The organism is Acidovorax sp. 22279 (assembly GCF_052045435.1).
Lineage (GTDB): Bacteria > Pseudomonadota > Gammaproteobacteria > Burkholderiales > Burkholderiaceae_C > Acidovorax > Acidovorax delafieldii.
This window is the reverse complement of record NZ_JBQEOV010000017.1, coordinates 1-57087: the sequence shown is the minus strand read 5'-3', so window position 1 is coordinate 57087 and position 57087 is coordinate 1. Positions and strand designations below refer to the sequence as shown.

Sequence of the window (57087 nt, the reverse complement as noted above, 5' to 3'; positions counted from 1 at the left end):
CGGTGGACATCCGCTCCGACGAAATGGCCCCGCTGCTGGCCACCGAAAAGCAGGTGTTGGCCGCCGTGGACAGCGCCGTGACCGAAGAGAACGCACGCTGGGGCGTAAACACCCTGAGCGCGTCGACCAAGCTCATCGGCGACCGGCCCGGTGGCCGCACCGCCGCCGACGCGTTGATCGTGGAGGCCGCCGTGCGCGCCAACACCGCCTTTGGCCGCAAGACGGTGCTGGCCGGTGCCAGCACCGATGCCAACGTGCCCATGGCGCTGGGCATCCCCGCCATCGTGATCGGGGGCGGCGGCAAGACGGGCGGGTTCCACGCGCTGTCCGAATGGATCGACCTGACGGATGCCTGGAAGGGCGCCCAGACCTCGCTGGTCACGGTGCTGGGGCTGGTGGGGGTACAAGGTGTGAGTGCGCCGCTGCTCGACAAGCGCCCACCCCGCACCAGGTAATCGCACGACTCGGGGACGTTGTCCCCTGCGACGCACACCAGCGTGAACGCCGAGCCGGCGGTGGATGGCGTGTTGCAGCGCGCACCGTCGGTCAAGGTTCGCGGCACCACAATTCACGATTGTTGACATGAAAAGGACGCCAAGGTGCGTACCATGGGTGTCTTCGTCCGGGGCGACGCACTGCCGCCCCTTGTCCCCCTGCAGGAGAACACCATGGGTTTGCTCGATTCCGTTCTGGGTGCCGTCATCAACAACGCGTCGCAAGGCGGCAGTGGCGCCGCTGCGGCGGGTGGGGCCGGTGGTGGCCTGGGAGGGCTGATCAGCCTGGCCGCACAAAACCCGCAGCTGGTGCAGGCCGTGATGTCCCTGATCAGCAACGATGGCCCGGTGGGCGGCCTGCCGGGGCTGATAGCCAAGTTTCAGCAGGCTGGGCTGGGCAATGTGATGGCGTCCTGGCTGAGCACGGGGCCGAACCACGCAATATCGGGCGAGCAGCTGTCCCAGGTGCTGGGCAGTGGCCCGCTGGCGCAGATTGCGTCGCAACTGGGCGTAGGCCCCAGCGCTGCGGCGGGGCAGCTGGCGCAGGTGTTGCCGGGCCTGGTAGACCACCTGAGCCCCCAGGGCCAGGCGCCCCATGGCGGTTTTGGCAATGCCAACGATCTGCTGGGGATGCTCGGCGGCCTACTTCAAAAATAATAGCAACCGGGTCATATTGCACTAGCGCAACCAGCCGTTTTCTCTGAAATCAGGCCACCCGGCGCCTGCCTACGGCCTTGCAGGCACCGCGCAGCGCCTCACCAGCCATTGCCGCAGCAGGTCGAACACCGGCGCGGCCAGTTCCGGGCTTTCGTTGAACAGCTCGTGGAACAAGGGCTCAAAGCAGTGGGAATGCACCACAGCCTTGGGTGCAGCGGCCGCAAAGGCGCGGCTGCCCGCAGGGTTGACCAGCTTGTCGCTGCCCGCCCACATCAGCAGCGTGGGCACGCTCCAGTGCGCAGCGCGGGCCACGGTGGCGGGGCCACCCTCGGCAATGAAGCGGGCCAGGCGGGCGCTGATGCGGTCGTGGCACAGCGGATCGGCCAGGTAGGCCGCCACCACGGCGCTGTCATGCGAAAGGTACTGCGCGTCCAGCCCATTGCCCACGCGCAGGTTGGGCGCGATGCGCGGCAGCGTGGCCAGCAGCAGTTTTTGCACGGCGCCCAGGCCGGCATCGAGTGCGGGGGAGGACAGCACCAGTGCATCCACCGGCCGCAGGTGCAGGGACACAAACCGCGAGGCCACCAAGCCGCCCATGCTGTGGCCCAGTAGCACCAGGGGCTGGCCCGCAGGCATGCGGGCGCGGGTGGCGTCCACCAGGTCTGCCAGATCGTCCAGCAGGCGCATGTCCGACGTGAGCCCGCCGCGCGGCCCGGCCGATTCGCCATGGCCGTATTGGTCATAGCCCCGCACCGCAAACCCCCAGTCGTTGAGGCGGCGGGCCAGCGCGTCGTAGCGGCCCACATGCTCGCCCAGGCCGTGCACCAGCAACACCGTCCCCCGGCAGGGCTCGCCCTGCGGCAAGGGCCAGTCCTGCACGGCCAGGTTCTCGCCATCGCTGGCGGTGAAGGTGGTCAGGGTGGAGGGCGCAAGTTCTTCGTCGTTGAGGGTCATGGTGAAAGGGCTGGCACGGACTAGGGAACAGAACGCGGATCAGGCGGGGCGCAATACCGGGGATGCCGAGCAAGGGCCGCCCCGCAGTGAGGGCATCGTCCCCCTTCCCGAAGTCGCGCAGCGATTTCGAGAGAAGGGGGAAGGCGCGCAGCGACTCAGGGGGTTGTACCCGAGCTTTGGGCCATGGCCGCCATCACGTGTGCCACGGAGGCGGTGAGGCGCTTGGCATACGGCACATGCAAAAACTCGTTGGGGCCGTGCGCGTTGCTCTTGGGGCCCAGCACGCCACAGACCATCATCTGCGCGGTGGGGAAGCCTTCGCTGAGCATGTTCATGAGCGGGATGGTGCCGCCCTGGCCGATGTAGCCGCAGGGCGCGCCAAAGTGCGCCTGCGAGGCTTCGTTGAGCGCCTGCTCGAACCAGGGGGTGGTGGCCGGGGCATTCCAGCCCGTGGCACCGCCGCCGCTCTGAAAGGTGACCTTGGCCTGGTAGGGCGCGTTGTCTTCCAGCAGCGCCTTCAGGTCCTGCACGGCTTGCGCGGCGTCCACCAGCGGGGGCAGGCGCAGGCTGAGCTTGAAGGCGGTGTAGGGCCGCAGCACGTTGCCCGCGTCCTGCAGCGCCGGGAAGCCCTCGGCACCGGTGACGCTGAGCGTGGGCTCCCAGGTACGCTTGAGCAATGCCTGCACCGGGTCGGTGGTGGTGGGCAGTGCAAACGTGGTGGAGCCGCCGCAGTCGTAGTGCGCCCAGGGGAAGCGGCGGTACACCTCTTCGCCCAGGATGGCCGCCGTGGCGCGGGCCTGGGCCAGCCGGTCGGCGGGCACTTCGCAATGGAAGCTCTGGGGCAGCAGGCGGCCGGTGGCGCTGTCTTCCAGCCGGTCGAGCACCTGCCGCATGATGCGGAACGACGAGGGCACCAGGCCCGAGGCATCGCCCGAGTGGATGCCCTCGGTCAGGATCTCGACCTTGAGCGTGCCGCTGGCCATGCCGCGCAGGCTGGTGGTGAGCCACAGCTGGTCGTAGTTGCCGGCGCCCGAGTCCAGGCACACGACCAGCGCCACGTTGCCCATGCGAGGCTTCAGTGCATCGATGTAGGGCAGCAGGTCGCGCGAGCCGCTTTCCTCGCAGGTTTCAATCAGACCCACGATGCGCGGGTGCGGCACGTTCTGGCGCTTGAGTTCCTGCACCGCAGCGATGCTGGCGTACACCGCATAGCCGTCATCGGCGCCGCCCCGGCCGTAGAGCTTGCCGTCTTCGTACTTGGGCGTCCAAGGGCCCAGGTCGCTGCGCCAGCCAGAGAACTCGGGTTGCTTGTCCAAATGGCCGTACATGAGCACGGTGTCGGTGGCGCCGGGCTGGGTGGCGGCGATCTCGAAGAACAGCACCGGGGTGCGGCCTTCCAGGCGCACGATTTCGAGCGTCAGGCCCTCGACCTTTTGCGACTCCACCCAGGCGGCGGCGTTGCGCACCACGGTGTCGAGCAGGCCCAGCTCGGCCCAGTCGGCAGCGAACGTGGGGGACTTGGCAGGGATGGCGATGTAGTCGGTGAGCTGGCGAACAATGTCACTGTCCCAGGCCTGGCTGACACGCTGCAGGGCAAGCTCAGGCTGAAGGACTTGGGAGGGCACGCGGGCGTTCATGGTGGGGCTCCTGAAGGCAGAAGGTGATCAATCCGCCATTCCAACACAACCCCCCGCCGGGCGCCATCGATCAATACAGAGACTCGGGCAGGGTCTCGGGATTGGCCTGGGCCGCCAGCTGGGCGCTGGGGCGGCGCAGGCCCGTAGCCACCTCGACGCGGTTGCGGCCGTTGTTCTTGGCCTGGTACAGCGCGCGGTCGGCGGCAGCAATCAGCATGTCCCAGCTGTCACCCGACTCCAGCCGCCCGCCAAACACGCCAATGCTCACCGTGACCGCAATGCCGGGGCCGGGCACGCCATCGGCTGGGCAGCGGGACTCCTCGACCGCCTTGCACAGCTCGCGCGCCAGCTGCTCGGCCCCCACGAGGCCGGTGTCGGGCAGCAGCACCATGAACTCTTCGCCCCCGTAGCGGCCCACCAAGTCCTGCGCACGCACGCGCTGGCGCAGGACGTTGACCACGCTGCACAACACGCGGTCCCCCGCCGGATGGCCGTACTGGTCGTTCACGTCCTTGAAGTGGTCGATGTCCACCATCATCAGGGCCATGGGCTCGCGCATGCGCTGGGCGCGGGCCACGTCGCGATCCAGCGCCGCGATCAGCGAGCGGCGGTTGGCCACGCCGGTGAGCGGGTCCAGCGCGGCCAGCACGCGGTTGTTTTCGTCGGCCCGGTCGCGCGACATGAACACAAAACCCACCGAGCTGACGAGTACCACCGAGAAGGTGGCCAGAAAAGTCAGCGTCTGCAGCGCACTGCTTTGCAGGATGTTGGTGGCCTCGGAATGGGTGCTGATGGCCACCAGCGCACGCCCCCCCAGCACCACGGCCTCCAGCGACAGACCCGCCACCAGCAGCCACTGCCCGCGCCCCACGGTGGCGTGCCGGTGCGACAGCGCCGCCAGCAACGCCCACACGGCCTGCAGCCCGATGACCAGGCCCACAAAACTCACCCGCGCCGGAAAGTTGTCGATGAACACCGAGACAAAAACCAGCACCAGCAGCGGTGGTGCCAGCAGCACGGGCCAGCGCACGGGGCGCCCCTGGAACTGATAGACCGCTGCGATCATGCCCACGAACACACTGGACAACATCAGGTTGCCGACCACGATGGACAACACATCGGGAATCAGGCCGCGCAGCATGATCAGCAAGTGGCCGATGGCGTTGACCAGCAGGGCCGCCGCCCAGCGACCCAGGCCGTCGCGTCGCCGACCCCAGCCCACCACGGCCATGGAGGCCGCCATCATGAGGGAGCTGGCAATGATCATTGCCAGCATGGTGGGGACGTGGGCGGCCATGGATGCAGGTGGGCGGGGGAGTGAAAGGAATCAGACCAGCATAAACCAAGGGCCACAGACCGCAAACCGCCGGATGACCACCCCCACCATTCGTGCGCCCTATTGCAGCTGGGCGGGCGCCCGGGCTCCGCTGCCGGGCGCGTGCTGTCCCTCGCCGTCGCCGGTCTGCGCCATGGGCGCAGCCAGGGCCTCGCGCGCCGAGTAACCCAGGCCACCGTGGGTCGCCGCGCCGTCGCCCCGCGAGAGTTTGAACACCTGTACCGCCCCGGCCAGCCGCGTGGCCTGCTCGCGCAGGCTTTGCGCAGCGGCGGCAGATTGCTCCACCAGCGCGGCGTTCTGCTGCGTCATCTGGTCGAGCTGGTTGACGGCGGTGTTGACCTGGCCGATGCCGTCGGACTGTTCGGTCGATGCGGCCGTGATCTCGCCAATGATGTCGCCCACCCGTTTGACCGAGCCCACGATCTCGTCCATGGTGCTGCCCGCGTTCTGCACAAGGCGCGCGCCCGATTCCACCCGCTCTACGGACGCACCAATCAGCGCCTTGATCTCGCGCGCCGCCTCAGCGCTGCGCCCGGCCAGGTTGCGCACTTCGCTGGCCACCACGGCAAAACCCCGGCCCTGCTCACCCGCGCGGGCGGCTTCCACCGCAGCGTTGAGCGCGAGGATGTTGGTCTGGAACGCGATCGAATCAATCACGCCGATGATGTCGGCGATCTTGCGCGAGCTCTGGTTGATGTCGCCCATGGTGGTGACCACCTCGCCCACCACCTGGCCGCCGCGCGCGGCGACCTCGGCCGCGGTGCTGGCCAGCTGGTTGGCCTGGCGCGCGGCGTCGGCCGACTGGCGCACGGTGGAGGTCAGGTGCTCCATGCTTTGTGCGGTCTGCGCCAGGCTGCTGGCCGTGGCCTCGGTGCGGGCCGACAGATCCTGGTTGCCGCTGGCAATCTCGGCGCTGGCGGTGGTGATGCTGTCCACGGCATTGCGCACCTGCTGCAGCATCTGCGTATAGCGCTGGCGCATGCCCTCCACCTCCTGCACCAGCGCGCCGATCTCGTCGCGCCGCGTGGTGTGAAAGGCTTCGGTCAGGTCGCCCTGCGCGACCAGCGTGATGGCCTGGGTCAGGTCCTGCAGCGGGCGGCTCACGCCCCGGCGCAGCATGACGAACAGGCCGATGGCCAGCAGCACCACGGCCACGGCCATCAGGCCCCACACGGCCAGCGTGACGCGCCGCTGGCTGGCCATGGCCTCGCCGTCGGCCACTTCGGCCACCACCCACCAGCCGCCACCGGTCTTGCGCACCAGCGCCCAGGGGTTCTCGGCGCCGGTGCCCAGCACGTCTGCGGCCTCGCGCACAAAGCCGTCCTGCGATGCAGCCAGCGCTTCAAAGAAGGGGCGCGCCTGCGGGTAGGCCTCCAGCACGCGCTTGCCGCGCGCCGTGGGGTGGTACACGAACACGGCCTGGTCCAGCGAGGTGCCAGGGTTGATCACGTAGGTGCCGCCGTGTTCGAAGAACTTCGTCTGCGCCACCTGCTTTTGCAGCATGGCGTGGAACACGCTGATGTCGTTGCCGATGAACAGCAGCGCAATGACCTTGCCCGAGGCGTCCTTGGCGGGCAGGTAGTGGCCCATGAAGGGCTTGCCGTTCACCACCGTGACGCCAGTAAAAGGCTCGCCCTTGGACACCGTGGCGTAGGCCGGGTCGGTGCGGCCAAGCGGCGTGCCCATCTGGCGCTCGCCCTTGTCGTTCTTGACCGAGGTGGTGATGCGGATGAAATCGTCGCCCTTCTTGGCGAACACGGTGGCAATGCCGCCCGTCTCGCTGGCGAATTTGTCGACCGAGCCATAGTCCTCGTTGACCAGCGCGCCGTAGCTGCGCAGCTCGCCCGAGGCTTCGTCGAGCTGCATGGCGGCCTCGAAGTAGCGCTGAAAGCCCTTCATGGTCAGCTGCACCAGCTCGCGGTTGGTGTTGTCGGCCGCGTCCAGCGACTGCGCCACGCTCTGTGCCGTGTCGCCCACGCTGGCCACCACCTGGGCACGGGTGCTGCGCTCGGTCAGCACGGCAATCGCCAGCCCCACCAGCACCAGCACCAAGGCCACCAGCGCAATGGCGGTCAACGTGACCTGGCGCGCGACGGATCGGTTGTTGGCAAGGGATGCGGGCATGCGGGGTGTCTCCTGGAATGGAATGCGAAAAGCCGGCTGGGCCGGTCTGCATTCACTCTAAGCGCAGCACCTTGTTACATTTATTCACGCATTCCCTTACGCATTCGCGCGTATTGGTGCCGACCGCCGAAACGATCTATGCGGGGTGCGGGGCGCGGCTGCGCAGGGCCAAGTCCCGCCAGCCGAGCCCCTGTGACGTGCCTGCCGCCGGGGTGTATTCGCACCCCACCCAGCCCGTGTAGCCCAGGGCGTCGATGGTGTCGAGCAGGAACGGGTAGTGCAGCTCGCCCCGGTCGGGCTCATTGCGTGTGGGCACGCCCGCCACCTGGATGTGGGCCACGCGGCCCGTGGGCAGGTAACGCTGCAGCTTGCCGTGCAGGTCCCCCTCCACCAGCTGGCAGTGGTACAGGTCCATCAGCACCTTCAGGTGGGGCACCTGGGCCGCATCGAGCAGCTCGTGCGCATGATCCTGCCGGTTCAGGAAATAACGCGGCACGTCGCGCAGGTTGGTGGGCTCGATGAGGATGTCACACCCTGCACGCGCGGCCTGCTCTGCCGCCCAGCGCAGGTTGCCCACGCACAGGGCCTTGAGCGATTCGCGCTCCACCCCCGGCGGCACGGTGCCGCACAGCAGGTTGATGAACGGGCAGCGCAGTTGCTCGGCATACCGCAGGGCCTCCAGCACCCCGGCGCGAAACTCCGCCTCCCGACCCGGCTGCGCGGCGAGGCCCCGTGCGCCCTGGTCCCAGGCGTGGGCCATGTCGGTGGGCCCGAACCCGCCCGCCGGGGCGTTGAACAGCACCAGCTGCAGGCCGTTGTCCTGTAGCCGGGCAGCGATCTCGCGGGGATCGAAAGCGTAGGGGAAGTGCAGTTCCACCGCCCGGAACCCGTCGTGCGCCGCAGCCGCAAAACGGTCGAGCAAGGGCAGCTCGGTGTACATCAGGCTCAGGTGGGCGGCAAACTGGGGCATGGGGGCAGTGCGAAGAGGCAACTTCAAAGCGCCGCAGCTTATCGTGTAGCCAACGAGCCCATTGCCCGCCCAGAGCGCCGTGGAGCCTGAATTTGTGCCAAATTCGCCTCTAGCGCCAGTTTCATATGCCTTTACAGCTATACATTTTATAGCAATCTCAGGATCACCCATGCGCATCGGAGAACTCGCCCAACGCACCGGCACCACGCCCAAGGCCATTCGGCTGTATGAGTCACGGGGCCTGCTGGGCACGGTGGCGCGCGCGGGCAGCTACCGCCACTATGGCGAGGCCGATGTGGCCCGCGTGTTGCTGATTCGCAGGGCCCAGGCGCTGGGTTTTCGGCTGTCGGAGCTGGACGGGCTGCCCCACATCGACACCGCCGCTGGCTGGAACCGTGTGGCCCAACTGGTGGCCGGGCGGCGGGCCGCCGTGGCGCAGGAGCTGGCGCGCCTGGCAGCGCTGGACGCACAGCTGGCGCTGTTGGAAGACGAACTGCACACCTGCGACACGCTGGCCGTGCCCGTGGCACCCGAAGCCTGCGCTGCACCCTCCACACTGGCGGAGGCACCTCCAGCGCACAACCCCGCGCAATTTGGTGCAACGACCACAGCGGGCGCTGCGAGATCCACCGCGACTTGACCTGACCGCTTGACTCTGCCCCGTGGGGCAAGGTGACCATGGCGCCATCAACAACACCGAGATGGAGCGTCTGTGGCAGAGCAACACAACATTCTGGTCATCCTGGGCCACCCCGCCCCCGGGAGCCTGTGCGCGGGCATGGCACGTGCCTATGCCGAGGGCGCCCGGCACGCCGGGGCGCAGGTGCGCTTTCTGGACGTGGGTCAGCTGACCTTCAACCCCCTGTTCCAGGGCTACGGCGCTGCCCAGCCGCTGGAACCCGACCTGCTGGCAGCGCAGGCAGACATCAGCTGGGCGCACCACCTGGTGTGGGTGTACCCCATCTGGTGGGGCGCCATGCCCGCGCTGCTCAAGGGTTTTATCGACCGCGTGCTGCTGCCCGGCTACGCGTTCAAGTACCGCAAAGGCTCATCGCTGTGGGACAAGCTGCTGACCGGCCGATCGGCCGAGCTGCTGGTGACCATGGACTCGCCGCCCTGGTACTTCCGCTGGGTCACGCGCATGCCGGGGCACCACCAGATGAAGAAGGCCATCCTGGAGTTCTGCGGCATCCGGCCCGTGCAGGTGCACAGCTTTGGCCCCGTGCGCAGCGCCAGCGCCGACCGGCTAGCACTGTGGGTGGAAAAGGCGCGGCAACTGGGGTTGCGCCAGGGCGCGCGTTCCGCACCGGGCAAACCGCGCCCGGCACCTGTTACTTCGTCGCCTTCGCCGTGAAGGCCTGCACTGCAGCACGGCCCACCGCCGAGTCGTCGGTGAAGAAGCCGTCGATGCGCGCGCGCAGGTAGGCCGTGATCTCGGCCACGCTGTCGCCGCGCACGATGCCATCAGTGATCGGCGCCTTCTTCAGACCAGCGGGCAGGAAGGCGTTTTCGGGACGCAGCGTCCAGATATGCACCGCCAGCCCGGCGGCATGGGCCTGCGCGACCAGCGGCGTGGGCTCGCCGGGCACACCGTCCTTCACCGGCACCACCAGGGTCTTGAATGGCCCAATGGCGTTGGCGTAAGTGGCTACCTGCTGCAGGCCCTCGGGCGTGATCAGGTCGGCATAAGCGCGTGTGTTGGCCGCGCCCTGCGCCACAAAGTCATACGGCCGGCCCGAAGGGGCGACCAGCTGCACCAGGCGCACGCTGCTGAGCTTGCGGATCGCCTGCAGGTTGCTGACCTCGAACGACTGCACGAACACGGGCGCGTCCTTGTGGTTCCAGCCGTTCTTCTCCAGCACGGCCAGCAGCGGCGCCTCCAGCGGCAGGCCGATGGACTGGAAGTAGGTGGGGTGTTTGGTCTCGGGGTAGATGCCGATGGTGCGACCGGTCTTGGCTGTGGCCGCCTTGGCCAGGTCGATCACTTCCTGCAAGGTGGGCACCTCGAACTGGCCGTTGTAGGCCACGTTGGCCGGGCGCTGTGCAGGGATGCGTTCGCGGGCGCGCAGGGTTTTGAGCTCGGCCAGCGTGAAGTCTTCGGTGAACCAGCCGGTGATGGCCTGGCCGTCGATGGTCTTGGTGGTTTTGCGGCCCGCAAACTCGGGGCGGTCCACCACGTCGGTGGTGGCTTCCTTCACCGAGCCATCAGCGCCCAGGATGGCGATGGCGTTCTCGTGCCGCGCCACCAGCACGCCGTCCTTGGTGATGACCAGGTCGGGCTCGATGATGTCGGCGCCGTCGTCAATGGCCTTCTGGTACGCGGCGAGCGTGTGCTCCGGCCGCAGGGCCGATGCGCCCCGGTGGGCAATGACGGTGGGGGTGGGCGGCCAGGCCTGGGCGACGGCGCCCAGCGCCCAGGTGGTCAACAGCGCGGCAGCGGTCACGGCGCGCAGTGCAATGCGTTTCATGCGGGTCTCCTACAAACGGAGCCCGCACCTTAGCCGATGCGGTTGACAGCGGCGTGTCGCCGGGGCGTACACCCCGGTAAGCGCTACGCGTGTTCGAAGTGGAAGACGGCCGTGCCCGCGCGCGCATTGGGCAGCCAGCGCACTTCCTGTCCATCCTGCAGGCCGAAGGCATCCAGGATGCGCAGGCTGTTCTTGGTGGCCAGCACTTCGAAGTCCTTGTAGGTGCCCACGCGGATGTTGGGCGTGTCGTACCACTGGTAAGGCAAGCGCCGCGTCACGGGCATGCGTCCGCGCAGGATGGACAGGCGGTTGGGCCAGTGCGCAAAGTTGGGAAACGCCACCACACCCGTGCGGCCCACGCGCGCCGTTTCGCGCAGCATGGTTTCGGCATTGCGCAGGTGCTGCAGCGTGTCGATCTGCAGCACCACGTCAAAGCTGTTGTCGTCGAACATGGCCAGCCCCTCGTCGAGGTTGAGCTGGATCACATCCACTCCGCGCTGCACGCAGGCCAGCACGTTGGCGTCGTCGATCTCCACACCATAGCCGCTGCAGCCGCGCTCGCGCTGCAGGTAGTCGAGCATGGCGCCGTTGCCACAGCCCAGGTCGAGCACGCGCGAGCCGGGGGGCACCAGGCGCGCCAGGGCTTGCATCGCCGCTTTTTCGGTCATGGTTGCAACTCCTTGGCAATGCTATCGAAGTAAGAGCGCATGACGCCCATGTACCGGGCGTCATCGAGCAAAAAGGCATCGTGCCCGTGGGGCGCATCGATCTCGGCGTAGCTCACGCTGCGGCGGTTGTCGAGCAGGGCCTTCACGATCTCGCGGCTGCGCTTGGGCGAAAAGCGCCAGTCGGTGGTGAAACTCACCAGCAGGAACCTGGCCTGCGCCCGGGCCAGGGCCCGTGTGAGGTTGCCGGCATGGGTGCGCGCGGGGTCGAAGTAGTCCAGCGCCCGGGTGATGAGCAGGTAGGTGTTGGCGTCGAAGTAGTCGCTGAACTTGTCGCCCTGGTAGCGCAGGTAGCTTTCGATCTGGAACTCGATGTCCTGCGTGCTGTATTTCAGGTCGATGCCTTCACGCAGCTGACGCCCGAACTTCTCGTTCATCACGTCGTCGCTGAGGTACGTGATGTGGCCGATCATGCGGGCAATGCGCAGGCCACGCTTGGGGATCACGCCGTGGCGGTAAAAGTGGCCGCCGTGGAAGTCCGGGTCGGTCACGATGGCGCGGCGGGCGACTTCGTTGAAGGCGATGTTCTCGGCCGTGAGGTTGGGCGCACTGGCCACCACCACCGCGTGGCGCATGCGCTCGGGGTACTGCAGCGTCCAGCTGAGCGCCTGCATGCCGCCCAGGCTGCCACCCAGCACAGCCGCCAGTTGCTGGATGCCCAGGCGGTCCAGCAACCGCGCCTGGGCGTTGACCCAGTCTTCCACTGTGACCACGGGGAAGTCCGCGCCATAAACCTCGCCGGTGTCCGGGTGGTGGTGCATGGGCCCGGAGGAGCCAAAACACGAGCCCAGGTTGTTCACGCCGATGACGAAGAAGCGGTCGGTGTCCACGGGCTTACCGGGGCCGATCATGTTGTCCCACCAGCCTTCGCTCTTGTCCTGCCCGGCGTACACGCCCGCCACATGGTGCGAGGCGTTGAGGGCGTGGCACACGAGCACGGCGTTCGAGCGGTCGGCATTGAGCGCGCCGTAGGTCTCAAAGACCAGGTGGTAGTCGCGGATGGACGCGCCGCTTTGCAGCGGCAGCGCATCCGGGAAATGCATGGACTGGGGTGTGGCGATGAACGACATAGTTGGAACTGGTAAGCCCTCACGTTCCACCGCTTGCACACGCCGCAAGCCCCTCGAGGAGCCGCTGTCACCGAGGGCAAAACCTCGGCAAAAAAATACCCGGCGTCGCTAAAAACGAGGCCGGGCAGGTGTGTCGGACGGGTCTTTAGCAGAATTTATAAAGCGCCCGCAAGCTGTGGCAAATCGGCGCGTGCGGCAAATATACCAAAGCAGCGCCGCGTCGCCCAGCCCGTCGCACCGATCAGGTCAGCCTGCGGACGAAAAAATCGCCAGCAGCCCCAACACCAGAAAGATGGCGGCAGACACCAGATGCACCGCGCGGATGGGCACCTTGCGCGTGATGCGCTCGCCCAGCCAGACCACGGGCGCATTGGCCAGCATCATGCCCAACGTGGTGCCCGCCACCACCCAGAGGTAAGCGTTGTATTTGGCAGCCAGCATGACCGTGGCGATCTGGGTCTTGTCGCCCATCTCGGCCAGGAAGAATGCGACCACGGTGGTGCCAAACACACCCCAGCGTGGCGATCCGTCGGCTTCGCCTTCGTCCAGCTTGTCGGGGATCAGCATCCAGACCGCCATGGCGATGAACGAGGCGCCCAAAATCCAGCGCAGCACCTGGGGGCCCAGGAACGTGGTCACCCAGGCACCGACAGCGCCGGCCAGGCCGTGATTGACCAGCGTGGCCACCAGGATACCCAGCACGATGGGCCAGGGTTTGCGAAAGCGTGCCGCGAGCACCAGAGCGAGCAGCTGCGTCTTGTCGCCCATCTCGGCGAGCGCGACGATGGCGGTGGAAATGAAGAAGGCTTCCATGGGGGAGGGGGTCCTATCCGGCCGGATGGGTGGAAAACGCATTGACTGCACCCCGACTCCGGCCATGTGGATCGGTTTGCAGTCAATGGTCTCGCCCAGCTCAAAAAGCCGCATACGCCATAGGTCTCAAACAACCCAAGTGTGTTGACGCATGCCCCCGGCGCATTGCGCGGCCGGGCGGGCTACTCCCCAAAGACCCGCGGATTTTACCCTATGGTTTGCCCTGAAATTCCCCGAAAAACCACGCTGCCCCGGTGTTTTGAGCCCATCTGCCCAGAAATAAAACCCCACGGGCCCCATAAAGTGATTAATAATGGATTCGCTTTTCTGCTTGCAGAAGGGCAGTTAGCTTAGCGGTGAATGGTCAGTTTCGCGTCTTTGAAGTCGTCACAGGTTTGTTGATTGCGTCGGGCTCCATCGCGTTTTTGTGTTTTTTCAGGAGTCCTTCATGGGCAACAAACTTTACGTGGGCAACCTGCCCTACTCTTTCCGCGACGAAGATCTGCAGCAGACCTTCAGCCAGTACGGCTCGGTTGGCAGCGCCAAGGTCATGATGGAACGTGACACCGGCCGCTCCAAGGGTTTCGGCTTTGTCGAAATGGGCAGCGATGCTGAAGCCCAAGCCGCCATCCAAGGCGTGCATGGTCAAAACTTCGGTGGCCGTGACCTCGTGGTCAACGAAGCCCGCCCTATGGAGCCCCGCGCTCCCCGTAGCGGTGGCTTCGGTGGCGGCAATGGCGGCGGCGGCGGTTACGGCGGTGGCCGTAGCGGTGGCGGCGGCTACGGCGGTGGCGGCGGTGGTGGTTACGGCGGTGGCCGTAGCAGCTACTAAAAAGTCCTTATCGGCAGTCCTCAGGGCCTGCCGACGGCAAAAAAAGGAGCCTTCAGGCTCCTTTTTGCGTTCTGGCGCGGCACGGACACCACAGCGCGCAAAGCCCCTTGCTTTTTCCCCAAAAGTGTGGCGCATAATGGTCTGGCGGGTTTGGCCCGCATTTCAAGTTTGCGGTGATCCGTCAGTTTCGCGCTGAGAGCGTCATTGAGATTAGCTGGCTGCGTTTTGGGGACTCCATCGCTTTATTCATGTGTTTTTGAGGAGTCCCTCGATGGGCAACAAACTGTACGTCGGCAACCTGCCTTACTCGGTGCGCGACGGTGATCTGGAACAGGCCTTTGGCCAGTTCGGTGCCGTGACCAGCGCCAAGGTCATGATGGAGCGCGACACGGGTCGCTCCAAAGGCTTTGGCTTTGTGGAGATGGGCAGCGACGCAGAAGCCCAAGCCGCCATCAACGGCATGAACGGCCAACCCCTCGGCGGTCGCAGCATTCTGGTGAACGAAGCCCGCCCCATGGAACCACGCCCACCCCGTAGCGGTGGTTTCGGCGGTGGTGGTGGTGGCGGCTACGGCGGCGGCCGCAGCGGTGGTGGCGGATATGGCGGCGGCCGTGAAGGCGGCGGTGGTTATGGTGGTGGCCGCGAGGGCGGCGGCGGTGGATACGGCGGCGGCCGCGAAGGTGGTGGCGGGGGCTATGGCGGCGGTGGCCGCAGCGAAGGTGGCTTTCGCAGCCCGTACGGCTCGGGTTCGCGCAACGGTGGTGGCGGCGGCCGCAATGGCGGCGGTGGTGGCTACGGTGGCGGCGGCAACGGCGGCTACTGAACCACACCCGTTTTTCTGTCACAAGGGCCCTTCAGGGCCCTTTTTCATGGCAGCTGCACGTCGAGATAGCAATCTCCATCGCCCCCGGCGCCTTGGGGCGCCTTGTGCAATCCCGCCCCTACTGCATTTCGCTCTGGCGGCGCTTGCGCGGGCGGCCCGCCAGCACCTTGTCAAACAATGGGTTGGGCAGCATGCGCAGCAGCTTGGCGACCACGCCCATTTGCCAGGGGATGACCCGGTAGCTCACGCCCGCCTGAATGGTGCGAAACGCCTGGTCGGCAAAATCGGCGGGCTGCATCAAAAACGGCATGCTGTAGCGGTTCTGTTGCGTGAGGGGGGTGTCGATGTAGCCCGGCGACACCGTCACCACGCGCACGCCGTGGGGGCGCAATTCACCCCGCAGGCTTTCGCAGTAGCTGATGACAGCCGCCTTGCTGGCGCAGTAGGCGCCATGGCCGGGCAACCCCCGGATGCCGGCCACGCTGCCGATGCCCACCAGGGTGCCGCTGCCGCGCTGCACCATGGCGTCTACAAACGGCTGGAACGTGGCCGCCATACCGATGTTGTTGGTGGCAAAGGTGCGTGCCATGACGTCGATATCGTCCCGCACCGCTGTGTCCATGCCCACGCTGATGCCGGCATTGGCGATCACTACATCCGGCACACCCTGGCGTGCGATGCAATCGCGCCCTGCAGCCACGATGCTGTCAGTCACCGACACATCAGCACTATAAATTTCATAGCTTTCAGGGCTTATTCCTTGAGCACTTGCCCATGTTTTGACTTCGGAAGTGCGCCGCGCCACCAGAGCCAGGCGAAACCCCGCTTGGTGGTAGCGCTGGGCCAGCGCTTGGCCGATGCCACTGGATGCGCCGGTGATGAAGACAAGGGGAGTGGTCATGTGCATTCCGACAGTGGGCGGCTAGGCAGGATAGGTGGAGGCTACCGCGTGGTGCCCGGCAGGATCATGCCGCGCACGCGCCCGCGCAGTTGCAGCACCTGGTCGAGGTTGTCGTAATCCATGCTGTCGGCGGTGAAGCGGTCGTTGCCACGGGTGAGCGTGACCGGCTGATCAGAACGCACCCGCTCGGTGTTGGTGAAGGCATGCAGAAACTCACCACGGAACTCCATGGGGGGCTGCGCTGCCGCCCCGGGCTTGGCGGGCAGCGGTTCACGCTTGACGATGGCGTTGCCGAACAACTGCACTTCGGAGCCATCGGCATTGCTCAGGGCCCGGTTGGCTGTGGCCACGGTGACCCGGCCATCGAGGCTGACCGAACGCATGCGGACCTGATCGATCTCCAGCGTGTCGGTGTCGGGGTAATGGCGCGCCTCGTCACCTTGCACCTCGCTCTGCAGGCGGCCCGTGGCATCGAATGTCTTCACCGAAAAGGACTTCATGAAATAGTCCGGCTGGTGCTGCACGGGCCGGTCAATCGCAGGCAACTGGGGCATGGGCGCGTTACGCACCAGCCACCAGGTGCCCAGGGCCAGCAGGCCCATCAGCACCACGGGCAGGTAGATCGAGAGCTGGTCCCAGCCCTGGCGGATCACGCGGATCATGCGGTGTAGTCCGCCAGCAGCGCCGCATAGCGGCCCGTGGCCACCAGCAGCAGGTCGCACAGCTCGCGCGCCGCACCGTCGCCCCCGCGCGCCTGGGTGACGAAGTGGGCCGCGTGGCGCACCTCGGTCTGGGCGTTTGCGGGCGCGCAGGCAAAGACGCTGCGGCGCATCACGGGCAGGTCGGGCCAGTCGTCGCCCATGGCAGCCGCCTGCGCCCAGGTCAGGCCCAGGGTGGCCAGCATCTGCTCCGCGGCGGGGCGCTTGTCTTCGGTGCCAAACACGGCGTGCTCCACGCCCAAGGCCTTGAGGCGCACGCGCAATGGGGCAGAGTCGCGACCGGTGATGACGGCGGGGGTGATGCCTGCCTTTTGCAGCAGCTTGAGGCCGTGGCCGTCCAGGGTGTTGAAGCGCTTGAGGGTCTCGCCCGTTTCGCTGAAGTACAGGCCGCCGTCGGTGAGCACACCGTCCACGTCGAAAAAGGCCACGCGCACGCCCTGGGCGCGCAGCAGCAGCTCCGGGTCAATCTGCAGGGCAGGAGAGGGAGAGGTCTGAGGAACCAGCGCCATCGTCAGATCACCTTCGCCCGCATCAGATCGCCGATGTGCACCGCGCCCACCAGGGCGCCCGCTGCGTCCACCACCAGCACGCTGGTGATGGCGTGGGCTTCCATCATTTCGGCGGCGTCCACGGCCAGGGCGTCGGGGGCAATGCGGCGCGGGTTGACGTGCATGACCTGGGCTGCGGTGGTGGACCGCAGGTCCGCCCCGGCCTCGATGCGGCGGCGCAGGTCGCCGTCGGTGAAGATGCCCAACAGCTGCCCGTCGGCATCGACGATGGCCGAGGCGCCCAGGCCCTTAGCGCTCATCTCGCGCATGAGGTCGCTGAACGAGGCATCGGGGGCCACGCGCGGCACCTCGGTGCCCGAGCGCATCACGTCGCTCACATGGGTGAGCAGCTTGCGGCCCAGCGCGCCGCCAGGGTGCGAGCGGGCAAAGTCTTCGGGGCGGAAGCCCCGGGCGTCCAGCAGGGCCACAGCCAGCGCGTCGCCCATGGCCAGCTGGGCCGTGGTGCTGGCGGTGGGGGCCAGGTTCAGCGGGCAGGCTTCGCGCGCCACGCTGCAGTCGAGCACCAGGTCGGCATAACGCGCCAGGGTGGACTGCAGGCCGCCCGTCATGGCGATCATGGGCGCGCCCAGGCGCCGCAGCACGGGCAGGATGGCCGTGAGTTCGCCACTTTCGCCGCTGTTGGAGATGGCCAGCACCAGATCGTCGCCGGTGACCATGCCCAGGTCGCCGTGGCTGGCCTCGGCAGGGTGCACAAAAAAAGCGGGGGTGCCGGTGGAGGCCAGTGTGGCGGCGATCTTGCGCCCCACGTGGCCACTTTTGCCCATGCCCATCACCACCACGCGGCCCCGGGCCTGCAGCACCATCAACACCGCCTGGGCAAACACACCATCCACGCGGGCCGCCAGGCCATTCAGGGCCTCCACCTCGATGTGGAAGGTCTCGCGGGCCAGGCGCAGGGCCTGGTCGGCATCAAAAGGGGGCAGCGCGGCGGGGGCGGGAGTCATGCAAGGATTCTATCGACCGGGCATGCCTGCCGGGCCGTCGCATGGGCCAAGTCCACTGGCACGGTCCGTGCATCCGGGTAGAAAAGCCCTTGCCCGGCCCACAAGGCTTGCCAGACTTGCACAAACAGGGAGGCAGCAGCGGCCTGCAGCCCCGGCCAATGGCTTGCTTGAATCCTGTGTTACACAACGCAAGCCTCGGATAGCATCGAACCCATGTCTTCTCTCGCCCTCACACTGCTTTACCTGCTGGCCGCGGTGCTGGGCGTGGTGACCTGCCGCAGCCTCAAGCTGCCGCCCATGCTGGGCTACCTGGCGGCCGGGGTGCTCATTGGCCCGCACGCGCTGGCACTGGCGCAAAACTCCGAAGGCGTACGCCACCTGGGCGAGTTTGGCGTGGTGTTCCTGATGTTTGCCATCGGGCTGGAGTTCAGCCTGCCCAAGCTGCGCGCCATGCGCAAGCAGGTGTTTGGCCTGGGGCTGATGCAGGTGGTGCTGACGATGGCGGTCGTGTCCGGCATGGCACTGGCGTTGTCGCGCTGGGCGGGTGGGGTGTGGGACATGGGCTGGCAGACGGCGCTGGCGCTGTCGGGCGTGATGGCCATGAGCAGCACGGCGATTGTGGTCAAGCTGATGGCCGAGCGGGCCGAGCTGGAGAGTGAACACGGCCGGCGGGTGATGGGCATCCTGCTGTTCCAGGACCTGGCGGTGGTGCCGCTGCTGGTGCTGATCCCGGCGCTGGGGTCGTCGCCCGACCAGCTGCTGACCTCGCTGGGCTGGGCGCTGATCAAGGCCACGGTGCTGGTGGGCCTGCTGCTCACGGGCGGCCAGCGGCTGATGCGCTGGTGGCTCACGCTGGTCGCGCGGCGCAAGAGCGACGAGCTGTTCATGCTGAACCTGCTGCTGATCACGCTGGGCCTGGCCTGGCTGACCGAGCTGGCGGGCCTGAGCCTGGCGCTGGGCGCTTTCATTGCGGGCGTGCTGGTGTCCGAAACCGAATACCGCCACCAAGTGGGCACGGACATCCGGCCCTTTCACGACGTGCTGCTGGGCCTGTTCTTCATCACCATCGGGATGATGCTGGACTGGCACATCCTGGTGGACCGCTGGGCGCTGGTGTTGATGCTGCTCACGGTGCCCCTGGTGCTCAAGCTGGGGATCATCCTGGTGCTGGCGCGGGGCATGGGCGCGACCACCGGTGTGGCGCTGCGCACCGGGCTGTACCTGGCGCAGGCCGGCGAGTTCGGCTTTGTGCTGCTGTCGCTCACGCAGAACAACGGGCTGGTGCAGCCAGCGCTGATGAACCCCATCCTCGCGGCCATGGTGCTGTCGATGCTGGCCACGCCCTTCCTCATCATGTATAGCAACCGCATCGTGATGAAGCTGGTGGCCAGCGACTGGCTGCAGCAGTCGCTGCAGATGACATCGATTGCGCGCAAGTCCATCAACACCAGCAAGCACGTGATCATCTGCGGCTACGGCCGCTGCGGACAGAACCTGGCGCGCATGCTGGAGCACGAGGGCATCCCCTACATGGCGCTGGACCTGGACCCGGACCGCGTGCGCCAGGCCGCTGCGGCCGGCGACTCGGTGGTGTATGGCGACGCCACCCGTCTGCAGGCGCTGATGGCGGCGGGCCTGGTGCGCGCCAGCGCCGTGGCCGTGACCTACATCGACGTGCCCGCCGCGCTGAAGGTGCTGGCCAATGCCCGGTCGCACGCGCCACAGGTGCCGGTGGTGGTGCGCACGCAGGACGACCTGTACCTGGACAAGCTGCAGGAGGCCGGTGCGACCGAAGTCGTGCCCGAGGCCATCGAAGGCTCGCTCATGCTCGCCAGCCACGCCCTGGCCCTGGTGGGCGTGCCCATGCGCCGCGTGCTGCGGCTGGTGCAGGACCAGCGCGATGCGCGCTACAACCTGCTGCGCGGCTACTTCCATGGCGCGGACGACGACACGGTGAACGAACGCGACCAGGAGCGCCTGTCCACCATCAACCTGCCCCCGGGCTCCACCGCCCTGGGCCGCAGCCTGGGCCAGCTGGCCCTGCCCGCCATGGGTGTGCGCGTGGTCAACCTGCGGCGCGGCAATGGCCATGTGAGCGCGGCAGTGGACGAGGCCCTGCTGGCCGAAGGCGACACGCTGGTGCTGTCGGGCCATCCGGCCGCGCTGGCGCTGGCGGAAGACAAGCTGCTGAAAGGCTGACCGGCCCAGGGCCCGCCACTGGCAGCTCAGCGGGTGGTTGGGCACCCTATTTGAATGAAATCGGCCTGTAGCGATAGTGCAATATGCGCTGACAGCTACATAATTAATAGCAAACTACAGCAGCTCTTCAGGCCCAGGCCGCCCGAACAGGTAGCCCTGGAACTGGCGGCAGCCGTTGCGCAGCAGGAAGCTGCGCTGCCCTTCGGTTTCCACGCCCTCGGCCACCACGTCCAGGCCCAGGCTGCGGGCCAGCGTGATGATGGTGCAGGCGATGGTGGCGTCGTTGGGGTCGGTGAGCACGTCGCGCACAAAGCTCTGGTCGATCTTGAGCTGGTCCAGCGGCAGGCGTTTGAGGTAGCTGAGCGATGAGTACCCGGTGCCAAAGTCGTCGAGCGAAAAGCCCACCCCCAGCGTGCGCAGCGCCTGCATCTTGAGGATGCTGTCCTCCACGTCGTGCAGCAGCAGGCTTTCGGTGAGTTCGAGCTTGAGCAGGCGCGGGTTGGCGGCCGCATCGCGCAGCGCTGCCAGCACCTGCTCCACAAAATCGGGCTGGCGGAATTCCTGGGCACTCACGTTCACGGCCAGCGTCCACGCGGCTTTCGCCGGGGCGGTGGCCCACTGGGCCAGCTGGCGGCAGGCCAGGGCCAGCACCTGGCGCCCCAGGGGCAGGATGAGCCCCGTCTGCTCGGCCAGCGGGATGAAATCGGCGGGCGAGACCATGCCGCGCTGCGGGTGTTGCCAGCGCACCAGCGCCTCGGCCCCCAGCAGGTGGCCGGTGGCGTCCACCACCGGCTGGTAGTGCAGCAGGAACTCGTTGCGCGCCAGGCCCTGGCGGATGTCGCCCTCCAGCGCCGAACGCGCCGACGCGGCAGCCTGCATGGCGGGGTCGAAAAAGCACAGGGTGTTGCGCCCCTGCGCCTTGGCCTGGTACATGGCCAGGTCGGCGCGCTTGAGCAGCTCTTGCACGGGCTGCTGCGCGTCCTGGAACAGCGCAATGCCGATGCTGGGGGTGCTGTGCATGTCGCAGCCATCCACGACATAGGGCTGGTTCAGCGCCAGCAGCACCTTCTGGGCCACGGCCTCGGCCTCGGCCGCGGCTTCGACCTCATGGCCGTGCAGGCCCTGCACCACGACCACAAACTCATCGCCACCCAACCGCGCCACGGTGTCGGTGGCCCGCACGCTGGCCCCGATGCGCGCGGCCACCTGCACCAGCAGGCGGTCGCCCCACTCGTGGCCCATGGTGTCGTTGATGCCCTTGAAGTTGTCCAGGTCGAGGAACAGCAGGGCGCCATGGCGGCCGTCGCGCTGGGTGGTGACCACCGCGCGCTCCAGCCGGTCCATCAGCAGCCGGCGGTTGGGCAGGCCGGTGAGTTCGTCGTAGAACGCCAGGCGCTGGATCTCGGCCTCGGCCAGCTTGCGCTCGGTGATGTCGCGGGCCACGCCCCGGTAGCCGGTAAAGCGGCCCTCTTCGTCAAAGATGGGCTCGCCACTGATCGACACCCACACGGGCTTGCCGTCCTGGGACAGGCGCTGCATCTCAAAGTCGTGAAAGACCTGGTGCGCCTCCAGCTGCTCGCGGTGCTCGCGCCATTGCCCTTCGTTGACGAAGGTGTCGGGCAACTCCCAGCGGGTCAGGCCGTAGTGCATCTCATCGGGCACGCCCTCCGTGTGGTACGGGTTGCCGTCCAGCCGCACAAAACGAAACTGGTCGTCCTGCTCCCAGTACCAGTCGGACGACAGGTCCGTCAGGCTGCGCCAGCGCGCCTCGCTCTGGCGCAGGGCCTCCAGCGTGCTCAGGTAGTCGGTGACATCGGTGAACGTGCGCACGCGCCCGCCGGGCTCCAGGGCACGGGTGCGCACCTCGATGTAGCGGCCCTGCCGGGTGCGCCGCACGTAGCTCTGCGGCATGTTCATGCGGCCGCCATGCGCTGCGTATTCCGACGCCACATAGTTGCGGGCCATGGGCTCGATGAGCTGGAACTCGGGGCCGAAGTCGCCCCGCTCGGTCTGAAAGCGCACCACCTCTTCCACCAGCGGCTGCGTGGCCAGCAGGGACTCGGGCAGGTCCAGCAGCTCCAGGTAGCGCTGGTTGTAGACGCGGATGCGCCCCTCGGCGTCGACGTTGGTGATGCCCTGCGAGATGTTGTCCAGGGTGCCTTCGAGGGCCCGGGTCTTCTCGGCCAGCAGGGCGCTGGTGCGGGCCAGTTCGGCCTCCACATGGCTGCGGGCCAGCTCGGCGCGGCGGGCGGTCTCCAGCTGGCCAATGGTGTTCAGCAAGGGCTGCAGAAACTGCACATCGGCGTTGGTGTAACCACCGCTGCGGTTGGCCAGCCCCACCATGGCCACCAGCTCTCCCGCCGCATGGATGGGCAGGCCCAGGTAGGTGCGCAGCGTGGGGTGGCCTGACGGCGTGCCCGCGCTGCGGGCATCGTGGTTGGCATCGTTGCTGAGGACCGGCTCGCCCGTCACCAGCGCAGCGCCCACCAGCGAGTGCAGGTTGTCGAACACCATGCCATCCTCGGCATGCTGGGCGTAGCGCTGGCGCGAGGCCTCGTCCCAGCTGATGTCGGTCATCGCGTGCACGCGCAGATAGGGGTGTCCATCGTCAGCACGCTGCACCTGGCCCACGAGGCCGAACGCGCTCTGGGTCAGCGTCATCAACTCGCCCAGCAGCGCCTCGAACGCCGCCCGGGGGCCCGAGCTGGCAATGAACATGCCCTGGGCCCGCGAGATGGCCTGCAGCAGCCGGTGCTGGCGCGCCAGCATGGCCTCGGCCGCGCGACGGGCACGGGCGCTGGAGGTGCGCTCCAGCACGGCTTCGATCTGCGCGGGCAGGGTGAGCAGGTAGTCCAGCGCCGGGTCCTGCACGGTGAAGTCGTCAAAGCCGTGGCGCATGGCCTGCGCCGCGTGGGTCTCCGCCCCCATGCGCACGATGATGATGGCCGGAACGCCGTCGAGCAGCTGCAGCAGGTCAAAGGCCGATCCGTCCATGGTGCGCTGGGCCGCCAGCACGATGTCGGGCCGGTGGCGCAGCAGGTGGTCGCGCGCCTCGGTGATGGACTCCACCACGTCCACGCGCCAGCCCGACCAGGGGTCGGCCAGCGCCCCCGCCACAGCCTGTGCGTGGGGGTGATCACTCTCGATCAGCAGGACGGAGATGGGCATGGGCCGATCGTCGTGGGGGTTAGGGCACCGCCCGCAGTAGGCGGCGCGAGTTTGTAACGCCAGTGAAACACATTATGGCGTCTGGTGCAGGCGCGCGCGGGGACCGCCGGGCTGTTTACACTCTCGCACTTTCCGTGCCTCGCGCCACTGGCCAGCCCCTGGCGCACACCCAGGCATTGGCCCTGCCCGGGCCTCCCCCGCGTCATCACTCCCCACCCGCCCATGCAGCCCCTCAGCGTCAACCAGTACCTTCGCCAGCACATCCGCACCGTCCCCGACTGGCCCGCGCCCGGCGTGCAGTTCCGCGACATCACGCCACTGCTGCAGGACCCGAAAGTGTTCCGTGTGCTGATCGATGCCTTCGTGCACCGCTACATGGACAAGGCGCTGCGCCCCGACGTGGTGGCGGGCCTGGATGCGCGGGGCTTCATCCTGGGCGCCGTGGTGGCCTACGAACTGAACGTGGGCTTCGTGCCCATCCGCAAGAAAGGCAAGTTGCCCTTCACCACGGTGGAGGAAACCTACGAACTCGAATACGGCAGCGCCACCGTGGAGCTGCACACCGACGCCGTGAAGGCCGGCGACCGCGTGCTGCTGATCGACGACCTGATCGCCACCGGCGGCACCATGATGGCCGGCAAGAAGCTGCTGGAGAAACTGGGGGCCACCGTCACCGAAGGCGCCGCCATTGTCGATTTGCCCGAGCTGGGCGGATCGCAGCGCCTGCGCGATGCCGGCCTGCCGCTGTACACCCTGGTGGACTTTGCAGGGCACTGACCCGAGGAGGGTGGCATGGGTGCACAGCCCCCTGTGGGCGTGCACCACATGACCCCTGGATCAGTTGAGTTCGCCGTACTGCGTGCTGCTGAGGTCGGGAGCGGGACCGTCGGCACCGGGCATTTCGGTGTCCTCAAACCCAGTGGGCTGGGACGGTGGCAGCAGCGGACCGGAGCGCACCGGCACGCCTGGCTTGGCGGCCGCAGCCGTGGCCGCCGATGACCCTGCCGCATTGGCCAGCGCGCGCTTGAACGCGGCCACCTCGTCGGCCTCGATGGGTTCGAAGCGGGCAGAAGAGGCAGGCCGCGTGGCAGCCAGCGGTGCGGGTGCAGACACGAGGGGCGCGGGGGCCGACACCGCACCGAGCGGGCGGCGCGCAGCCAGCGGGGCCGCAGCGGGCGCCAAAGGAGCAGGGGAAACAGGTGCCGCGGCGGGGCGTGCGCCCGCCAGCGGTGCGGGCGACGGGGCCAGGGGTGCCGGGGCAGTGGCCGCTGCTGCTGGCGGACGGCGCACCGCCGTAGAAGCCGCCTGCAACGGCAGCGCAGCGCCCTGGGGCGCCACGCCCTTTTGTGGAATGCCCACCGCCACATGGTCGTTGATGCGCCAGTACACGGCCGTCACCAGGATGTCGTAACGGGTTTTGGCGGTCTGGGCGATGAGCGCCTCGATCTCGCTCAGGCGCACCGTCTCGCCGCCGTATTCCCGGGCCAGGTCCATCATCACCAGGAACTGGCGGCCGCGCTGGTCGAGCGACAACACCTTGAACTTGTAGCTGGCCGACAGCACGCCAGCGCGCACCATGGCGTCGCGCACCACGGTATAGAGCAGCTCACGGCGCTCCATGCGCTCGTTCTTGCGGTTGGCTGCGTGCTCTGGGGGCTGGGGCTCCACGAGGGGCTTGCCCTGGCGCCCAGGTTGCAGGGGCACGGTGGCGTCGGCGTTGAACAGGCCGGAGGGCTCGGCCGCTGCGCGGGGCTTGGCGGGAGCGGGTTTGCGGCTGAACCAACTGAACAGGGACATGGCTTGCTTTCTTCGGATGGTGCCTGGACAAAATCCAAATCGAGTGTAACGCGCCATCCCCCCGCAGAAGGCGGAAGAAGCCCGAGGGAAACCCCCGACAGGCCCCGCCTGTCAGGTGGCCGCAACGCGGCGGCGGCGGTTGCCCAGGCGCTTGGCCAGCACAGCCCCTGCCGCCATGGCCAGACCCAGGGCAATGGCGGGCTGGCGGTTGGTCAGCTCGGTGAAGCGAATGGCCGTGAGGCTCCACAGTTTGCACGGCGCGCTGGCCTGCACGGTGGCGCTGCGTGCACGGTGCGAGAAGAAAGCGCCTTCACCCACCACAGAGCCAGCGCCCACAATCGCCAGACGTAGGCGTTCTTTTTCGTCCTGGTAGTGCACGCTCAGGCTGCCGCTTTCGACCAGGTACAAGGTGCGGTCCGTAGCACCCTGGCTGAAAAGCACTTGGCCCGCCGGCAACACCACCGGGAGCAGGTAGGACGACAGCACCTCCCACTGGGCGGCCGTCAGCGGGTTGGTCATGCTGTCCTCCGCCGTGGTCTGGGCAATGGCATCGATCAGACCTTTGAGGTCCACCTTGGAGGCAACGGGCATGGGAACATTCATGGTCCGCCGAAAGTAACCCTGTTACAGATCGGACACAAGCGCTGTTTACGTCCGTTTACAAGATAGGGCGACCAACGGTCGCTATTTACCGATGCAGAAGCTGGAGAAGATCACGCCGAGCAGGTCATCGGAGGTGAACTCGCCAGTGATGGCGCTCAGGGCGTTCTGCGCCAGCCGCAGCTCCTCGGCCAGCAGGTCCAGCGCCGGGCCCTGGGCCTGCAGTTGGTCAGCAGCTTCCTGCAAGTGCAACGACACGGCCTGCAGCGCCTGCACATGCCGCGCCCGGGCAATGTAGATGCCCTCGGGCGCCGACTGCCAGCCCGCCACGTCCAGCAGCAGCCGTCGCAAGCCGTCCAGCCCCTGACCGGTGCGGGCCGACAGATGCACCGCAGGGCGCCCGGGGTTGGCCGTAGGGGCAACACCGGCCGCGCAGTCCAGCTTGTTCCAGACATCGATCACGGGGATGTTTTTTGGCAATTTATGCCCCAAGGCGCTTTCGATATCTGCGTCGGCAGCTACATATTCAGGAGCACTTTGCCGCGACAGGTCGTGCAGGAACAGCACGGCGTCTGCCCCGGCAATCTCGTCCCAGGCGCGGGCGATGCCGATGCGCTCGACCTCATCGCTGCTGTCCCGCAGGCCGGCGGTGTCGATGATGTGCAGCGGCACCCCTTCGATCTGGATGGTCTGCTGCACCTTGTCGCGCGTGGTGCCGGCAATGGGCGTGACGATGGCCAGCTCGGCCCCTGCCAGCGCATTGAGCAGCGAGCTTTTGCCAGCATTGGGCTGCCCGGCGATGACCACCTTGATGCCCTCGCGCAGCAAAGCGCCCTGGCGCGCGCGCTGCATCACCGAGGCCAACGTTTGCTGCAAGTTCGATAGCTGACCATGCGCATCGGCCTTGCGCAAGAAGTCGATTTCTTCTTCAGGAAAGTCCAGCGTGGCCTCCACCAGCATGCGCAGGTGGATGAGCGCGTCGCGCAGGCTGTGGATTTCTGCAGAAAACGCGCCGGTCAGCGAGCGGCTGGCGCTGCGGGCTGCGGCCTCGGTGCTGGCGTCGATCAGGTCGGCAATCGCCTCGGCCTGGGCCAGGTCGATCTTGTCATTCAGGAAAGCCCGTTCGGTGAACTCCCCGGGTTGGGCCACGCGCAGACCCAGCAGACAGGGGTGGCCGGTGCCCGGATGGGTGGCAGCCCCCGCCTCCAGACAGCGCGCGAGCAGCAGCTGCAGCACCACCGGGCCCCCATGCGCCTGCAGCTCCAGCACGTCTTCGCCGGTATAGCTGTGCGGGCCGGGGAAGTACAGCGCGAGCCCCTGGTCGATGGCCTGGCCCTGTGCATCCCGAAAGGGCAGGTACGTCGCCTCGCGGGGCTTGAGGGTGCGCCCGCACAGCGCCTGCACCAGGGCCTCCAGCCCTTTGCCCGACACCCGCACGATGCCGACGGCCCCGCGCCCGGGGGCAGTGGCGATGGCAACGATGGGGTCGTGGTGGCGGGCAAGCATGGGCAGGGACTTTACAAGGTGACAGAAAAAAGGCCGCTTGCGCGGCCTTCGGGGGTCAGTTCGTGGATGTCAGCGTTGCCGCTGCCGCATCACTTGAACTTGGGCAGATTGAACTGCGGTGGCACGCCCATGCGGGTGTTGATGATCCACTGCTGCGCAATCGACAGGATGTTGTTCGTCAGCCAGTACAGCACCAGGCCGGCCGGGAAGAAGAAGAACATCACGCTGAAGATCAGCGGCATGAACCACATCATCTTGGCCTGCATCGGGTCTGGTGGCGCGGGGTTCAGGGCGGTCTGCAGCAGCGAGCTGGCCGTCATCAGCAAGGGCAGGATGAAGAATGGGTCAGGCGCGGAGAGGTCGTGGATCCAGCCGATCCAGGGCGCATTGCGCATCTCGACGCTGGACAGCAGCACCCAGTAGAGCGCAATGAACACAGGGATCTGGATCATGATGGGGAAGCAGCCGCCCATCGGGTTGACCTTTTCCTCGCGGTAGATGCGCATCATCTCCTGCTGCATCTGCTGCGGCTTGTCCTTCAGGCGCTCGCGCATCTCCATGATCTTGGGATTGATGGCCTTCATCTTGGCCATGCTGGCGTAAGCCTTGGCATTGAGCCAGTAGAACGCGATCTTGAGCAGCAGCACCAGCGCAACGATGGACCAGCCCCAGTTGTTCAGGAGCTTGTGCAGGTTGTCGAGCAGCCAGTACAGCGGCTTGGACAGGATGGTCAGCCAGCCGTAGTCCTTGACCAGTTCCAGGCCGGGGTACAGCTTTTCCATCATGGTCTCGACCTGCGGGCCGGCGAACAGGCGCGCGTCGATGGTCTTGGTGGCGCCCGGCTCGATGGTGCCGAGGGAGGTCAGCATGCCCACGGAGTACAGGTTGGTGTCCACCTTGCGGGTGAAGGGCTCGCGCTGCACGCCGTCGGCCAGCAGCCATGCGGTGGCGAAATAGTGCTGCACCATGGCGACGTAGCCATTGGCCGAGTCCTTGGGAATGTCGACCTTGCCGCTTTCGATGTCCTTGAACTCGATCTTCTGGTACTTCTTGGCTTCGGTGAAAACCGCCGGACCGGTGAAGGTGGAGTAGAACGACGACTCGCCTGGCGGCTTGTTGCCGTCACGCACCAGTTGCAGATACAGCTGGGGCGATACAGCGGCGCTGCCGGTGTTGACGATGTCGTGCTTGACGGCAATGTCATAAGCACCGCGTTTGATGGTCCAGGTCTTGACCAGCTTCACGCCGCCCTGGTCGGGCGACTCGAAGCGGATGCTCATGGAGTCTTCACCGTCCTTGAGTTCGCGCGGGCCGGGAATGGCCGTCATCACCGTCTTGTGCGTGGGGAAAGTGCCGCCCACCAGGCCGGTCTGCGCCACGTAGACACGCTGCGCGCTTTCATCCAGCAACAGGAAGTTGCGGGCCTTGTCGGTCATGTCGGCGTGCTTGAGCAGCTCGGCCTGCGTGAGCGAGCCGCCTTCGCTGTCGAACACCAGGCGATACAGGTCGGTCTTGACCTCAGTGCGTTCGCGTTTGGCAGGCGCAGCCGCTGCGGCAGGCTGCCCGGGCACGGCTGCCGCGCCTTGCGCGGCCGTTGTGGCTGCGGGCACGCTGGTGGCTGGCACGCTGGCAGCCCCGGTCGCGCCGGAGGCCGCGCCTGCGGCAGCAGCAGGGGCTGTCACTGCGGGCGTGGTCGGGAAAAAAGTGGCCTTGTTGCCATTGTGCAGCTGCCACTTGTCCCACAGCAGAACCATGGAAAAGCCAAAAATCACCCACAGGATGGTGCGGCGAATGTCGTTCATGAAGACTTCTTTGGTGAGGATGGGGGAGTGGTGGGAGGGGTGAGCCTGGAGAAAAGCCGCAGGCTGCGCGGCAGATCTTGCGGGACCGGATCATGGCCCCCGTCACACCAGGGGTGGCAGCGTACCAGCCTGCGCACCGTCAGATAACTGCCTGCCGCAGCGCCGTGCTGCTCCAGCGCCTGCAGCGAATAGACCGAGCAGGTCGGTTCAAAGCGGCAGGCCGAACCCAGCCAGGGGCTGAGAAACAGCCGATAGCCTTTGACCACGCCGATCAGCAGGCGCTGCATCATGGGGCAGTCACCGGCTCTGCCACCGGCGGCACAGGCGCAGCAACCGCTGCGCCCGAATGCCGGGTGGCATATCCAAACAGCTGCAGCAGCTCCGCGCGTACCGCCTGCTTGAGCTGGTCGGACGTGGCGCTCACGAACTGCTTGCGATCAAACGCCGAGCGCAGGCGCACCACATGGGCGGCCTGCGGCAAACGCGCCTCAAACGTGGCGCCCACGGTGTAGATCTGCCGTTTGATGGTGTTGCGCGTCACGGCGCGGCGCGCCCAGCGCTTGGGCACCATGGCACCCATCCAGACGCCCTGAACGACAAACAGGGCCTGCGGCCCTTGCGTGTGCGGCAAGGAGCCGGGCCCTGTAGGTGCAACAGCGGCGGCTTGGCTGGCAACTGCGGTGCTGTTGGCGTCCAGTGCCAAACGGTGCAACGCAAAATGCGCCGTGCGGGAGACAGTGCCCCCCGCCATGGCAGCCTGGAACTGCGGCCGGGTTTTTAGCCTGTGCATGCAAGCGCCCCGTTTGGAACCTGGCGGTACAAACCGGGAACAGGCGGGGAGCAGGCCGTAGACCGTATCGGCCTTAGACGGCCAGGCGCTTGCGGCCCTTGGCGCGGCGTGCGTTGATAACGGCACGGCCGCCGCGGGTCTTCATGCGGACGAGGAAACCGTGGGTGCGCGCGCGGCGCGTCTTGGAGGGCTGGTAAGTACGTTTCATGGTGCTATTCCTTGAGGTTCAGTTCCGGACTGCTGCTCTTGAACCCCCTGCAATCTGCACACCCACACAATGTATGAAACATCACCTGGAGGCAGACCCACGGGGCAGAAATAACGGCGCGCCGGGTCAAATCACCCTGAACACATTCAGGGAAACCCAAAATTATCGCAGGCTTGTGGCCGACTGGCAATGCCTTTCGATGGGCAAGCCTTTACCAGCGGGTCGCAGGGGATGCAGCGCCCGACCCTTTCAGGCCACTTCTTCCCCGCATGGCAACCCCGGATTCCCCCGGATGACAGCCGCCTTCAAATTGTGGATAACTCCTTGACAAGCTACAATCCACCGCCTTACCCCGTTCCTCCTATCCACAATAAGAATTCCCCAGAAATGACCGAGGAACCCACCCGCAGCCCTATCAATTCGCCCGGCTCAGATGCCGGTCAGGGCCTGTGGCAAGCCTGCGTTGAGCAACTGGCACAAGACCTGCCAGAACAACAATTCAACACCTGGATCAAGCCCCTGATTGCCCAAGTGGCCGAAGACTTCTCCAAAGTCACGCTGCTCGTGGGCAACCGCTTCAAGCTCGACTGGATTCGCGCCCAGTACGCCGGCCGCATTGCCGCGCTGCTCGAAGGCCTGTATGGCCAACCGGTCACACTGGAGTTAGCACTCGCTCAGCGTGAATCCGTTGCCAGGACTTATGTACGGCCTACATCGCAGGAGCCCTCCAGCCCCGCAGCGCCAGCCGAAACCCCCTCCAGCAGCAACGATGAGGCCTCAGCGGGCGCGTTCCGCAACCGCCTCAACGCCGCCCTCACGTTCGAGACCCTGGTGGAAGGCACGGCCAACCGCATGGCGCGCTCGGCGGCGATGCACGTGGCCGGCATGCCGGGCCATCTGTACAACCCGCTGTTCATCTACGGCGGTGTCGGCCTGGGCAAGACCCACCTGGTGCACGCTGTGGGCAACCGCCTGCTGCAGGACAAGCCCGACGCCAAAGTTCTCTACATCCATGCCGAGCAGTTCGTATCGGATGTGGTTAAGGCCTACCAGCGCCGCACCTTCGACGAGTTCAAGGAGCGCTATCACTCGCTCGACCTGCTGCTGATCGACGATGTGCAGTTCTTCGCCAACAAGGACCGCACGCAGGAAGAATTCTTCAACGCGTTCGAGGCCCTGCTGGCCAAGAAGTCGCACATCGTGATGACGTCGGACACCTACCCCAAGGGCCTGGCCAACATCCACGAGCGGCTGGTGTCGCGCTTCGACTCGGGCCTGACGGTGGCCATCGAGCCGCCCGAACTCGAAATGCGCGTGGCCATTCTGATCAACAAGGCGCGCGTCGAAGGCACCGAGATGCCGGAAGAAGTCGCCTTCTTCGTGGCCAAGAACGTGCGCTCCAACGTGCGCGAGCTCGAAGGCGCGCTGCGCAAGATCCTGGCGTACTCGCGTTTCAACCAGAAAGAGATTTCGATCCAGCTCGCCCGCGAGGCGCTGCGTGATCTGCTGTCCATCCAGAACCGGCAGATTTCTGTGGAAAACATCCAGAAGACGGTGGCCGACTACTACAAGATCAAGGTCGCCGACATGTACAGCAAGAAGCGCCCGGCCAGTATTGCCCGCCCGCGCCAGATTGCGATGTACCTGGCCAAGGAGCTGACGCAAAAGAGCCTTCCCGAGATCGGAGAATTGTTTGGCGGGCGCGACCACACCACGGTTTTGCATGCTGTGCGCAAGATTGCGGGCGAACGCCAGCAGCTGACCGAGTTGAACCAGCAGCTGCACGTGCTGGAGCAGACGCTCAAAGGGTAGCGCCAAGGGTAGATAACTAGCGGGAAACGCCCGTCGGGCAGCCCCACGAAGAAGCGACCCCGTTAAGGGGCAAAATGGCGGGTTATAGATAGCAGGGGGAGGCATGACCTGTGCCGCTGTCCACGCACCGTCCCAAAACCACAAGAGGTTGATGACATGATCGTCCTGAAGGCAACACAAGACAAGGTTCTCGCGGTTCTGCAGTCCGTGGCTGGCATCGTGGAGCGCCGCCACACGCTGCCCATCCTGGCCAATGTGCTGATCCGCAAGACGGGCAATGCCCTGCAGCTGACGACCAGCGACCTCGAAATCCAGATCCGCACCACGGCCGAACTGGGTGGCGACACCGGCGACTTCACCACCACCGTGGGGGCGCGCAAGCTCATCGACATCCTGCGCACCATGCCGGGCGACCAGACGGTCAGCCTCGAATCGGCCCAGTCCAAGCTCATCCTCAAGGGCGGCAAGAGCCGCTTCACGCTGCAAAGCCTGCCGGCCGAAGACTTCCCGCTGGTGCAGGAATCCGCCGCCTTTGGCCCCGTGTTCGCCGTGCCCCAAAAGACGCTGAAGGACCTGCTCGGCCAGGTGTCGTTCGCCATGGCGGTGCAGGACATCCGCTACTACCTCAACGGCATTCTGTTCGTGGCCGAGGGCAAGACCCTGAGCCTGGTCGCCACCGACGGCCACCGCCTGGCCTTTGCCAGCGCTACGCTGGACGTCGAAGTGCCCAAGCAGGAAGTCATCCTGCCGCGCAAGACCGTGATCGAGCTGCAGCGCCTGTTGTCTGATGCGGGTGGCGAGAACCAGCCGCACATCGAGATGCAGTTCGCCAACAACCAAGCCAAGTTCACCTTTGGCGGCATGGAGTTCGTGACCAAGCTGGTCGAGGGCAAGTTCCCCGACTACAACCGCGTGATCCCCAAGAACCACAAGAACAGCATCACCCTGGGTCGCGCCCCGCTGCTGGCCAGCCTGCAGCGCACGGCCATCATGACCAGCGACAAGTTCAAGGGCGTGCGCCTGAACCTGGAACCCGGCACCCTGCGCGTGGCGTCCAACAACGCCGAGCAGGAAGAGGCCGTGGACGAGCTCGACATCGACTACGGTGGCGACACCATCGAGATCGGCTTCAACGTGACCTACCTCATCGACGCCCTGGCCAACATGGGCCAGGACATGGTGAAGGTGGAGCTTTCGGATGGCAACAGCTCTGCGCTGCTGACCATCCCCGACAACGACAGCTTCAAGTACGTCGTGATGCCCATGCGCATCTGAGGCTGCGTGACACCCGCCGTGCACCACAGTCGCAGCGCCACACCGCGAACGCTACTTTATTGATAGCTGCAAGCGCATATTCAATATGCGCTTGCGCCCAATTAGACCATTGAACATATTGGAAACCCCGGTTTCCACGGATCCCAAGGCCCACCATGACCGTTGACAACAACATTCCCTCCGAGCCCGAATCCTCCGGCGTCTCCGGCCATGTGGAGCCCACCGTCAACAAGATCGACACCAACCAGGCCGGCGCCAGCGAAAGCTATGGCGAAGGCGCCATCACCATCCTCGAAGGCCTGGAAGCCGTGCGCAAGCGCCCCGGCATGTACATCGGCGACACCAGTGACGGCACCGGCCTGCACCACTTGGTGTTCGAGGTGGTCGACAACTCCATCGACGAGGCCCTGGCCGGCCACTGCGACGACATCGTCGTCACCATCCACACCGATAACTCCATCAGCGTGACCGACAACGGCCGTGGCATTCCCACCGGCGTGAAGATGGACGACAAGCACGAGCCCAAGCGCTCGGCTGCCGAAATCGCCCTGACCGAACTGCACGCAGGCGGCAAGTTCAACCAGAACAGCTACAAGGTCTCCGGCGGCCTGCACGGCGTGGGCGTGAGCTGCGTGAACGCATTGAGCAAATGGCTGCGCCTGACCGTGCGCCGCGAAGGCAAGGTGCACCAGATCGAATTTGCACGCGGCTTTGTGCAAGACCGCCTGCTGTCCACCGTGGACGGCTTTGAAGTCAGCCCCATGAAGGTGACCGGCGAGACCGAAAAGCGCGGCACCGAAGTGCACTTTTTGCCCGACACCGAGATCTTCAAAGAGAACAACGACTTTCACTACGAGATCCTGGCCAAGCGCCTGCGCGAACTCTCGTTTTTGAACAACGGCGTGCGCATTCGCCTCAAGGACGAACGCAGCGGCAAGGAAGACGACTTCTCGGGCGCCGGTGGCGTGCGCGGCTTTGTCGAGTTCATCAACAAGGGCAAGACGGTGTTGCACCCCACCTCGTTCTACGCCGCAGGCGAGCGCCCGGCAGAGACGTACGGTGGCATCCCCGGCACGCACATCGGCGTAGAAGTGGCCATGCAGTGGAACAGCGCGTACACCGAGCAAGTGCTGTGCTTCACCAACAACATCCCCCAGCGTGACGGCGGCACCCACCTGACCGGCCTGCGCGCCGCGATGACCCGCGTCATCAACAAGTACATCGAAGAAAACGAGCTGGCCAAGAAGGCCAAGGTCGAAGTCACCGGCGACGACATGCGCGAAGGCCTGTGCTGCGTGCTCAGCGTGAAGGTGCCCGAGCCCAAGTTCAGCAGCCAGACCAAGGACAAGCTGGTGTCGAGCGAAGTGCGCGCGCCGGTGGAAGACATCGTGGGCAAGCTGCTCACCGACTACCTGCAAGAAAAGCCCAACGACGCCAAGATCATCTGCGGCAAGATCGTGGAGGCCGCCCGTGCCCGCGAAGCCGCCCGCAAGGCCCGCGAAATGACCCGCCGCAAGGGCGTGCTGGACGGCATGGGCCTGCCCGGCAAGCTGGCCGACTGCCAGGAAAAAGACCCCGCCCTGTGCGAGATCTACATCGTGGAGGGTGACTCCGCCGGCGGCTCTGCCAAGCAGGGCCGCGACCGCAAGTTCCAGGCCATCCTGCCCCTGCGCGGCAAGATCCTGAACGTGGAAAAAGCCCGCTACGAAAAGCTGCTGACCAGCAACGAAATCCTCACGCTGATCACCGCCCTGGGCACCGGCATCGGCAAGGCCGGCGGCACCACCGGCGGCGACGACTTTGATGTGGCAAAGCTGCGCTACCACCGCATCATCATCATGACCGACGCCGACGTCGACGGCGCCCACATCCGCACCCTGCTGCTCACCTTCTTCTACCGCCAGATGCCCGAACTGGTGGAGCGCGGCCACATCTACATCGCGCAGCCGCCGCTGTACAAGGTCAAGGCTGGCAAGGAAGAGCTGTACCTGAAGGACGCCCCCGCGCTCGACGGCTTCCTGCTGCGCATTGCGCTGAACCACGCCAGTGTGACCACCGGCGGAGCCAACCCGCAAACCCTGACGGGCGAGACCCTGGCCGAACTGGCGCGCAAGCACCAGATCGCTGAAAGCGTGATCGCCCGCCTGGGCAACTTCATGGACGCCGAAGCCCTGCGCGCCATTGCCGATGGCGTGAGCCTCAAGCTCGACTCCGTGGCCGATGCCGAAGCCAGCGCCGTGGCCCTGCAAGCCAAATTGCGCGAGCTGAACACCACCGGCGCCCCCGCCGAAGTGGCCGGCGAATTCGATGCCCGCACCGACAAGCCCCTGCTGCGCATCAGCCGCCGCCACCACGGCAACATCAAGAGCAGCGTCATCACGCAAGACTTTGTGCACGGCGCCGACTACGCCGCCCTGGCCGAAGCCGCCGAAACCTTCCGCGGCCTGCTGGTCGAAGGCGCCAAAGCGATGCGTGGCGAAGGCGACAAGCAGAAGGAAGAAAAGGTCGGCGACTTCCGCCAGGCCATGAAGTGGCTGATTGCCGAAGCCGAACGCACCACCAGCCGCCAGCGCTACAAGGGCCTGGGCGAAATGAACCCCGAGCAGCTGTGGGAAACGACGATGGACCCCAATGTGCGCCGCCTGCTTCGCGTGCAGATCGACGATGCGATCGAGGCGGACCGCGTGTTCACGATGCTGATGGGCGATGAGGTGGAGCCGCGCCGGGATTTCATTGAGACGAATGCGCTGCGGGCGGGGAATATCGACGTCTGATCGATCGTGTAGGGCGCCTCATAAGCTGAGAAACTGAGACCCATAAGCTTAGAAACTCATGGGCTCTCAACACATCAATGCGAGAGAACCTTCGCTCCGCATGCCCCTAAAGACCTATCTCATCGTGTAATTTTTACGATTACATCTATCGACATTTCCGTTGCGCTTAACAACGGCACCAAGTTTCCATGAACAGAGATGGGTGCCGTTGAGGGAACTACGAATCTACTTCAGCCACGCATAGAGTTCGTCCCATGCAAGGGATAACAAGCGCTTGGAACGCTGGTCGAGGAATTCGTTTGTCCACGCGTCTTTCCGGTTACCTAGGGCGCTAAGGTGTGGAAGATGAGACGCCTTATCAATAATTAGCTGAGTGGATTCGCCGAATTCGACTCCCTGCTGCTGGCCCTCCAAGAGAATTCTCTGCGCATCTGGATGGGATGCAGCGCCGAGTGCTTGATACAAGATGCGCTTTGCCGGCCAAGCGCGATTTGACACCATCGCGTTTTCAACATGCGGAGCTAGTACAAGATTACCGATACGGTGAACTAAATCGCGGTTTTCGTATATCTTGTCATCCCAATCTGCAGAAGGCTCTTGAGGCGCTATATGCTCTAAAGTTAAATTACGCTGGTCGGTGAACCCTGTGAAGGTTAGGCAAGGCGATACTGCAGGCTTCCCCTTTTTGATTAATCCTGGTGTTTCTTCATCGGCTACCGAATCGTGATATGCAGCAAGAAGGAGAAGTCTAGAAACTTCTCTGCTATTTTTGTAGGCAGGGACGGCTGCCGCTTCCATAACAAATTCTTCACGATTAGCTATACCTCCTTTTTCACCGAGGCGTCTTACCAATTCTGCCTTAAGTGCTTCAAGGTTGACGATGGGAGAAGCGGTTGCTTCACCAGGCTCCTTCCGGAGCTTACGCGCTAGTGCCGGCATATGCTCACTACCGGACAAAATCTCGCGATACTGCGCATCGATATTAGCCGTGCCGCGCCGCGATGCTCTCCAAAGTGCGGAGAAGGCTGCAAGAGCCTTCACAGCCCCTTCAAGCTCCTTAGTCTTAGTTTCACGCTCGGCCTCAGCTGCGCCTAGGGCTTGAGCATAAAATCTAACCATCGGAGCAATGGTGACCGAATGGCCGAGCGAGGATAGAAATGTCAGGCAGAGCTTGACCGAATCTGTAGCTGCATCTGCAGGCAGGCCTGGAAGAGTAGGCTGCTTTCCATCAGTCTCCCACGCATGTTGAGTAAAGTTGGCGACATCACGGAGGTGTTGCACAAACGCCTCTCGCTCCTCCAGATTTTTCTCGTGCCTTTCGAACTCTTCTTTTAGATACCGCCTTTGCTCCGCAAGACGCTTTGAAAGTTTATAGCCAGTCTCCGCAGCTGCAAATGAAATAAGCAAATCCCGCGTTGCATTCTGAAGCGGCTCCCCGACCTTAAAAATCGACAAGTAATTCGATATTTGGTCCAAGTGCTTTCGAGAAGCAGAATTTTCAAATTTTGTAAGAGTCTCGGCCAGAACCACTCTTGGCTTGAAAGTCTCGTAGGCGGTTAAAGGCTCACCTGTAGTATTGAGCGATTCAAAAACAGTAAAAGCGTAGTCTTCGTTCTTCCCGCGAACAACCGTCAAAGCTACTCGGGTTAATGAATAGCTAGCAACCAAAAGTAGTTGCAACAGCACCTTAAAATCGGCATCAGCATTATTGTTTTGCAACAACTCACAGACATCTTCTGGGAAATCATGATTCAGAAGCGCTCGCTGAAAATTTCCATTTGCGGCAATTTTTTTAAGCGACGGAAGCGCGTCGTAGTCATCCCTAAACGTTCCGTCGGCATTAAGGCCTTTCAGTGTGCGCGACACCTGCAAAAATCTGCTTACAAGAGCATCCTCCCCTTGAATGGTCCCTTCGCGCTTAGCAGGTTTAAATTCAACGGGTTTGCCTTGGTCAATGGACTCCGCATATTTCCAAGTCAAATATGCAATGGGAGACTTATATTGCGCATTCGCCTTAGACCTAGCCCATTGGTCGTCGAACGACCGAATCATTCTCGGGTATAGGGGTGAATCGCCAAAAGGTTGACGCTCGACAAAAGTATGTTCAAGCTTGTCGATAATGCTGCGGCTTTGCCCATCGAGCCATTGCTCGGGGGCGGACATCGTTTCGTAAGTCTTGCCTTTAAATGCCTTTGCATGTGCCAACGCAATTTGGTTGTGTAATGCAATGCAAAAGACGAGGAGTGTCGTCAATCGCTGCTGTCCATCAATTACGGTTAAGACTTTACCAGGTAAATCAGGCCTCACGGCTGGTTGTACAGTCGTGAAGTTAATATCATGAATTGTGATTACCGTCCCGAGGAAGGTGAAACTATCATCATGGTCAAGAAGCTCCGAATAGCCGTGCAGGGTATCCTCTATGAGCTTCGAGACTTTTTCTTTATCCCATCCATACGGTCGCTGGTACGGCGGAATGTATAGCCCGAGTCCATTCTCGCTAAGTAGTTCGCGTACATTTCGCGAGTTCGCTTCGAATATTTCTTTTGCTTCCATAGCCATATCATTTCCCTCCGATTAATTATTTGTGACAAACAAGACAAGCGCCACCGCCTTCGTCTTCGAGATACAAGTCGTCAATATCAACAGGCTCGATAGGAATAACCCGAAGAGGATTGGGTTTACGACGAGCCAGTTCACGCTGCTTGCGCATCTCAAAATCAGCTATAATTTCAACGATACGCTCGGGTTTTTCTAAGTCAGTTAATGGCTCGCCTTGAGTCCAAGTGAAGGGTGAGCCGTGTTCAAGGGCATTTTTCTCATATGCCTTCGCATCTTCAAACGCTTCAGGATGCGTTTCTTTGAGGCGGACCCATTCAATTTTTTGCTGAAAGAAGCAGAAAGTGCAGCCTGAGCGGCTTCGCCACTTGTAATAACTTGGCAATCCAAGACCGGCCCCTTCGAGCAACTCAAATACACCGGGCTTGTCAACGCCAGCTTCTCTAAATGGCATTTTTACGATGAGATTGGCATGCTGAGCAACCATGCCTTCGCGATGCTCCTCATCTGCTCTAATAGCTACGTAGCTATAGACGGTATCACCAGCATCGAGCGATGGCTTAACCCATTGCTTAAAGGGTTCTAGTTTCAGCTTTCGCGTACACCAGCGGGTTTTTGCAGATGGGAGGTAGTTGTTGTATGTTCTTAACCAAAAGTCAAAATCACGATGGGGATTCAAATAATGAATCTTTCGTCCAACAAAGCCTTCCAATTTGCCCAGAAACTCGTAGACCTCAGGTAGTTCTTTTCCCGTATCCGTGAAGAAATACTCAAGGGGAATCTCCGGATGATGCAAGCTCATATAGACGGCTAAGGCCGCACTATCTTTTCCACCGGAGAGCCCGAGAACGTGACGCTCAGCCATTGTTAGCCTCCTTTTGTTGCTGGGTAACCAACATTGCTCCAGCCTCGGCGAGTGCAGCCAAGATAACTTCGTTGCGCGTTCCCTTGGCTTCCGCAAGGAACCGCTTGACCAGCTCGTCAATGGCTGGAGTGTCGGTATCCGAGATTTCTACAAAACCACTAGCGTCTTGGCCATGGCTCGCACCAAAAACAACTCCGATAACACGGCGGGTTGACGGTCGTCCACGTAAAGGAGCCATCGTCTCAGCTTTTCTAAAAGCCACTGCCCACTCGGCAAGTTTCGCCATTGCTGCATCAATGTCACGGTCCACCCACATCGCCTGGGGCTTGTCGATGGCTAAGCTGATAAGCGCTTCGACCGTCTCGTCACTTTGGTCATAGGTTTCCAGGCGTGTGGCAAACGCATCTAGCTTGAAGTCTCCCGTGATACCTTTTACGGTAGACGCCCGTTTTTGCAGCTCCGCTGGCGTGCGCGCACCGTGGTCGAGGGCTTGAAGGAGATGCTGCCGGACTTTAGTCAGCATCCCAATATAAGCACCAGACAGCTCTTCGGTAACTTGCTGGAGACGGGAGTTCAAGGTGGACGGGTCGTCAGCCTCCAGCAGCGTGGGTAAGTCCGAGAACAGCACTCGCAATGGGTCGCTGGCCTTGAGCAGCATCGCCCGGACCTGTTGCGCTTTTACAGAGACAGAGGTGGTCCGCTTGGTCCAACCTGGAAGGCCGACAACTAGGCCGACCAGACTTCGCGCGATATCAAGAGGAGAGGCGGTGACCGGCATACCCGAATCATCAGCAATCGTCTTCGCTAGCGCGTCGATGAGTAATGCTTTGTCACTGGACGCGTCCACATGCTGGAAGCGAATTCGACCGGGGTCTAGCGTCCACTCGTCCACCACGGCATCGGACAGGTCCGGAGTAAACGCGCCGTTGACATACAAGGCAAGTGATGAACGATTGGCAATGTAGAACGCTAGGGACAGTACTGGCATGACGCCTGCTCGTATCCCAAATGGCGGGCGCGCCCAATCTGTGTAAAGTTCTTTGAGGGTAAGAGATTTGCCCTCCGCGAGAATCTCTCGCGCCGTTCTCCACCAGAACGTTTCAAACGACGTTCCACGAGGGTTAATGTTAGGGTCACCGAAACCCCATTCATTTCCACCTCTGGCTCGATGGAGTCCAGGGTCGTTCAGTACGGTGTAGTACAAGCCGGCATCAGCAGGGAAGCCTTCATAGCCAAGTTTCGGCAGATGCCCATGAGTGACCATCCGGTTCATGAGGTCCTTACGCGCTTTCACCGAATTGCTTGAAGGGTTCTCGCGATTAATAAGCTCACTGAAGATGTGGGGAGCCTTGTCGTAAACCGCCTCTACTATGTCGGACGCAATCACCGATAGCGCAGAACTACCCTTCCGCCCAACCGCTTCACCTTGCCGGTACCACTTCGAAAGCTCGAATGCATCGGTTAGCTGCTCTTCAAGCAACGCACGCACAGCCTCAATGCGGCCGACGATTTCTTTGCGTGCCACAGTGTCGCCATGGAGCTCTGGTCGCGTTTTCATGACACGCTCTGAAGCAGCTAGCTCAAGGCTTAGCTCAACAATTCTTTCTGCGTTTTTTGGGGTACCCACCAGCAATGCCTCAGCCATTGTGATGGTGCTGGCATGACGGACTCGATGGTCTGCGGACTTGGTTGATTGACCAGCTGAGGGCAGACACAATAAGAATGCGCCTGCGCTAGTACCCTTAAGCTCAAATTTTTCAACAGTAGCTTCGACGTCTTCGAGACGGGCGATGCTACGGGTGAACCACCGCATAGTGCCCGTCTTCTGATAATGACGTTTAGCGAGTACGGGCTGCAGGTCACTTAGCGTAGAGATTTGCTGTAAGTCGGCCTCGCCGATTTCGCCGCGGGCTTGATTGATTGCCGCTTCGATATCAAAGTCCGAGCCGGCGTAGATGCCCCAAGCATTTAAATGCTTGCGTTCAATCAGAACCTTCCAGTCCGCGAGCTGTTCAAGGGCAGAGTGAATTTCATTGACGTCTACGCCAGGTGTCGACAGCGCCAAAATTGGCTCTTCGGCAACCAAGCCGGAGCCATTGCGAAACATTTCAATCAGAGCGATTGTTTTAGTCAGCCCAACATGTACTGCGGTGCCTTTACTTTCCGCGCGCTCTACCGCATCGCAACACTGGGCCCACCGATGCCCGTCGGGGGAAGCGACGATGGCGGGCTCCAAGTTCGCTTTCAGGTAGTCCCAGTAAGCTGCGGGACCGTACATCATGTACCAGTGAGCCTCGTAGCCATCCAAAAACTCTACGAAGCCTAGAGGCTCACGCGACGCCAAGAAGCCGAACGTACTGCGCTCGTTTTGCCCAAAACGCCGTCGTGAGATGGGACCCAGCAAAGCAGCGGTAACAGGGTGAAGCGGCCAACATGCGCGCAATGACGAAGCCAGCGTTGCTGGAGTACCCGGGCGCCGAGCGCGAATTGCTGCAGCAATTTTGTCCGCAAACTTCGATGCGTCGCCCAACGCAGGAGGGTTTTCGACTTTAATGGCCTTGCCAACTAGTTCAATCACTTCGTCAGCTGCGGCAACGAGGGGAATGTCGAGGAACCGGCCCTGAACTTTGGCCCATTCGTCCCGAGCCTGGCGACCCAAGCGAGAGGCGTACGCTTCAAAAGCTTGATGCAATATGCCGACGATAACCAGTTTGCCTGTGCAGCGACTTGCTGCCTCGGCAAGCTCTTGGAAGAGATGGACGTCTCCACCCTCTTGAGCGGAAGCCTCAAGCAATTTGCCCAATTCATCGATGACGACCAAAACACCCTGAGGGTGCCGCTCTGCCGCTTCAACTAGTTCTGCAACGATATCCGGTTGCTTCTTACGACTTGGGGACAGGCCCTGCGCCTTAGTTAGCGCTGCACTCAACTCCTGCGCTGCATCAGCTCGCTTGCCGACAACAGGAACGACCATCCACCCTTCATCCTTGGCATCAAACGCTTTGAAGACCAAGCTGTCTGCCGGGAAATTCAGTAACTGGCGGGCTTTAGCCCGGAGTGCTTGTTGCCCACCCACAAGTGAACATAGCACTAACGCCAGAGAAGACTTTCCGCCACCGTATGGCCCTGTCCATGTAAAGGCCCGTTGTCGCGTATCCACAATCTGACGGGCCATGCTTTCAAGCAATGCGCTTGCGGTGCCTTGGCAGATGTAGCCTGACAGTGCGTCTTCCCGACCTAAATCCGTGTCGAGTCGGACAGAGCGGAGAAATTGACGTGAAATAGTGACTACGTCGGAGAGCATCCTCTTTTCGACACCGAGGAGGGTAGCTTGTTTAGACATAGGCGCTTTCGAGTAGCCCATACTTATAGTCAGAGAGGCTCTTCAAGGCTGCACCCTTGCGAATGACTTGCCGGATGCCTGCTTGTTCAGTCCACTGAATATTCCCGCGAGTTAAGTCTTCGAGAGCCATCAATCTGTCGGCTACTGCGTTTTCATCGAGCTTAAAAACACGACCTGGTGAGCCGTAGTCGTAAGCGACACGGTCGAAGGCCATCACAGCACCCGCGTGCGGCATACGTTCCCAATAATCTAATAACGCGAATGCAAAGACTCCATCCGGTAGAGAGCGCTTCGAGCCCCGACGGAATTCAAACGCCCCCTTCGCGTTCTGTTGAATTAGTCCAAGCTCGCCGAGCAATGGCTCACTCATCTCTTCGGGCGAATCTCCACCAAGTCTAGGAACGTAGCTACGTATACAGCACTCCACGTCGCGTTTAAGCGTTGCCATCGAAATGCGCAGCTTATGTTCGGTCACCAAACCAGAGAGTGAATTAACTATGAAATCACGGTCAAAAACTTGTTGTACGACGTGATTGAATAAAAACCACCAAGTGGTTGTCTTTTCGTGCGTACTAGCCACCTGCCAATGCATCAACCATGTAGTCGCAGTGTGCTCACAGTACTTATCGAACCCGCTCTCACTATCAAAGAGCATCGTGCCGAGGCGAGTTGGTATGTACCCCCCTCGGTCTTCGATGACGCCACACGCCGTTGCCCAAAAGCGGATGGACATTGCCATGTTCTTGCCGACTCCGAAGCGGACGATTGCGTCTTCGTCGGCGAAGACTGAGCGGGGAGCAGGCTCTTCAGACTCTGTGACTGCGTCGTAAGCCTTGCGCAACCACAACTGTCTTAAGGGGAAAGTTTCGTGCCCCGAGAACTGCGGAGGGGCGTCGGAAGGTAGCTGAATCATTGAGAGGCAGTTTAACTGGACGGAGTCACCAGTCCCTATATCTCAAACGACGACCCTAGTCTCCGAAGGCCGGCGCCGGAGTGTGTCTACCCATCGTGCGAAAGCTTCGCGACTCCAAGCTCAGGGGCACCAATTTTGTCGCAACTAGGGTTTTTTGCTTAGCTCGCGCATCATACTGTGAAAAAAAACAGTGCCACAAGTCGTACTTCCTACTGTGCTACCGGGGCAGGGTCGCGAGGAAAGGCCCGTGAAGGGACCAGAGCAGCGATAGGGCTCCTGCAATACTAAATACGCATAGCAAAAATAGATTTGCAAGAGCCCGGATTTAGATTGAGCCGCTCGGCATGGAAGACATGCGTGAGGTCTGACCACTAAGAATTCAATAAGCCGAGGAAACAAAACTGTCGGCATCTGTAGCCATTTGCCGCCAAAACAATTCAAATTGATGGCATGAGTAGAGCATGCCAAATCAGCGTTGAATTTCAGAAGGCGGGTACGTCAGGTACTTGTACGGCGCCTCAGACTGCGGGTTGACGTCATGAAAGGCACTGGCGGCAACATCCTGTACCTCGACTTCGATGGTGTGCTCCACCACGAAGCATGCTTTTGGCATCCGCGCCGAGGTGCGTATCTGGTCGCGCCTCCGAACTACAAGCTCTTTCAGCATGCAGCACTACTGCAAGAGCTGCTGACTCCATACCCCGACGTGCAGATAGTTCTGAGCACGTCCTGGGTTCGACGCTACGGCTACTCCAAAACCGCCAAGCGTCTACCGCCAGCTCTGCGCCAACGCGTCGTTGGTGCGACGTTCCACAGCAGGATGAACGACCTCAAATTCTCCGCGCTACCTCGCGGACAGCAAGTCATCGAAGACGTACTGCGACGCAAACCAGCGAAATGGCTCGCTCTAGACGACGACCCGTCAGGCTGGCCCGAAGAATGTCTGCCGCACTTTGTCCGAACAGATGAGTGCGAAGGCATCAGCGACCCGCAAACACTGGAAGAGCTAGTCAGCAAATTAAATCACCTCGGAGGCACTGCCCGTGAATATTCCTGACGACTTTCCCCGCCAACCAGATGCCACAGCCCTGAGCGGCGCTCAACCAAAAATCGCTGTCCGCCTCGTCGACGGCCAGTACACCAGCGGCTACACGCAGGCTGAACTCGAAACACGCCATGACGTATGCGCCGACCTTGTGACGCAGCTCGTCGCTTACTACCACCGCAAGAAACTCCAACAGCCGGACCGCACACAGAACGAGCTACTCATGCGCATCGAAGAGACTCTCGGGCAAAAGGGCTGGGGTCTTACAAACGCAGAAATCGCATGGTGCATGCGCCAAGTGCGTACTGGAGTCCAGGTTGAAAGCTGAGTCGGGTCGCAGCACGCACAAGGGTGACAGGTATGTGTGGACCCTGCACACCGCTCGGAGTCCTGACGACGGCTCGCGTTTCGTTGCCAGCAAGCAACATTCACCAAATATTTTTGACCAACATCTTGGTGCTTGAAAGCGCAGCTTTGTTTAAACAGCGGCGCATAACTTGTTTAGGTCACTTTCTAAAAAAGCGTCGTCGCTACACCTCCCAGACACTTTTTAAGAACTGGCGAGAGGTCATGGTGATGGCAAGTAAATACACAAATCGGCCTGGATTGAGCCGTGCAGACACAGGCATCCGTAAAGTCGCGTCGACGTTCGGTAAAGCTGCTTTTCTGACACATGCGCAAAAAGCGGATGGGATGCGAGCGGTTGAGAGTGACACAGAGAGATTCGTTGCAAACATTCTCGGCTTCGAACCCTCGGTGAGAAGTTTCGCGCCTCAACCGTTCACCGTTGATTTGATTGCAGGAACCATCCTGCACACACCAGAACAACGCGCTGCAGCAAGAGCAAAACATGACGGTATCACGGGGCCCAAGTTCTACACGCCGGACTTTGCGCTGTCGATGTCAGACGGAACGAGAGAAGCCATCGAAGTAAAACTCGACGCATATCTTGGTGATTCAGGGTACGACGAGAGGTTGTCCACTGCTTCGCAAATTCTTTGGTCCCACGGATACAAGTTTTCGAAAGTCGTATTCCCAAACTATTGGCAGCACCCCTTGCGAGTGAATGTGCCGCTCATTCATCAGGCGCGCATGCGCAATGACCTGTGCCCGTCCGAAGCCACGTTCGAGCTGATTGAGCAGATGTTCAAGGCCGGGGCGCAGACAGCCAGCGACTACTGCGCTGGCATGTCCATCGCCCCCCGAATGCTGCCCGTACTCGTTGCATTCGGCGCTCTGGAAATCGACATCGTCAATTTCCAAATACGCGGTGACGCTCCTGCAAAGCCGGCGTACGGAGGACTCGACCACCTCGAAGTAGTAAGGAGACTCACGCGGTGAAGCGGCACCTTCTTTCTGGGGATGAGCTGTTTGACACCGAGGCGGACGAAGTCACGATGGCTGTGCTAAGTCCCTGTCCGGTGATGGGCCGGGTCCGGGTGCTCGACCTCAAGCTCAATATAGACCACTACGTTGAACTCAACGACCTGCGCGCGCGCATCGGGGCTGGAAATCTCCGGATACGACGAAAAGGGGAGCCCCTATTTCCCGCGACTTATCAAGACGACCCGCAACTGGACGCAGCGCAACAGGCCGCTATTCGACTAGCCAATATGGTCAACGATATGGCGTCTGCCCGATGTATCAGTACACACCAAGCGTATCGAACGCTCAAAACTCAACACGACGAAGCACCTGGCGCCGGACACCTATTTCCGTCACGTGCAACCGTCTATCGCCACTTAGCCAAACACCGGAGTGGCATGCCGCCCCTCGTTGGGAACAAAAACAAGGGAAATCGACGCGCTCGCTACGACGACAAAGTTACAGCCATGGTTTGCAAGGTCGCGGAGAACTGTTTGCTCAAGCCGATGTCGCGCTGGACAGTAAGCGGCATTACGCAACTCGTGAATCAGGTCGGACACGATGAGCAGTTGATTCCGCCGGCATCCAACATCAGTCGGAAATATGTAGTTAAAGCGATTCATCAAAACCTGACTTCGGACATCGAACTCGAACGGCTAGACCCGCGGATGGCTGCCGCTGCAAAGTCCATGGCCAAGAAGCGCATCCGCACCTCAGCCCCACTGATGCGCGTCGAACAGGACGCAGTTCACCTACCGTGGCTCGTCAGAACACAGCACGGAGAGACGAGAAACCTCTATCTCGTTCACGCCATTGATTGCTTCTCCGACATGCCGATGGGTTGGCAACTCGTCGTTGGCTCGCCACGTGTGTCTGACAGCCTGCGATGCATCGAATCCATCTTGTTCTCAAAGAAGGAGCGCTTCGCAGCACTCGGACTTGACCTCCCCATGGATTGCTACGGCACCCCTGCACTGGTGGTCTTTGACAACGGACCAGAGACAAAAGGGGACCGTATGCAACGACTCACGCGGCTGGGTATCGACGCAATGCATTGCAAGTCTCGCCATGCACATGGAAAACCGTACATCGAACGTTTGAACCGCTCATTGAAGGAGGCACTTGAGACCTTGCCAGGTTGCACACGCTTTGACGCAGTGGACGGAAACAGAGACCCGAAGGAATTCCAAGACCTTCCAATGTCTCTTGCCGAACTCGAAAAATGGATTGTGCGGTGGTACTTTGAGACCTGGGCCAACACAGAGCTTCGACGCCACGTGCATAGCGTCTTCACCGAGGAGAAGCGGCTGGGAAACACCCCTTGGCAGCGTTGGCGAACCGTCGAACAAGAGCATGGCTACGCGCTGCCACTTCCCCCTGAACTCGATGCGTGGCGAATAACCTTGTACGAGCACGAAACCAGGACACTGTCGCGCAAAACGGGCATTACCTACGCGCAGTTCAATTTCAAAGGCGACAACCTCCCGTACCTCATCAAGAGGTTTGGCGAATCGGCGGTGCAAGTGCTGGCTGACCCGGAAGATTTCCGACGTATCTACGTCTCTGAAGGACCTGGCCGAGACTTGATTGAGCTGGTGAATGAAGACGTAGATGAAACGACACCAGCGTATTCATTCGAGCAAGCGAGGTTGAAAGTCAAGGAAGCGTCCTCGGGAAATTCTGTGTCGGAACAAGCAGCGGCCTTCAAACGCGAGGTCTTTGCGCGCGCACTCCAAACATCGTCTTCTGCTTCGGGGCGAGGAAGCAAAAAAGCGAAGCAATCGCGCGATACCGCTGCAAGGGCCAAGGAGATGAACGCCCTCGAACGAGCCAAAGAGAGTCCGCTGCAAGCGCCCAGAAGTGCGAAGCAGGCATCCAGCGTGTCGCAAGCATCATCTTTCGACGATGTTGTCGCACTGCCCGTACTCAATCGCACGACGGGGGATGACCAAGAATGAGCGCTGCACTTGAACTACGTCGTAGCATTGAGACCTGTGAATTGCAGCACGCCGCATTCTCGGAGCACTTGAAGTTGCTCAAGCGACGCGCAGACGATGCTTTGGCTGGCTATGCACCGAGGCTTGAATGCGTACTCGGGCCATCCCGGGTCGGAAAGACAATGCTCATCAATGCGCTTGAGCGGGCCTATCCTTCATCAAAAGTTGATGGAGTCCGTAGCGTTCCGGTGCTCACAGTGCCGGTGTCGCCTTCGATTTCCCCACTGCTGCTGCCAATGAGCGTGCTCACCGCTTTGGGTGTTCCGCTGCCACAGCGCGGCATCACCTCCGGCGTGATGTTCAACCGAATGGCAGACCAGTTGCGTCTTGCCGGCACACGGGTTTTGCTGTTTGAAGAAGCCAGTCACCTGGTCGAGCCAGGGGCGCGTCTTCCTCCACGCGCTGCCGGCGACTGGTTCAAGTCGGTCTTGGAAAACCTTGGCATCACGGTCATGCTTTTCGGGGTACCGCGGCTTGAAAGGCTGTTCGCGAGCAACGAGCAGTTGCGCTTGCGGGCGTCAGCCAGGCGCGAATTCCGCCCCTACAACTTTCAAAGCGTCGAGGAGCAGCGCGCTTTTGCGTCCTGTGTTCTGACGTATGCCGGGTTGTTCCAGCAATCTGGCTGGCCCATTGACGTGCCACGCGATTTACTGGTGAAGCATTGCTACCTGCTGAGCGGCGGTCTGGTGGGTGTTCTGAGTCGCTTCATGCAGGAGCTGGCTTGCCAGATGGCCTACGAGACACCACGAACGCTGACCTTCGACGACTGCGCCACCACCGTGAAACTGATTGAAAGTGCGGGCCATCCGCACTGCCCAGCTTTCGCGCGCGAGACGGTTTCTGCCATCGAGCTGAACCAGGCACATGCCCATGTGCTGGAAATCAACGATATGCCGATGCGCAGAGTCGTTTCCTGACCCAACCTTTAGCAATACAAGTATCGTGAAACTCGTCCACACATTCGGCCCTAAACCCGATGAATCGGCATTGGGCTACTACCGTCGCCTATCTGCAAGCAACTCGCTCTGGAACTGGAGGGAGCTTGCGCGCATGGCGCAGGTTTCGCCATCACGCACAGGAATTCTGGGGCGACCGGACTATATGGCCCAAGTGCTGGGCATTGACCCATCATGGACGGCGCAGGCATCAAAGCGAGAAGACACTGCACGCCAGTGGCGGGGTCTTCATCGCTCAGCACATGACGCATGTCTGCCCAGAGTGCATCAAGGAATCTGTACATCTTCGCGCGCATTGGGAGCATGCATATGCCGTTGCATGTCCCACCCATCGTGTTCAACTGGTCGACCGGTGCAGCGCCTGTGCCGAGATGCTGTCGCCGTCGAGGGAGCGCATCGAGCAGTGCCAATGTGGACAAGACCTCCGACAACTACCGACCACGCCCGCCACTCAGGCTCAACTGTGGCTAGCGGCGCTCCTTGCAAGTGATGGAGCAACCGCCATGGGGATAGGGCCTCAGGTCCAAGGTGCGCCAGTAGCCGCGCTGAGCAAGCTGGTTCGAACGCTATGCCTGCTGGCAGAGCCAGACGCACCCAGTGCCAGGCGAAATGCAGCGGCGCCGCAGGCGGTCCAAGAGGCTGTGGAGTTTCTGCGACCGTTGGAAGGATTGCTGTCAGACTGGCCTGTAGGTTTCGAAGCCCACGTCAGCACACGCATCGCTGCAGGAGATGCGCAAGCGCGAACGCTGAACTCATTGTTGGGCCGCTGGTATCAACAGCTCAAGGCTGTTTGCGCGGCGGGACCGCTTCAGCCATTCATGGCATGCGTAGTGAAGGTAGCGGCATCGGAATTCGACGGAATCCTCGGGCTGGATGCGGCCGGCTCGGTCACTGTGGAGAACAATGACCATATGCTGCTCAAGCATGCCGCCAAGCAACTGGGGGTGAGCCGAGACCGGCTGCTGACTCTCGTCGCAGCGAATCAGCTACAGCACCGCACCCGGCGATTCGGAACGAGAGGGATTGCCTACGAAATTCCCATCGCCGAGGTGGAACGTATTCATGCCGCTCGTCTTCGCTGGGTCAGCGAAGCTACAGCCTGCGAGACTCTTGGTGTGCCACCCGCAGTGCTCACGCAAATGGTGGCGGCAAACCTGCTCATGGCTGACCCAGGCTGGCGCACCGACATTCTCAAGTCCGGGCCTGTGGAAAGCCAATCGATAGAACGCCTGACCATCGCCCTCAAATCTCACCTGCGAAAGAGTCCAGAAGGCGGTGAACGCATTGCGCTCAAGGAGCTCACCAGCCGACGCATGGGAGACAAGAAAGCGATAAGGGCAGCGCTGCAGGCCATCTTGAGAGGAGAGATTGCGTGCATCGGTGGGGCGGCGAAGGCTGGGGGATTTCAGTACCAGCTTTCCGATGTCCGGCAACATTTCAGCACTCCCATCCTGGAGTCCGGGTTGTCGATTCACCAGTTGTCGAAGCTTACTGGCTGGAAGTGGGAGAGCGTGAGCCACTGGATAGACGAAGGCTTGCTCGATTCAGTCCCGGTGGTGCTTCGTGGGCAACCCTGCCGCGTCGTGTTGCCAGAGCACCTCGTCAAGTTCCACGGCACCTACGTCCCTCTTGCATCTCTGGCTCATTCTCTCAACGTCCGTTCCTCCGACCTCTTGGAAAGGTTGGGTTGCATAGAAACGCTCGGCGGAAAACCGTTAGCAAACGGTGCAGTCCGTGGTGCGCTCGTGCGCCTTTCCGACCTTTCCGTAGCGGCGCTGCTTCCAGAGAAGGTGTGCGCTGCACAGGCAGCTGATTCGCAAGCGCAATCAGAAGGAGCTCTCATATGAAGATTCAACTCGCTTCGGACCTGCACCTTGAACACCTGGCACGCCGGTTTCCAGGCGAAACGCTCATTCGTCCGGCGCATCAAGCAGATGTGCTCGTCCTTGCAGGCGATATCGGTCGCGCGGCAGATGCTGTTGCTTTGTTTGCCAAATGGCCGGTCCCCGTTTTGTATGTGCTGGGCAATCATGAGGCCTATCACGGCTGCATCGATACCGTTGTGGAAGAACTCAGGGCCGGTTCTTGTGGCACATCGGTAAGGCTCCTGGAGCGTGATGTTGTCGACTTCGGAGGCGTTCGCTTTCTAGGTTGCACCCTCTGGACAGACTACAGACTGCAATGCGGGCTCACGCAGTCTCAGCTCATGGAAATCGCGCGGCACCGCCTCAACGACCACCGGCTCATCCGGACACTGAGTGGCGAGTTGTTTTCTCCTGAGCATGCGCTACGAAACCATGAGATTTCAAGAGCATGGCTCGCGAACGAACTAGCTCGCAAATATGACGGGACGACCGTGGTGGTCACGCACCACGCACCGCACCCTCTCTCCGTTCATGCACGCTACGAAGGTGAGCCACTGAACGCCGCTTTCGCAAGCGACTTGACTGAGGTCGTACAGAAGGCGGACATCTGGCTACACGGACACGTGCACGACTCTTTTGACTACGATGTTTCGGGTTGCAGAGTGGTCGCGAATCCTCGTGGATACGCACAAAATCTCTCATCAGCAGAGCGCGCGAATTCTTTGCAGTTTGAAAACAGTGCTTTCAAACATGCCTGCGTTATCGACGTGCGTCCTCATCGCGAATAGAAGTCCCAACAGCACGTGCTTTTGCGATTTCTCCCTCACTATTTCAACGCGTCCCCAAAGTAGCCGCCATAGGTGCTGGGTGCTGCGCCAGATTTCAGGCGCTCAACACGCCGTGTGGTCGGGTCTACATTGGAAACAATTCGTTGTGCCAAATCGAGCCAGTCTTTTGCAGGTTGCGCGAGGGCGTTACTTTCGTCGGCAAGCTGTTCGTGCAAGCGTTCAAGATACGCTGAAATCAGTTGACTCTCGCGAAACGCCGCGGCCTCAGCAAGCAGCTTCAGTTTGAAGTCTTCAACAGCGCGAAGGTCACGTTGTCTTTCTTCACGCCGCCTGGCTTCTTCTTCCCAACGACGGCGCTCTGCTTCACGTGCAATTGCGTGCCGCTTGGTTGCGGCGGCAGCCTCTACAAGTCCGAGCACAAATTCTCCGAGCTTCTCAGTCAACGGCGTAGTCTTTCCGTCCGTCCAGCGCTTGCGTCCCAAAAAGCTTCCTTCGATTTCAAGACTGAATTTTCCGGTGAATGTGTAGACGTACTCTTTTCCGTCCCAGCCTTTGTAGTATTTGTCGCGGACTACATGCTGCTGGCGGGTGTATTGCTCTACGAGTTTGAAGTGGACCCGCTCGCCATCATGCTCAACCTGCAAGCATTGCTCTCCCTGGACGAGCTTGGCGCCGACGCATTGGCAATGCACCTTCGATGGCGTTCAGAATCTGACACGCCGATTCGACGGCTCCGGCGCTAAGTCGACATTCAAAGACCACCGGACCTGCACTTCCAACGAAACCGTACGCATCTGGTTTGTCTTTCAGGAGTCGCTTCCTCGTGGCAGCGGTATAAGAGCCAAACTGCTCTGGCAGCTCAGTGGTCGGGACCACCACCGCAACGGAAGGCAAATTTACCCGCAGCTTCTGGGTTGGCTCGGATGCGCGAAACCGTGACGCATCCAGTTCAATAAGCACCGTGCCTTTCTGAGGGAGTGCGGGCTTGGGGACTACCTTGCCGTGCTTGATTTTTGTCCAGTAGCCCACCGGGGGGAGCGGTATCGCGTGCTTGCGGCATGCTTTTGCCAGCCCCACGTCAGAGATGTCGAATTCTTTGGCTAATTTGGTGACCGGTGTCTCCCAGACCCGCCGGTACAACTCTTCACGGTCGATTTTCACAGCAACCTCCATGTTCACTTGAGCAACCCAACCGCCCCCGCAGAGGGGGAGCAGAAATTCGCCGAACATCTCTGCTTGAGGCGAACTTCAGCGGTGGATTCTCGTGCGAGCCACAGACACCTTCGCATCATCTGATGCGTTTGGGTTCAGCGAACGAACCAGATGAAACTCCAGACTTAAGGCTGTATAGTTTCCGGCTTCATCCGAAAGCGATACCGCCCATCGCGTGGGCAGCCCTGGGCTTCCACTTCATGGGTGACTTAGATTTTTTGGGCGTTGTTTGTGGGCTGAGCAGGAACTGAGCGGAAGCGCTTCTCACCTTTTGGGTACAGGCTTCTCAACTTTTGGTTCCAGAACCGTCGTAAGGTCATGATTTGAAAGAACCGCGATTCGCTGCTTATGGGTCTACCTACAGATCGCTTGATCGTCGCCGCCGCGCCCTGCCGCCGCTCGCGCATTCAGGAAGGCCACCCTCGGGTGGCCTTTGTGCCCTTTGCCCGACCTTCTTCGCATGACCCATCTTGCCATCCGTCCCGCAACCATCGATGACACCGACCTGATCCTGCACTTCGTGCGGGAGCTGGCGATCTATGAGAAGGCTGAGCAGGAGGCGCTGGCCACACCCGCACATGTGCACCGCACGCTGTTCTGCACCAATCCCAAGGTGCATGGCCTGATCTGCCAGGACGGCGATACCCCCGTGGGCTTCGCGGTGTACTTCTTTAACTTTTCGACCTGGCAGGGCCGCCACGGTCTGTATCTGGAAGACCTGTACGTGTCGCCAGAGCACCGCGGCAAGGGCGCGGGCATGGCGCTGCTCAGGCAACTCGCACGCATCGCCGTGGACCACGACTGCGGGCGCTTCGAGTGGAGTGTGCTGGACTGGAATACACCTTCCATCGCGCTGTATGACAGCCTGGGTGCCCGCCCGCAGAGCGAGTGGATCCGTTACCGACTCACAGGAGACGAGTTGCACGCGCTGGCGGCGCAGTCGCAGCCGCTCCTGCAGCCGTCCAACACTGCGCCATGAGATCCACCATCGCCATCGTTGACGTTGACCGCCTGGACACCTGGACCCGCTACCGCGCTGGCCTGTGCGACACCTGCGCGGCCAACTGCTGCACCATGCCGCTGGAAGTGCAGCTCTCGGACCTGGTGCGGCTTGAACTGGTGGACCCGTTCGAGGCCGAGCATGAAGAAATCCGCCACATTGCCAAGCGGCTGCAAAAGGCGCGGCTGATTGACCACTTCAACCACAAGAACGCGATCTTCACGATGGCGCGGCGGGCCAGTGGGGACTGCAACTTTCTCGACCCCAAGACGCGGCTTTGCACGGTGTATGACAAGCGGCCCGAGACCTGCCGCCTGCACCCGCAGAAGAAGAGCCCCAAGCCGGGCTACTGCGCTTACGGGGCGCGGGATCTGCAGCGGCGGGGCTGATGACAGACATGTGCTGAGGTATCTCGCACCTCGCATCTGCACAAGCCCGCCACCGTCTGAAACCACCGCTCCCCGCGCTCACGCCATGTCGCGCAGTTCGCGTCGCAGGATCTTGCCAACGCTGGACTTGGGCAGGGCCTCCACAAACACGATCTGTCGGGGTACCTTGTAGGCGGTGAGCGCTGCGCGGCAGTGGGCTGCGATGTGGTCTGCATCCCCCGGTGGCGCGTTACCCGCCGCACGCACCACATACAGCCGCAGCGCTTCGCCCGTCTTCTCGTCCGGCACGCCGATGCAGGCGCATTCCAGCACGCCGGGGCAGGCGGTGGCCACGGCTTCGACTTCGTTGGGAAAGACGTTGAAGCCCGAGACGATGACCATGTCTTTCTTGCGGTCCACGATCTTGAGAAAACCACGCTCGTCCAGCTGGCCGATGTCGCCGGTGCGGAAGTAGCCGTCGGGCGTGAAGGCGGCTGCGTTGGCCTCGGGCTGCTGCCAGTAGCCGCCCATGACCTGGGGACCTTTCACGCAGACCTCGCCGGGCTGGCCCAGGGGCACGGGGTGGCCGTGGTCGTCCAGCAGCAGCACGTCGGTGGAAGGCAGGGGCAGGCCGGTGCTGCCGCTGAAAGCAGTGACCGATGCGGGGTTGAAGGCCACCACGGGACTGGTCTCGCTCAGGCCGTAGCCTTCGCGGATGAACTGGCCGGTGATGGCCTGCCAGCGGGCAGAGACCGAGGGCAGGATGGCAGCGCCGCCGCCGCCCGCCAGCCGCAGGTTGGAAAAGTCCACGCCCTGCGTGCCGGGGTGCGCTGCCAGCCCGGCGTACAGCGTGTTGACCCCCATGAACACGCTGGGGCGCGCGGCGTTCAGCACGTGGATCAGCGCGTCCAGGTCACGCGGGTTGGGCACCAGCCAGTTGCGTGCGCCCACCGCAAAGTAGCTGATCAAGTTCACCATCAGCGCGAAGATGTGATACAGCGGAATAGCCGTGACGATGACCTCTTGCGCGGGTCGCAGGGCATCGGGCACGAAGGCCTTGAACTGCTCCACATTGGCCACCAGGTTGCGGTGCGTGAGCATGGCGCCCTTGGACAGGCCTGTGGTGCCCCCGGTGTACTGCAGGAACAGCAGGTCGCTCCCCTCCAGCACGGGCGGCGCAAAGGGCAGGGTGGCGCCTTCGGCCAGGGCGCGCGCAAACGAGGTGGTGGTGTGCAGGTGGGCATCCACCGGCGGCCCGGGCAGGTCGGCTGCGGTGCCGTCGCCGGGCGCCACGGTGATGATGCTGTGCAGTTCCACACGACCCTGGATGGCAGCCAGGGTCGCAGTAGACCCTGCATAGATCACCATCACCCTGGCTCCCGCGTCCTGTAGCTGGTGCTCCAGCTCCCGCGGGGTGTACAGCGGATTCACGTTCACCTGCACACAGCCCGCGCGCGCAATGCCGAGCATGGCGATAGGAAACGCCATCAGGTTCGGGCACATCACGGCAATGCGGTCGCCCTTGCGCACGCGCAGCACGTTCTGCAGGTAGGCCGCAAACGCGCGGGATTGCTGGTCCACATGCGCATAGGTCAGCGTCTGGCCCAGGCAGGTGAATGCGGGCCGGTGCGCGTACCGCTGCATGGCGGCACACAGCAGGTGCACGATGCTGGGATGGCTGTCGGGATCGATGTGGGCAGGGATAGCGCCATAGCGGGCCAGCCAGGGTTGGGGGGACATAGTGAAACGGTCCTCGTGGGGGGTGAAGCAGCAACGTGCGGGTGGACTCAGCGCACGGCCTTGGCCAGTGCGGCAAAGGCTTGCCGGTCCAACGCGTGGGTGAAGGCGGTGTTGGGCACGGGGTGCGTGGAGAACTTCACCACCACCAGCTCGGCCGCCGGGTTGATGTGGATGTGCTGGCCCATCAGGCCCTTGGCTTCAAAGGTGCCATCGGCATCGTGGGGTATCCACCACTGGTTGTGGTACGAGTAGCCCGCGCGCATGGCCGTGCCCGGGGCCTTGCTGAACTGGGCGGGGTCGGCCCCTTTGCGCAGCTCGGCAATGGTGGCGGGCGAGACGATCTGTTGGCCGTTGAAGCGGCCGTTGGATCGCAGCATCTCGCCCAGACGGCCCAGGTCACGCAAAGTGGCGTTCACGCCCACGCTGGTGGCCTGGCCGCCGTTGGCATCGGCAAACACATATGCGTCCTCCTGCATGCCCAGCTTGGACCAGATGCGCTCGGACAACAGCGTGGCGTAGCTCCTGCCAGTCACGCGCTGCAGCAGCCAGCCCAGCACTTCCGTGTCCACCGACTTGTAGGCAAACGCGGTGCCGTGCTCACCGTCCTTCTGCACGGTGGGCAGGTGCTCGGCCATGCTCTTGGCCCCGTTGCTGCCGGGGCGCGCAGGCTGCAGGCCCGCAGCGGCCAGGTACTGAAAGACACCGGAGGTGGGGTCCGCAAAGTCTTCGGCGTATTTGACGCCGGTGGTCATGTCCAGGGTCTGCTGCACGGTGGCATCGGCCCAGGCGCTGTTGGCCAGCTCGGGCAGGTAACGCACGATGCGCGCACTGGGGTCGATGGCGCCTTCCTGGATGAGTTCGGTCACCAGCAGCCCCACCAGCGATTTGCTCATGGACCACAGCACATGTGGCTGCTGCGGCTGCATACCGATGTGATAACGCTCATACACCACACGGCCCCGGTGCAGCACCAACAGGGCGTCGGTGTAGGTGGCCTTCTGCCAGTCGGCCAGCGTGGTGGGCACGCCCTTGTCGTCGGCAAACGCCAGCGTGTCGGGCAAGGCACGCGGCGCGGCGGGCAGTGCGCTGGGCGCTGCTGCACCGCGC

The 57087-nt window shown here is 62.7% G+C and carries 49 protein-coding genes and 1 riboswitch (1 of these 50 only partly in view); of the genes, 20 read left to right on the top strand and 29 right to left on the bottom strand.

Going from position 1 to position 57087, the window contains the following annotated elements:
- Both ACTJKQ_RS20090 and ACTJKQ_RS20085 read left to right on the top strand, forming a co-directional pair.
- On the top strand, positions 1-455 hold the final stretch of the coding sequence (locus ACTJKQ_RS20090; RefSeq protein WP_440597873.1) for a M20/M25/M40 family metallo-hydrolase. 916 nt of this gene lie to the left of the window's left edge; only the last 455 of its 1371 coding nucleotides appear in the window; the start codon falls outside the window, past its left edge; its stop codon occupies positions 453-455.
- A 213-nt stretch (positions 456-668) separates the two neighbouring features.
- Entirely contained in the window at positions 669-1151 is a 483-nt protein-coding gene (locus ACTJKQ_RS20085; protein WP_440597872.1) for a YidB family protein, read from the top strand.
- A 69-nt stretch (positions 1152-1220) separates the two neighbouring features.
- Here the strand turns inward: ACTJKQ_RS20085 and ACTJKQ_RS20080 are convergent, their stop codons facing one another.
- The 5 genes from ACTJKQ_RS20080 to ACTJKQ_RS20060 all read right to left on the bottom strand — a co-directional run bounded on the left by ACTJKQ_RS20080 (position 1221) and on the right by ACTJKQ_RS20060 (position 8172).
- Positions 1221-2105 (bottom strand): lysophospholipase, encoded by an 885-nt coding sequence (locus ACTJKQ_RS20080; protein WP_440597871.1) that lies wholly within the window; start codon positions 2103-2105, stop codon positions 1221-1223.
- A gap of 155 nt (positions 2106-2260) precedes the next feature.
- Positions 2261-3742 carry a M20 family metallopeptidase gene (locus ACTJKQ_RS20075; protein WP_192419336.1) on the bottom strand — a complete coding sequence of 494 codons (1482 nt, stop codon included), beginning with the start codon at positions 3740-3742 and terminating at the stop codon, positions 2261-2263.
- Between the two features lie 70 nt (positions 3743-3812).
- Positions 3813-5039, bottom strand: a complete 1227-nt coding sequence (locus ACTJKQ_RS20070; RefSeq protein WP_260665684.1) for a GGDEF domain-containing protein — start codon at positions 5037-5039, stop codon at positions 3813-3815.
- 99 nt (positions 5040-5138) lie between these two features.
- Positions 5139-7202 (bottom strand): methyl-accepting chemotaxis protein, encoded by a 2064-nt coding sequence (locus ACTJKQ_RS20065; RefSeq protein ID WP_260665685.1) that lies wholly within the window; start codon positions 7200-7202, stop codon positions 5139-5141.
- 136 nt (positions 7203-7338) lie between these two features.
- Positions 7339-8172 (bottom strand): hydroxypyruvate isomerase family protein, encoded by an 834-nt coding sequence (locus ACTJKQ_RS20060; RefSeq protein WP_440597870.1) that lies wholly within the window; start codon positions 8170-8172, stop codon positions 7339-7341.
- 169 nt (positions 8173-8341) lie between these two features.
- Here ACTJKQ_RS20060 and ACTJKQ_RS20055 point away from each other — a divergent pair, with 169 nt between their 5' ends.
- Both ACTJKQ_RS20055 and ACTJKQ_RS20050 read left to right on the top strand, forming a co-directional pair.
- Positions 8342-8812, top strand: a complete 471-nt coding sequence (locus tag ACTJKQ_RS20055; protein ID WP_440597869.1) for a MerR family transcriptional regulator — start codon at positions 8342-8344, stop codon at positions 8810-8812.
- Between the two features lie 72 nt (positions 8813-8884).
- On the top strand, positions 8885-9526 hold the full coding sequence (locus ACTJKQ_RS20050; RefSeq protein WP_440597868.1) for an NAD(P)H-dependent oxidoreductase: 642 nt from the start codon (positions 8885-8887) through the stop codon (positions 9524-9526).
- On the opposite strand, the gene ACTJKQ_RS20045 is transcribed toward ACTJKQ_RS20050, so the two are convergent.
- The 4 genes from ACTJKQ_RS20045 to ACTJKQ_RS20030 form a co-directional block, all read right to left on the bottom strand.
- The gene (locus tag ACTJKQ_RS20045; protein WP_440597867.1) at positions 9504-10640 is read right to left on the bottom strand and encodes a glycerophosphodiester phosphodiesterase; all 1137 of its coding nucleotides are present in this window, start codon (positions 10638-10640) and stop codon (positions 9504-9506) included. The genes ACTJKQ_RS20050 and ACTJKQ_RS20045 overlap by 23 nt on opposite strands.
- A gap of 83 nt (positions 10641-10723) precedes the next feature.
- Complete coding sequence (gene metW / locus ACTJKQ_RS20040) at positions 10724-11308, bottom strand: methionine biosynthesis protein MetW (protein ID WP_055402134.1); 585 nt, start codon at positions 11306-11308, stop codon at positions 10724-10726.
- The gene (gene metX, locus ACTJKQ_RS20035) at positions 11305-12435 is read right to left on the bottom strand and encodes a homoserine O-succinyltransferase MetX (protein ID WP_436076684.1); all 1131 of its coding nucleotides are present in this window, start codon (positions 12433-12435) and stop codon (positions 11305-11307) included. The genes metW and metX overlap by 4 nt, the downstream gene beginning before the upstream one ends.
- A gap of 246 nt (positions 12436-12681) precedes the next feature.
- Positions 12682-13248, bottom strand: a complete 567-nt coding sequence (locus ACTJKQ_RS20030) for a TMEM165/GDT1 family protein (RefSeq protein ID WP_056056786.1) — start codon at positions 13246-13248, stop codon at positions 12682-12684.
- 9 nt (positions 13249-13257) lie between these two features.
- Positions 13258-13451: riboswitch (yybP-ykoY riboswitch) on the bottom strand.
- 245 nt (positions 13452-13696) lie between these two features.
- Here ACTJKQ_RS20030 and ACTJKQ_RS20025 point away from each other — a divergent pair.
- Both ACTJKQ_RS20025 and ACTJKQ_RS20020 read left to right on the top strand, forming a co-directional pair.
- Entirely contained in the window at positions 13697-14080 is a 384-nt protein-coding gene (locus ACTJKQ_RS20025; RefSeq protein ID WP_056056787.1) for an RNA recognition motif domain-containing protein, read from the top strand.
- Positions 14081-14351: 271 nt separating this feature from the next.
- Positions 14352-14903, top strand: a complete 552-nt coding sequence (locus tag ACTJKQ_RS20020) for an RNA recognition motif domain-containing protein (RefSeq protein WP_440597866.1) — start codon at positions 14352-14354, stop codon at positions 14901-14903.
- A 118-nt stretch (positions 14904-15021) separates the two neighbouring features.
- Here the strand turns inward: ACTJKQ_RS20020 and ACTJKQ_RS20015 are convergent, their stop codons facing one another.
- Genes ACTJKQ_RS20015 through ACTJKQ_RS20000 form a run of 4 tightly spaced genes read right to left on the bottom strand, consistent with a single transcriptional unit; the run spans position 15022 to position 18036 of the window.
- On the bottom strand, positions 15022-15804 hold the full coding sequence (locus ACTJKQ_RS20015) for an SDR family oxidoreductase (RefSeq protein WP_199170858.1): 783 nt from the start codon (positions 15802-15804) through the stop codon (positions 15022-15024).
- A gap of 41 nt (positions 15805-15845) precedes the next feature.
- Positions 15846-16466 carry an LPS export ABC transporter periplasmic protein LptC gene (gene lptC / locus ACTJKQ_RS20010; protein WP_056056794.1) on the bottom strand — a complete coding sequence of 207 codons (621 nt, stop codon included), beginning with the start codon at positions 16464-16466 and terminating at the stop codon, positions 15846-15848.
- Positions 16463-17032, bottom strand: coding sequence for a KdsC family phosphatase (locus ACTJKQ_RS20005; RefSeq protein WP_440597865.1), 570 nt, complete (start codon positions 17030-17032; stop codon positions 16463-16465). Before ACTJKQ_RS20005 ends, lptC begins: the two co-directional genes overlap by 4 nt.
- Before the next feature lie 2 nt (positions 17033-17034).
- The gene (locus ACTJKQ_RS20000) at positions 17035-18036 is read right to left on the bottom strand and encodes a KpsF/GutQ family sugar-phosphate isomerase (protein WP_440597864.1); all 1002 of its coding nucleotides are present in this window, start codon (positions 18034-18036) and stop codon (positions 17035-17037) included.
- Positions 18037-18249: 213 nt separating this feature from the next.
- On the opposite strand from ACTJKQ_RS20000, the gene ACTJKQ_RS19995 reads away from it, so the two are divergent.
- Entirely contained in the window at positions 18250-20235 is a 1986-nt protein-coding gene (locus tag ACTJKQ_RS19995; RefSeq protein ID WP_056056799.1) for a monovalent cation:proton antiporter family protein, read from the top strand.
- Positions 20236-20349: 114 nt separating this feature from the next.
- On the opposite strand, the gene ACTJKQ_RS19990 is transcribed toward ACTJKQ_RS19995, so the two are convergent.
- On the bottom strand, positions 20350-23403 hold the full coding sequence (locus tag ACTJKQ_RS19990) for an EAL domain-containing protein (protein ID WP_440597863.1): 3054 nt from the start codon (positions 23401-23403) through the stop codon (positions 20350-20352).
- A gap of 222 nt (positions 23404-23625) precedes the next feature.
- Between ACTJKQ_RS19990 and ACTJKQ_RS19985 the strand changes: the two genes are divergently transcribed.
- Complete coding sequence (locus ACTJKQ_RS19985; protein WP_043565825.1) at positions 23626-24180, top strand: adenine phosphoribosyltransferase; 555 nt, start codon at positions 23626-23628, stop codon at positions 24178-24180.
- Between the two features lie 60 nt (positions 24181-24240).
- Here the strand turns inward: ACTJKQ_RS19985 and ACTJKQ_RS19980 are convergent, their stop codons facing one another.
- The 7 genes from ACTJKQ_RS19980 to rpmH all read right to left on the bottom strand — a co-directional run bounded on the left by ACTJKQ_RS19980 (position 24241) and on the right by rpmH (position 30106).
- Positions 24241-25200: a hypothetical protein gene (locus tag ACTJKQ_RS19980; RefSeq protein WP_440597862.1), complete on the bottom strand. Its 960-nt coding sequence runs from the start codon at positions 25198-25200 to the stop codon at positions 24241-24243.
- A 111-nt stretch (positions 25201-25311) separates the two neighbouring features.
- Positions 25312-25803: a Crp/Fnr family transcriptional regulator gene (locus ACTJKQ_RS19975; protein ID WP_043565827.1), complete on the bottom strand. Its 492-nt coding sequence runs from the start codon at positions 25801-25803 to the stop codon at positions 25312-25314.
- 81 nt (positions 25804-25884) lie between these two features.
- Complete coding sequence (gene mnmE / locus ACTJKQ_RS19970; protein WP_440597861.1) at positions 25885-27306, bottom strand: tRNA uridine-5-carboxymethylaminomethyl(34) synthesis GTPase MnmE; 1422 nt, start codon at positions 27304-27306, stop codon at positions 25885-25887.
- A gap of 89 nt (positions 27307-27395) precedes the next feature.
- Positions 27396-29108, bottom strand: a complete 1713-nt coding sequence (yidC, locus tag ACTJKQ_RS19965; protein ID WP_440597860.1) for a membrane protein insertase YidC — start codon at positions 29106-29108, stop codon at positions 27396-27398.
- A complete protein-coding gene (yidD, locus tag ACTJKQ_RS19960; RefSeq protein WP_440597859.1) occupies positions 29105-29398 on the bottom strand; it encodes a membrane protein insertion efficiency factor YidD in 294 nt (97 codons plus the stop codon). Before yidD ends, yidC begins: the two co-directional genes overlap by 4 nt.
- The gene (locus tag ACTJKQ_RS19955; RefSeq protein WP_146870493.1) at positions 29395-29898 is read right to left on the bottom strand and encodes a ribonuclease P protein component; all 504 of its coding nucleotides are present in this window, start codon (positions 29896-29898) and stop codon (positions 29395-29397) included. The genes yidD and ACTJKQ_RS19955 overlap by 4 nt, the downstream gene beginning before the upstream one ends.
- Positions 29899-29971: 73 nt before the next feature.
- On the bottom strand, positions 29972-30106 hold the full coding sequence (gene rpmH, locus ACTJKQ_RS19950; RefSeq protein WP_005798102.1) for a 50S ribosomal protein L34: 135 nt from the start codon (positions 30104-30106) through the stop codon (positions 29972-29974).
- 387 nt (positions 30107-30493) lie between these two features.
- Here rpmH and dnaA point away from each other — a divergent pair, with 387 nt between their 5' ends.
- From dnaA to gyrB, 3 genes are all read left to right on the top strand, one after another.
- Complete coding sequence (dnaA, locus tag ACTJKQ_RS19945) at positions 30494-31918, top strand: chromosomal replication initiator protein DnaA (RefSeq protein WP_082522279.1); 1425 nt, start codon at positions 30494-30496, stop codon at positions 31916-31918.
- Positions 31919-32074: 156 nt separating this feature from the next.
- Positions 32075-33193: a DNA polymerase III subunit beta gene (dnaN, locus tag ACTJKQ_RS19940; protein WP_056056813.1), complete on the top strand. Its 1119-nt coding sequence runs from the start codon at positions 32075-32077 to the stop codon at positions 33191-33193.
- Between the two features lie 155 nt (positions 33194-33348).
- A complete protein-coding gene (gyrB, locus tag ACTJKQ_RS19935; RefSeq protein ID WP_440597858.1) occupies positions 33349-35967 on the top strand; it encodes a DNA topoisomerase (ATP-hydrolyzing) subunit B in 2619 nt (872 codons plus the stop codon).
- A gap of 225 nt (positions 35968-36192) precedes the next feature.
- Here the strand turns inward: gyrB and ACTJKQ_RS19930 are convergent, their stop codons facing one another.
- Genes ACTJKQ_RS19930 through ACTJKQ_RS19915 form a run of 4 tightly spaced genes read right to left on the bottom strand, consistent with a single transcriptional unit; the run spans position 36193 to position 43644 of the window.
- Complete coding sequence (locus ACTJKQ_RS19930) at positions 36193-38520, bottom strand: DUF262 domain-containing protein (RefSeq protein ID WP_440597857.1); 2328 nt, start codon at positions 38518-38520, stop codon at positions 36193-36195.
- Between the two features lie 25 nt (positions 38521-38545).
- Positions 38546-39388, bottom strand: a complete 843-nt coding sequence (locus ACTJKQ_RS19925; RefSeq protein ID WP_440597856.1) for a phosphoadenosine phosphosulfate reductase domain-containing protein — start codon at positions 39386-39388, stop codon at positions 38546-38548.
- The gene (locus ACTJKQ_RS19920) at positions 39381-42731 is read right to left on the bottom strand and encodes an ATP-binding protein (protein WP_440597855.1); all 3351 of its coding nucleotides are present in this window, start codon (positions 42729-42731) and stop codon (positions 39381-39383) included. Before ACTJKQ_RS19920 ends, ACTJKQ_RS19925 begins: the two co-directional genes overlap by 8 nt.
- Positions 42724-43644 (bottom strand): DUF4007 family protein, encoded by a 921-nt coding sequence (locus ACTJKQ_RS19915; protein WP_440597854.1) that lies wholly within the window; start codon positions 43642-43644, stop codon positions 42724-42726. The genes ACTJKQ_RS19920 and ACTJKQ_RS19915 overlap by 8 nt, the downstream gene beginning before the upstream one ends.
- A 538-nt stretch (positions 43645-44182) precedes the next feature.
- Between ACTJKQ_RS19915 and ACTJKQ_RS19910 the strand changes: the two genes are divergently transcribed.
- The 7 genes from ACTJKQ_RS19910 (at position 44183) to ACTJKQ_RS19880 (ending at position 51660) form a co-directional block, all read left to right on the top strand.
- Entirely contained in the window at positions 44183-44701 is a 519-nt protein-coding gene (locus ACTJKQ_RS19910; RefSeq protein WP_440597853.1) for an HAD domain-containing protein, read from the top strand.
- Entirely contained in the window at positions 44688-45017 is a 330-nt protein-coding gene (locus ACTJKQ_RS19905; RefSeq protein WP_440597852.1) for a hypothetical protein, read from the top strand. Before ACTJKQ_RS19910 ends, ACTJKQ_RS19905 begins: the two co-directional genes overlap by 14 nt.
- A gap of 113 nt (positions 45018-45130) precedes the next feature.
- Positions 45131-46030, top strand: coding sequence for a hypothetical protein (locus ACTJKQ_RS19900; protein WP_440597851.1), 900 nt, complete (start codon positions 45131-45133; stop codon positions 46028-46030).
- Positions 46027-48012, top strand: a complete 1986-nt coding sequence (locus ACTJKQ_RS19895) for a Mu transposase C-terminal domain-containing protein (protein ID WP_440597850.1) — start codon at positions 46027-46029, stop codon at positions 48010-48012. Before ACTJKQ_RS19900 ends, ACTJKQ_RS19895 begins: the two co-directional genes overlap by 4 nt.
- Positions 48009-48968 carry a TniB family NTP-binding protein gene (locus tag ACTJKQ_RS19890; protein WP_440597849.1) on the top strand — a complete coding sequence of 320 codons (960 nt, stop codon included), beginning with the start codon at positions 48009-48011 and terminating at the stop codon, positions 48966-48968. Before ACTJKQ_RS19895 ends, ACTJKQ_RS19890 begins: the two co-directional genes overlap by 4 nt.
- A 680-nt stretch (positions 48969-49648) precedes the next feature.
- Complete coding sequence (locus ACTJKQ_RS19885) at positions 49649-50854, top strand: hypothetical protein (protein ID WP_440597848.1); 1206 nt, start codon at positions 49649-49651, stop codon at positions 50852-50854.
- A complete protein-coding gene (locus tag ACTJKQ_RS19880) occupies positions 50851-51660 on the top strand; it encodes a metallophosphoesterase (protein ID WP_440597847.1) in 810 nt (269 codons plus the stop codon). Before ACTJKQ_RS19885 ends, ACTJKQ_RS19880 begins: the two co-directional genes overlap by 4 nt.
- A gap of 38 nt (positions 51661-51698) precedes the next feature.
- Here the strand turns inward: ACTJKQ_RS19880 and ACTJKQ_RS19875 are convergent, their stop codons facing one another.
- Both ACTJKQ_RS19875 and ACTJKQ_RS19870 read right to left on the bottom strand, forming a co-directional pair.
- Entirely contained in the window at positions 51699-52304 is a 606-nt protein-coding gene (locus tag ACTJKQ_RS19875) for a hypothetical protein (protein WP_440597846.1), read from the bottom strand.
- Positions 52294-52821, bottom strand: coding sequence for a hypothetical protein (locus ACTJKQ_RS19870; protein ID WP_440597845.1), 528 nt, complete (start codon positions 52819-52821; stop codon positions 52294-52296). Before ACTJKQ_RS19870 ends, ACTJKQ_RS19875 begins: the two co-directional genes overlap by 11 nt.
- Before the next feature lie 511 nt (positions 52822-53332).
- On the opposite strand from ACTJKQ_RS19870, the gene ACTJKQ_RS19865 reads away from it, so the two are divergent.
- Both ACTJKQ_RS19865 and ACTJKQ_RS19860 read left to right on the top strand, forming a co-directional pair.
- Entirely contained in the window at positions 53333-53851 is a 519-nt protein-coding gene (locus ACTJKQ_RS19865; protein ID WP_116748428.1) for a GNAT family N-acetyltransferase, read from the top strand.
- On the top strand, positions 53848-54261 hold the full coding sequence (locus ACTJKQ_RS19860; RefSeq protein ID WP_440597844.1) for a YkgJ family cysteine cluster protein: 414 nt from the start codon (positions 53848-53850) through the stop codon (positions 54259-54261). The genes ACTJKQ_RS19865 and ACTJKQ_RS19860 overlap by 4 nt, the downstream gene beginning before the upstream one ends.
- A 78-nt stretch (positions 54262-54339) precedes the next feature.
- Here ACTJKQ_RS19860 and ACTJKQ_RS19855 read toward each other — a convergent pair whose 3' ends face one another.
- Both ACTJKQ_RS19855 and ACTJKQ_RS19850 read right to left on the bottom strand, forming a co-directional pair.
- The gene (locus tag ACTJKQ_RS19855) at positions 54340-55980 is read right to left on the bottom strand and encodes an AMP-binding protein (RefSeq protein ID WP_440597843.1); all 1641 of its coding nucleotides are present in this window, start codon (positions 55978-55980) and stop codon (positions 54340-54342) included.
- A 47-nt stretch (positions 55981-56027) separates the two neighbouring features.
- On the bottom strand, positions 56028-57087 hold a 1060-nt coding region (locus ACTJKQ_RS19850), incomplete at its 5' end, for a serine hydrolase domain-containing protein (RefSeq protein ID WP_440597842.1).

Coding starts and splice junctions, on each gene's coding strand:
- ACTJKQ_RS20085 (WP_440597872.1), top strand. CDS start 669: ATGGGTTTGCTCGATTCCGTTCTGGGTGCCGTCATCAACAACGCGTCG.
- ACTJKQ_RS20080 (WP_440597871.1), bottom strand. CDS start 2,105: ATGACCCTCAACGACGAAGAACTTGCGCCCTCCACCCTGACCACCTTC.
- ACTJKQ_RS20075 (WP_192419336.1), bottom strand. CDS start 3,742: ATGAACGCCCGCGTGCCCTCCCAAGTCCTTCAGCCTGAGCTTGCCCTG.
- ACTJKQ_RS20070 (WP_260665684.1), bottom strand. CDS start 5,039: ATGGCCGCCCACGTCCCCACCATGCTGGCAATGATCATTGCCAGCTCC.
- ACTJKQ_RS20065 (WP_260665685.1), bottom strand. CDS start 7,202: ATGCCCGCATCCCTTGCCAACAACCGATCCGTCGCGCGCCAGGTCACG.
- ACTJKQ_RS20060 (WP_440597870.1), bottom strand. CDS start 8,172: ATGCCCCAGTTTGCCGCCCACCTGAGCCTGATGTACACCGAGCTGCCC.
- ACTJKQ_RS20055 (WP_440597869.1), top strand. CDS start 8,342: ATGCGCATCGGAGAACTCGCCCAACGCACCGGCACCACGCCCAAGGCC.
- ACTJKQ_RS20045 (WP_440597867.1), bottom strand. CDS start 10,640: ATGAAACGCATTGCACTGCGCGCCGTGACCGCTGCCGCGCTGTTGACC.
- metW (WP_055402134.1), bottom strand. CDS start 11,308: ATGACCGAAAAAGCGGCGATGCAAGCCCTGGCGCGCCTGGTGCCCCCC.
- metX (WP_436076684.1), bottom strand. CDS start 12,435: ATGTCGTTCATCGCCACACCCCAGTCCATGCATTTCCCGGATGCGCTG.
- ACTJKQ_RS20030 (WP_056056786.1), bottom strand. CDS start 13,248: ATGGAAGCCTTCTTCATTTCCACCGCCATCGTCGCGCTCGCCGAGATG.
- ACTJKQ_RS20025 (WP_056056787.1), top strand. CDS start 13,697: ATGGGCAACAAACTTTACGTGGGCAACCTGCCCTACTCTTTCCGCGAC.
- ACTJKQ_RS20020 (WP_440597866.1), top strand. CDS start 14,352: ATGGGCAACAAACTGTACGTCGGCAACCTGCCTTACTCGGTGCGCGAC.
- ACTJKQ_RS20015 (WP_199170858.1), bottom strand. CDS start 15,804: ATGACCACTCCCCTTGTCTTCATCACCGGCGCATCCAGTGGCATCGGC.
- lptC (WP_056056794.1), bottom strand. CDS start 16,466: ATGATCCGCGTGATCCGCCAGGGCTGGGACCAGCTCTCGATCTACCTG.
- ACTJKQ_RS20005 (WP_440597865.1), bottom strand. CDS start 17,032: ATGGCGCTGGTTCCTCAGACCTCTCCCTCTCCTGCCCTGCAGATTGAC.
- ACTJKQ_RS20000 (WP_440597864.1), bottom strand. CDS start 18,036: ATGACTCCCGCCCCCGCCGCGCTGCCCCCTTTTGATGCCGACCAGGCC.
- ACTJKQ_RS19995 (WP_056056799.1), top strand. CDS start 18,250: ATGTCTTCTCTCGCCCTCACACTGCTTTACCTGCTGGCCGCGGTGCTG.
- ACTJKQ_RS19990 (WP_440597863.1), bottom strand. CDS start 23,403: ATGCCCATCTCCGTCCTGCTGATCGAGAGTGATCACCCCCACGCACAG.
- ACTJKQ_RS19985 (WP_043565825.1), top strand. CDS start 23,626: ATGCAGCCCCTCAGCGTCAACCAGTACCTTCGCCAGCACATCCGCACC.
- ACTJKQ_RS19980 (WP_440597862.1), bottom strand. CDS start 25,200: ATGTCCCTGTTCAGTTGGTTCAGCCGCAAACCCGCTCCCGCCAAGCCC.
- ACTJKQ_RS19975 (WP_043565827.1), bottom strand. CDS start 25,803: ATGAATGTTCCCATGCCCGTTGCCTCCAAGGTGGACCTCAAAGGTCTG.
- mnmE (WP_440597861.1), bottom strand. CDS start 27,306: ATGCTTGCCCGCCACCACGACCCCATCGTTGCCATCGCCACTGCCCCC.
- yidC (WP_440597860.1), bottom strand. CDS start 29,108: ATGAACGACATTCGCCGCACCATCCTGTGGGTGATTTTTGGCTTTTCC.
- yidD (WP_440597859.1), bottom strand. CDS start 29,398: ATGATGCAGCGCCTGCTGATCGGCGTGGTCAAAGGCTATCGGCTGTTT.
- ACTJKQ_RS19955 (WP_146870493.1), bottom strand. CDS start 29,898: ATGCACAGGCTAAAAACCCGGCCGCAGTTCCAGGCTGCCATGGCGGGG.
- rpmH (WP_005798102.1), bottom strand. CDS start 30,106: ATGAAACGTACTTACCAGCCCTCCAAGACGCGCCGCGCGCGCACCCAC.
- dnaA (WP_082522279.1), top strand. CDS start 30,494: ATGACCGAGGAACCCACCCGCAGCCCTATCAATTCGCCCGGCTCAGAT.
- dnaN (WP_056056813.1), top strand. CDS start 32,075: ATGATCGTCCTGAAGGCAACACAAGACAAGGTTCTCGCGGTTCTGCAG.
- gyrB (WP_440597858.1), top strand. CDS start 33,349: ATGACCGTTGACAACAACATTCCCTCCGAGCCCGAATCCTCCGGCGTC.
- ACTJKQ_RS19930 (WP_440597857.1), bottom strand. CDS start 38,520: ATGGAAGCAAAAGAAATATTCGAAGCGAACTCGCGAAATGTACGCGAA.
- ACTJKQ_RS19925 (WP_440597856.1), bottom strand. CDS start 39,388: ATGGCTGAGCGTCACGTTCTCGGGCTCTCCGGTGGAAAAGATAGTGCG.
- ACTJKQ_RS19920 (WP_440597855.1), bottom strand. CDS start 42,731: ATGTCTAAACAAGCTACCCTCCTCGGTGTCGAAAAGAGGATGCTCTCC.
- ACTJKQ_RS19915 (WP_440597854.1), bottom strand. CDS start 43,644: ATGATTCAGCTACCTTCCGACGCCCCTCCGCAGTTCTCGGGGCACGAA.
- ACTJKQ_RS19910 (WP_440597853.1), top strand. CDS start 44,183: ATGAAAGGCACTGGCGGCAACATCCTGTACCTCGACTTCGATGGTGTG.
- ACTJKQ_RS19890 (WP_440597849.1), top strand. CDS start 48,009: ATGAGCGCTGCACTTGAACTACGTCGTAGCATTGAGACCTGTGAATTG.
- ACTJKQ_RS19880 (WP_440597847.1), top strand. CDS start 50,851: ATGAAGATTCAACTCGCTTCGGACCTGCACCTTGAACACCTGGCACGC.
- ACTJKQ_RS19865 (WP_116748428.1), top strand. CDS start 53,333: ATGACCCATCTTGCCATCCGTCCCGCAACCATCGATGACACCGACCTG.
- ACTJKQ_RS19860 (WP_440597844.1), top strand. CDS start 53,848: ATGAGATCCACCATCGCCATCGTTGACGTTGACCGCCTGGACACCTGG.
- ACTJKQ_RS19855 (WP_440597843.1), bottom strand. CDS start 55,980: ATGTCCCCCCAACCCTGGCTGGCCCGCTATGGCGCTATCCCTGCCCAC.